52 protein-coding genes (2 of these 52 cut by a window edge) are annotated in these 55209 nt (G+C 66.4%); 28 read left to right on the forward strand and 24 right to left on the reverse strand.

What is annotated here, in order from left to right; genetic code table 11:
* Together AB7A72_RS17035 and AB7A72_RS17040 are read left to right on the forward strand one after the other, a co-directional pair.
* Positions 1–232 carry the 3' end of a CMD domain protein gene (locus tag AB7A72_RS17035; RefSeq protein ID WP_312414092.1) on the forward strand. Its footprint begins 287 nt before the window's first position, so 232 of the gene's 519 nt are visible here — the last part of the coding sequence; its start codon lies off the left edge, out of view; its stop codon occupies positions 230–232.
* Positions 229–840: a peroxidase-related enzyme gene (locus AB7A72_RS17040; RefSeq protein ID WP_239810191.1), complete on the forward strand. Its 612-nt coding sequence runs from the start codon at positions 229–231 to the stop codon at positions 838–840. The genes AB7A72_RS17035 and AB7A72_RS17040 overlap by 4 nt, the downstream gene beginning before the upstream one ends.
* 96 nt (positions 841–936) lie before the next feature.
* Here AB7A72_RS17040 and AB7A72_RS17045 read toward each other — a convergent pair whose 3' ends face one another.
* The 8 genes from AB7A72_RS17045 to AB7A72_RS17080 all read right to left on the reverse strand — a co-directional run bounded on the left by AB7A72_RS17045 (position 937) and on the right by AB7A72_RS17080 (position 9093).
* Positions 937–2310 (reverse strand): LLM class flavin-dependent oxidoreductase, encoded by a 1374-nt coding sequence (locus tag AB7A72_RS17045; RefSeq protein WP_369460662.1) that lies wholly within the window; start codon positions 2308–2310, stop codon positions 937–939.
* A gap of 31 nt (positions 2311–2341) precedes the next feature.
* Complete coding sequence (locus tag AB7A72_RS17050; protein WP_369460663.1) at positions 2342–2905, reverse strand: carboxymuconolactone decarboxylase family protein; 564 nt, start codon at positions 2903–2905, stop codon at positions 2342–2344.
* The gene (locus AB7A72_RS17055) at positions 2902–3813 is read right to left on the reverse strand and encodes a branched-chain amino acid ABC transporter permease (protein WP_239810193.1); all 912 of its coding nucleotides are present in this window, start codon (positions 3811–3813) and stop codon (positions 2902–2904) included. Before AB7A72_RS17055 ends, AB7A72_RS17050 begins: the two co-directional genes overlap by 4 nt.
* On the reverse strand, positions 3810–4673 hold the full coding sequence (locus tag AB7A72_RS17060) for a branched-chain amino acid ABC transporter permease (protein WP_312414074.1): 864 nt from the start codon (positions 4671–4673) through the stop codon (positions 3810–3812). Before AB7A72_RS17060 ends, AB7A72_RS17055 begins: the two co-directional genes overlap by 4 nt.
* Positions 4673–5395, reverse strand: a complete 723-nt coding sequence (locus tag AB7A72_RS17065; protein WP_369460664.1) for an ABC transporter ATP-binding protein — start codon at positions 5393–5395, stop codon at positions 4673–4675. Before AB7A72_RS17065 ends, AB7A72_RS17060 begins: the two co-directional genes overlap by 1 nt.
* On the reverse strand, positions 5392–6168 hold the full coding sequence (locus tag AB7A72_RS17070; protein ID WP_312462272.1) for an ABC transporter ATP-binding protein: 777 nt from the start codon (positions 6166–6168) through the stop codon (positions 5392–5394). The genes AB7A72_RS17065 and AB7A72_RS17070 overlap by 4 nt, the downstream gene beginning before the upstream one ends.
* Complete coding sequence (locus tag AB7A72_RS17075; protein WP_369460665.1) at positions 6165–7391, reverse strand: ABC transporter substrate-binding protein; 1227 nt, start codon at positions 7389–7391, stop codon at positions 6165–6167. Before AB7A72_RS17075 ends, AB7A72_RS17070 begins: the two co-directional genes overlap by 4 nt.
* Before the next feature lie 157 nt (positions 7392–7548).
* Positions 7549–9093 (reverse strand): YifB family Mg chelatase-like AAA ATPase, encoded by a 1545-nt coding sequence (locus AB7A72_RS17080; RefSeq protein WP_369460666.1) that lies wholly within the window; start codon positions 9091–9093, stop codon positions 7549–7551.
* Positions 9094–9421: 328 nt separating this feature from the next.
* Here AB7A72_RS17080 and AB7A72_RS17085 point away from each other — a divergent pair, with 328 nt between their 5' ends.
* The 3 genes from AB7A72_RS17085 (at position 9422) to AB7A72_RS17095 (ending at position 11909) form a co-directional block, all read left to right on the forward strand.
* Positions 9422–10153: a TorF family putative porin gene (locus AB7A72_RS17085; RefSeq protein ID WP_239812814.1), complete on the forward strand. Its 732-nt coding sequence runs from the start codon at positions 9422–9424 to the stop codon at positions 10151–10153.
* A gap of 43 nt (positions 10154–10196) precedes the next feature.
* On the forward strand, positions 10197–10535 hold the full coding sequence (gene glnK, locus AB7A72_RS17090) for a P-II family nitrogen regulator (RefSeq protein WP_027010591.1): 339 nt from the start codon (positions 10197–10199) through the stop codon (positions 10533–10535).
* Positions 10536–10601: 66 nt separating this feature from the next.
* Positions 10602–11909 carry an ammonium transporter gene (locus tag AB7A72_RS17095; protein ID WP_239810199.1) on the forward strand — a complete coding sequence of 436 codons (1308 nt, stop codon included), beginning with the start codon at positions 10602–10604 and terminating at the stop codon, positions 11907–11909.
* A gap of 75 nt (positions 11910–11984) precedes the next feature.
* On the opposite strand, the gene AB7A72_RS17100 is transcribed toward AB7A72_RS17095, so the two are convergent.
* Entirely contained in the window at positions 11985–14273 is a 2289-nt protein-coding gene (locus tag AB7A72_RS17100) for an aminotransferase class V-fold PLP-dependent enzyme (RefSeq protein ID WP_369460667.1), read from the reverse strand.
* A 100-nt stretch (positions 14274–14373) separates the two neighbouring features.
* Between AB7A72_RS17100 and AB7A72_RS17105 the strand changes: the two genes are divergently transcribed.
* The 4 genes from AB7A72_RS17105 to glcF all read left to right on the forward strand — a co-directional run bounded on the left by AB7A72_RS17105 (position 14374) and on the right by glcF (position 18379).
* The gene (locus AB7A72_RS17105; RefSeq protein WP_313336719.1) at positions 14374–14835 is read left to right on the forward strand and encodes an Lrp/AsnC family transcriptional regulator; all 462 of its coding nucleotides are present in this window, start codon (positions 14374–14376) and stop codon (positions 14833–14835) included.
* Between the two features lie 75 nt (positions 14836–14910).
* A complete protein-coding gene (locus tag AB7A72_RS17110) occupies positions 14911–15858 on the forward strand; it encodes an SMP-30/gluconolactonase/LRE family protein (protein WP_369460668.1) in 948 nt (315 codons plus the stop codon).
* Between the two features lie 82 nt (positions 15859–15940).
* The gene (gene glcE, locus AB7A72_RS17115; RefSeq protein ID WP_369460669.1) at positions 15941–17080 is read left to right on the forward strand and encodes a glycolate oxidase subunit GlcE; all 1140 of its coding nucleotides are present in this window, start codon (positions 15941–15943) and stop codon (positions 17078–17080) included.
* A 33-nt stretch (positions 17081–17113) separates the two neighbouring features.
* Entirely contained in the window at positions 17114–18379 is a 1266-nt protein-coding gene (gene glcF / locus AB7A72_RS17120; protein ID WP_312526022.1) for a glycolate oxidase subunit GlcF, read from the forward strand.
* Positions 18380–18385: 6 nt separating this feature from the next.
* Here the strand turns inward: glcF and AB7A72_RS17125 are convergent, their stop codons facing one another.
* Both AB7A72_RS17125 and AB7A72_RS17130 read right to left on the reverse strand, forming a co-directional pair.
* Positions 18386–19867 (reverse strand): gamma-glutamyltransferase family protein, encoded by a 1482-nt coding sequence (locus AB7A72_RS17125; RefSeq protein ID WP_369460670.1) that lies wholly within the window; start codon positions 19865–19867, stop codon positions 18386–18388.
* Position 19868: 1 nt separating this feature from the next.
* Positions 19869–21407, reverse strand: coding sequence for a hypothetical protein (locus AB7A72_RS17130; RefSeq protein WP_369460671.1), 1539 nt, complete (start codon positions 21405–21407; stop codon positions 19869–19871).
* Positions 21408–21754: 347 nt separating this feature from the next.
* Here AB7A72_RS17130 and AB7A72_RS17135 point away from each other — a divergent pair, with 347 nt between their 5' ends.
* Both AB7A72_RS17135 and AB7A72_RS17140 read left to right on the forward strand, forming a co-directional pair.
* The gene (locus tag AB7A72_RS17135; RefSeq protein ID WP_239810206.1) at positions 21755–21985 is read left to right on the forward strand and encodes a hypothetical protein; all 231 of its coding nucleotides are present in this window, start codon (positions 21755–21757) and stop codon (positions 21983–21985) included.
* Between the two features lie 138 nt (positions 21986–22123).
* Positions 22124–22777 carry a GntR family transcriptional regulator gene (locus tag AB7A72_RS17140; protein WP_239810207.1) on the forward strand — a complete coding sequence of 218 codons (654 nt, stop codon included), beginning with the start codon at positions 22124–22126 and terminating at the stop codon, positions 22775–22777.
* Positions 22778–22786: 9 nt separating this feature from the next.
* Here the strand turns inward: AB7A72_RS17140 and AB7A72_RS17145 are convergent, their stop codons facing one another.
* The 5 genes from AB7A72_RS17145 to AB7A72_RS17165 are packed head-to-tail and all read right to left on the reverse strand — an operon-like array spanning position 22787 to position 25467.
* The gene (locus AB7A72_RS17145) at positions 22787–23713 is read right to left on the reverse strand and encodes an ornithine cyclodeaminase family protein (RefSeq protein WP_369460672.1); all 927 of its coding nucleotides are present in this window, start codon (positions 23711–23713) and stop codon (positions 22787–22789) included.
* A gap of 27 nt (positions 23714–23740) precedes the next feature.
* A complete protein-coding gene (locus AB7A72_RS17150; protein ID WP_313335869.1) occupies positions 23741–24487 on the reverse strand; it encodes a sulfite exporter TauE/SafE family protein in 747 nt (248 codons plus the stop codon).
* Positions 24484–24774, reverse strand: a complete 291-nt coding sequence (locus AB7A72_RS17155) for a 2Fe-2S iron-sulfur cluster-binding protein (RefSeq protein WP_133857530.1) — start codon at positions 24772–24774, stop codon at positions 24484–24486. The genes AB7A72_RS17150 and AB7A72_RS17155 overlap by 4 nt, the downstream gene beginning before the upstream one ends.
* Before the next feature lie 9 nt (positions 24775–24783).
* Positions 24784–25101, reverse strand: a complete 318-nt coding sequence (locus AB7A72_RS17160; RefSeq protein WP_239810210.1) for a ferredoxin — start codon at positions 25099–25101, stop codon at positions 24784–24786.
* A 9-nt stretch (positions 25102–25110) separates the two neighbouring features.
* Positions 25111–25467, reverse strand: a complete 357-nt coding sequence (locus AB7A72_RS17165) for a 2Fe-2S iron-sulfur cluster-binding protein (protein WP_239810211.1) — start codon at positions 25465–25467, stop codon at positions 25111–25113.
* A 300-nt stretch (positions 25468–25767) separates the two neighbouring features.
* On the opposite strand from AB7A72_RS17165, the gene AB7A72_RS17170 reads away from it, so the two are divergent.
* The 7 genes from AB7A72_RS17170 (at position 25768) to AB7A72_RS17200 (ending at position 32010) form a co-directional block, all read left to right on the forward strand.
* The gene (locus AB7A72_RS17170; RefSeq protein WP_230773500.1) at positions 25768–26505 is read left to right on the forward strand and encodes a TenA family transcriptional regulator; all 738 of its coding nucleotides are present in this window, start codon (positions 25768–25770) and stop codon (positions 26503–26505) included.
* 91 nt (positions 26506–26596) lie between these two features.
* The gene (locus tag AB7A72_RS17175; RefSeq protein ID WP_312414013.1) at positions 26597–28054 is read left to right on the forward strand and encodes an aldehyde dehydrogenase family protein; all 1458 of its coding nucleotides are present in this window, start codon (positions 26597–26599) and stop codon (positions 28052–28054) included.
* A gap of 24 nt (positions 28055–28078) precedes the next feature.
* Positions 28079–28555 (forward strand): GlcG/HbpS family heme-binding protein, encoded by a 477-nt coding sequence (locus tag AB7A72_RS17180; RefSeq protein ID WP_369460673.1) that lies wholly within the window; start codon positions 28079–28081, stop codon positions 28553–28555.
* Between the two features lie 30 nt (positions 28556–28585).
* Entirely contained in the window at positions 28586–29620 is a 1035-nt protein-coding gene (locus AB7A72_RS17185; protein ID WP_369460674.1) for a 2Fe-2S iron-sulfur cluster-binding protein, read from the forward strand.
* 21 nt (positions 29621–29641) lie between these two features.
* Complete coding sequence (locus tag AB7A72_RS17190) at positions 29642–30421, forward strand: SDR family oxidoreductase (protein ID WP_312462249.1); 780 nt, start codon at positions 29642–29644, stop codon at positions 30419–30421.
* A gap of 240 nt (positions 30422–30661) precedes the next feature.
* Entirely contained in the window at positions 30662–31756 is a 1095-nt protein-coding gene (locus AB7A72_RS17195; protein WP_312526003.1) for a ProQ/FINO family protein, read from the forward strand.
* Between the two features lie 128 nt (positions 31757–31884).
* Positions 31885–32010, forward strand: coding sequence for a hypothetical protein (locus AB7A72_RS17200; RefSeq protein ID WP_269075791.1), 126 nt, complete (start codon positions 31885–31887; stop codon positions 32008–32010).
* Between the two features lie 14 nt (positions 32011–32024).
* Here AB7A72_RS17200 and AB7A72_RS17205 read toward each other — a convergent pair whose 3' ends face one another.
* From AB7A72_RS17205 to lplT, 3 genes are all read right to left on the reverse strand, one after another.
* A complete protein-coding gene (locus AB7A72_RS17205; RefSeq protein WP_230773494.1) occupies positions 32025–32522 on the reverse strand; it encodes a glutathione peroxidase in 498 nt (165 codons plus the stop codon).
* A 52-nt stretch (positions 32523–32574) separates the two neighbouring features.
* Complete coding sequence (locus AB7A72_RS17210) at positions 32575–33426, reverse strand: DMT family transporter (RefSeq protein WP_369460675.1); 852 nt, start codon at positions 33424–33426, stop codon at positions 32575–32577.
* Between the two features lie 137 nt (positions 33427–33563).
* Complete coding sequence (gene lplT / locus AB7A72_RS17215; protein WP_239810215.1) at positions 33564–34868, reverse strand: lysophospholipid transporter LplT; 1305 nt, start codon at positions 34866–34868, stop codon at positions 33564–33566.
* Between the two features lie 143 nt (positions 34869–35011).
* Here lplT and alr point away from each other — a divergent pair, with 143 nt between their 5' ends.
* A complete protein-coding gene (gene alr / locus AB7A72_RS17220; protein WP_312462242.1) occupies positions 35012–36115 on the forward strand; it encodes an alanine racemase in 1104 nt (367 codons plus the stop codon).
* A gap of 90 nt (positions 36116–36205) precedes the next feature.
* Here the strand turns inward: alr and AB7A72_RS17225 are convergent, their stop codons facing one another.
* Entirely contained in the window at positions 36206–37465 is a 1260-nt protein-coding gene (locus AB7A72_RS17225; protein WP_369460676.1) for a type II toxin-antitoxin system HipA family toxin, read from the reverse strand.
* On the reverse strand, positions 37462–38103 hold the full coding sequence (locus tag AB7A72_RS17230) for a helix-turn-helix transcriptional regulator (protein ID WP_312525993.1): 642 nt from the start codon (positions 38101–38103) through the stop codon (positions 37462–37464). The genes AB7A72_RS17225 and AB7A72_RS17230 overlap by 4 nt, the downstream gene beginning before the upstream one ends.
* A gap of 369 nt (positions 38104–38472) precedes the next feature.
* Between AB7A72_RS17230 and AB7A72_RS17235 the strand changes: the two genes are divergently transcribed.
* The 8 genes from AB7A72_RS17235 (at position 38473) to AB7A72_RS17270 (ending at position 50988) form a co-directional block, all read left to right on the forward strand.
* Positions 38473–39057 carry a TetR/AcrR family transcriptional regulator gene (locus AB7A72_RS17235; RefSeq protein WP_369460677.1) on the forward strand — a complete coding sequence of 195 codons (585 nt, stop codon included), beginning with the start codon at positions 38473–38475 and terminating at the stop codon, positions 39055–39057.
* Complete coding sequence (locus AB7A72_RS17240; protein ID WP_312462233.1) at positions 39054–40718, forward strand: MFS transporter; 1665 nt, start codon at positions 39054–39056, stop codon at positions 40716–40718. The genes AB7A72_RS17235 and AB7A72_RS17240 overlap by 4 nt, the downstream gene beginning before the upstream one ends.
* Before the next feature lie 39 nt (positions 40719–40757).
* Positions 40758–41954, forward strand: a complete 1197-nt coding sequence (locus AB7A72_RS17245; RefSeq protein ID WP_369460678.1) for an HlyD family secretion protein — start codon at positions 40758–40760, stop codon at positions 41952–41954.
* A complete protein-coding gene (locus tag AB7A72_RS17250) occupies positions 41951–43414 on the forward strand; it encodes an efflux transporter outer membrane subunit (protein ID WP_369460679.1) in 1464 nt (487 codons plus the stop codon). The genes AB7A72_RS17245 and AB7A72_RS17250 overlap by 4 nt, the downstream gene beginning before the upstream one ends.
* Positions 43415–43591: 177 nt before the next feature.
* A complete protein-coding gene (locus AB7A72_RS17255; RefSeq protein WP_369460680.1) occupies positions 43592–47659 on the forward strand; it encodes a Pls/PosA family non-ribosomal peptide synthetase in 4068 nt (1355 codons plus the stop codon).
* Positions 47647–48276, forward strand: coding sequence for a 4'-phosphopantetheinyl transferase family protein (locus AB7A72_RS17260; RefSeq protein ID WP_369460681.1), 630 nt, complete (start codon positions 47647–47649; stop codon positions 48274–48276). The genes AB7A72_RS17255 and AB7A72_RS17260 overlap by 13 nt, the downstream gene beginning before the upstream one ends.
* A gap of 169 nt (positions 48277–48445) precedes the next feature.
* Positions 48446–50068 (forward strand): ABC transporter substrate-binding protein, encoded by a 1623-nt coding sequence (locus AB7A72_RS17265; protein ID WP_373449391.1) that lies wholly within the window; start codon positions 48446–48448, stop codon positions 50066–50068.
* Positions 50069–50112: 44 nt separating this feature from the next.
* The gene (locus tag AB7A72_RS17270) at positions 50113–50988 is read left to right on the forward strand and encodes a substrate-binding domain-containing protein (RefSeq protein ID WP_369460682.1); all 876 of its coding nucleotides are present in this window, start codon (positions 50113–50115) and stop codon (positions 50986–50988) included.
* A gap of 14 nt (positions 50989–51002) precedes the next feature.
* Here the strand turns inward: AB7A72_RS17270 and AB7A72_RS17275 are convergent, their stop codons facing one another.
* Positions 51003–51629 carry a glutathione S-transferase family protein gene (locus AB7A72_RS17275; protein ID WP_239810226.1) on the reverse strand — a complete coding sequence of 209 codons (627 nt, stop codon included), beginning with the start codon at positions 51627–51629 and terminating at the stop codon, positions 51003–51005.
* A 132-nt stretch (positions 51630–51761) separates the two neighbouring features.
* Here AB7A72_RS17275 and radA point away from each other — a divergent pair, with 132 nt between their 5' ends.
* Positions 51762–53147, forward strand: coding sequence for a DNA repair protein RadA (gene radA / locus AB7A72_RS17280; protein WP_230773463.1), 1386 nt, complete (start codon positions 51762–51764; stop codon positions 53145–53147).
* A gap of 6 nt (positions 53148–53153) precedes the next feature.
* Here radA and AB7A72_RS17285 read toward each other — a convergent pair whose 3' ends face one another.
* The gene (locus AB7A72_RS17285) at positions 53154–54158 is read right to left on the reverse strand and encodes an aldo/keto reductase (RefSeq protein ID WP_369460683.1); all 1005 of its coding nucleotides are present in this window, start codon (positions 54156–54158) and stop codon (positions 53154–53156) included.
* Between the two features lie 96 nt (positions 54159–54254).
* Positions 54255–55209, reverse strand: the 3' portion of a protein-coding gene (locus tag AB7A72_RS17290; RefSeq protein ID WP_369460684.1) for an FHA domain-containing protein. Its footprint extends 179 nt past the window's final position; only the last 955 of its 1134 coding nucleotides appear in the window; the start codon falls outside the window, past its right edge — the gene reads right to left on this strand; the stop codon is at positions 54255–54257.

Here is a 55209-nt window from a genome sequence, read left to right on the forward strand (position 1 = left end):
CCAACCCCAGGATGCGCAAGACCCGCGCCTGGCAGCGATGCTGGCCTTTACCCGCACCCTGATCGAGAACCCGATCGACGGCGACAAGGCCGCGCTGGAAACCCTGCCAGCCGCAGGCATCAGCACGCCGGCCGTCGTGGCACTGTCGCAGCTGATCGCGTTTCTCTCGTACCAGGTCCGCCTTGTGGCCGGCCTGCAAGCCATGAAAGCATCCGAGGAGGCCACCGCATGAGCACGCCCGCCGCATTCCAACCCGCCCAGGTCATCCGCGCCCACGGCTTCACCAACGAATCGCTGGAGTGGAAGGCCTGGCTCGATGTGGTCCAGCTCGACCAGGCCACGCCCGACCAGATGGCCGTGCTGGAGGAGAGCCACCCCAAGGCCAAAACCTCGGACTACTACCTGTTCCTGGTGCACCAGCCGCAGATCCTGCGCGAGCGCTCCACGGCCTTCAACGCCATCATGTATGCGCCCGGCGGCCTCTCGCGTGCCGAGCGCGAGCTGGGCTCCACGGTGGTATCGCGCATCAACGGCTGCGTCTACTGCGCCTCGGTGCATGCGCAGCGCTTCGAGCAGCTGGCCAAGCGCAGCGACACCATTGCCCAGGTGTTCGAGCAGCCCGCCACCGCCGGCACCACCGCGCGTGAAAAGGCCATCGTGCAGTTCTCGATCAAGATCACCGAGCAGCCCGCCGCCATCAACGCCGCCGACATCGACGCGCTTAAGGCCGAGGGCCTGAACGACGGCGAGGTGCTGGACCTGCTGCACTCGGACGCCATCTTTGCCTGGGCCAACCGCCTGATGCTGAACCTGGGCGAGCCGCTGATGCCGGAAGCCTGAAGCGGCTTAGTGCGCTGATATGCCATCCCCCATCGCTCTTTGCCGGGCGATGGGGGTTGTTTTTTGGGATAGTTGAGGTAAGCGCCCGCTGGAACATCAGCGCCGGTAAGCAGCCCCCGGGTGGCTGGCCGGCAGCAGCTGGCCCCCTGCCGGAAAAAGCTTTTCGCGCAAGGACCCTTCCGCATAGCGCGTCTTGAACATGCCCCGGTTTTGCAGCTCGGGGATCAGCAGATCGACGATGGCGTCCAGGCTCTCGGGCATGACGGTGCGCACGAGGTTGAAGCCATCGATATCGCTCTCGGCGACCCAGTGGGCCATCTGGTCGGCGACATCGGCCGGCGAGCCGATGAAGACCGGCGCCCGCGCACCGACCGGGCTGAAATCGAGCAGATCGCGCACCTTGGGCGGTTGTGGCGTGTTGCGGGTCAGGTGCTCCACGGTGGACTGGATGGCATTGGTTTTCGCGAAGGGCAGCACATCGTCCAGGCCGAGCCGGGACAGGTCCATGCCGGTCCAGCCCGAGACCAGCGCCAGCTGGCCGGCACTGTCCAGGTAGCGGCGGTACTCGTCGCGCAGGTCCTGGGCTTCAGCGTTGGTGGGCGCAACGATCACGGTGGCGCCCAGCAGGGCGAGCAGATCGTAGGGATCGCGGCCGGCGTCGCGTGCCGAATCGCGCAGCGCCTTGACCGACTTGGCGGCCGCCGCAGGCGTGGGGCCATTGATGAAGCAGGCCTCGGCATGGCGGCCGGCAAACTGCTGGCCGCGCGCGGAGCTGCCGGCCTGGTACAGCAAGGGTGTGCGCTGGGGCGAGGGCTCGGCCAGCGCCCGGCCATGCACGCGGTAGTAGGGGCCGTCGTGCGCTACCGCATGCACGCGCTCGGGGTGGCTGAACACGCCGCTGTCCTTGTCGCGCACGGCAGCACCGGCCTCCCAGCTGCCTTCCCAGAGCTGGTAGATCGCGGCCATGAAGTCTTCGGCCACGTCATAGCGCTCGTCATGGTCGCGCAGGCTGTCGCGCCCCAGGCCGCGCGCGCCGCTCTCCAGGTAGCCGGTGACGATGTTCCAGCCCAGGCGGCCATGGGTCAGGTGGTCCAGGGTGCTGAAGCGCCGCGCAAAGGAGAAGGGGTGGTCGTTGCTCAGGCTCGACGTCACGCCAAAACCGATGTGCTCGGTCACCAGCGCCATCGCCGAGATGAGCATCGTCGGGTCCAGCTGCGGGGACTGGGCGCCGGCCGCCAGGGCCGCATCGGCATTGCCTGCGTAGACGTCGTAGATGCCGAACACATCGGCAATGAAGATGCCGTCGAGCAGGCCCCGCTCTGCGGTGCGGGCCATGTCCGCCCAGTAGCGCAACTGGTGGTATTGCGCCTGGTTGTCGCGCGGGTGCTTCCACAGGCCCGCCCAGTTGTGGGAGGGCGCAGCCATCTGGAAGCTGTTGAGGCGCAGTTCACGCCGGGGCTGTCTGCTCATGCGATGGGATCCGTCACGGTGCTTTCGGTGCTCAGGCCTGTGCGGCGGTTTCGCTGACTGCCGGGCTGGCCAGGGGCGCGGTCTGCACCTGCAGGATGTCGTTGAAGCGGTTGAAGGCGCCGCACAGCGCGGTGCGCCAGGTCAGCTCGACAATCTGCGCTTCGCTGAAGTGCTGGTGCAGGCGCACAAAGATCTCGTCGCGCGTCTGGCTCCAGTTCCGGGTCACCGCGATCGCGTACTCGACCACCAGGCGGTCCACCTCGTTCAGTTCGGGGTGGTTGGCGTAGTCCAGCAGCGTTCGCACGCCGTCCGCCGACAGGCCTTCGACCTGCAGCTTGGGGCCGTGGTGGTCGATGCAGTACTCACATTCATTGAGCAGCGAGACGGTGACGATGGCCAGCTCGGTGTAGCGCTTGGGCAGCACCGCCTCCTGGCCCAGCTGCAGCAACAGCGCCCAGGTCTGCGAGAAGATCGGCAGGCGCTGCGCCATGACGCCGGCCTGGTCGGCAAAATCGCCAGCGGCCAGCATGCGGTCCCACAGCGGTTGCTCTGCGGCGGGCAGGTCGTCGCGGGATTTGCGGGTGATTCGGGTCATGGTGAGGTTCCTTGAGAGCGGGGGCCCAGCCGGTATTCCGGCAGCAAGCCGTTGGGTTTGAAGATCAGCATCGCCAGCAGCAGCACGCCGACCAGCGACAGGCGGATGGCGGCCAGCTGCGCGCCATCGAGCCAGGGGATGACGCCGGCCAGCATGCGGCTGCCCTCGAGCAGCAGGATCACCGTGAAGCCGGCAACCAGCACGCCGGCATGGCTGCCGCGCCCGCCCAGGATCACCGCCATGAAGGCATAGGCGGTCAGGATGGTGGTGAACTGGGTCGGGTCGATATAGGTGTAGTAGAACGCGTGCAGGCTGCCGGCAATGCCCAGGATGGCGCCGCCCAGCGCAAAGCTGCGCGCCCGCACCCAGAGCACGTTCTTGCCCAGTGCCTCGGCCACGCCCGCGTCCTCGCGCGTGGCACGCAGCAGGCGGCCGAAGGGCGAGCGCGCCAGACGCTGCAGCACCACAAACACCAGCGCCAGCCAGACCAGGCAGAAGCCCAGAAAGAACAGGTCCCGCCAGGCTGTGGGCACCAGGTCGGCAAACGGCCGCACGATGTTGGGGATGCCCAGGGTGCCCCGGGTCAGCCACTCCTCGTAGCTGATGAAGAGCCGCAGCGATTCGGCAAAGCCCAGCGTGACGATGGCCAGGTAGTCCTCGCTCAGCCGCACCGAGATCAGGCTGACCAGCGCACTGGCCGCCGCCGTCAGCAGCAGCGCCAGCAGCATGGCGGTGAGAGGCGGCACACCCTGCATCTCCAGCAGGCTGCAGGCATAGGCGCCCAGCATGTAAAAGCCGAACAGGCCAAAATTGACCAGGCCGCCCAGACCCCATTGCAGGTTCAGCGCCAGGCCCGACAAGGTGGCAATGACCACCAGCACCAGGGTTGCAATCAGATAGCTTGTCATTTGCGCACCCACTTGGCGCCAAACAGGCCGTGCGGCCGCAGCAGCAGTAACAAGGCCATGACCACAAAGGCCACCACCGTGCGGTAGTGGGGCGCCAGGAACAGGGTCGCCAGCTCTTCGGTCACGCCCAGCAGCAGCGCGCCGGCTACTGCCGCCATCGGGCTGCCGATGCCGCCCAGGATCGCGGCGGTGAAGACCGGCAGCAGGTAGTTCCAACCCATCTGCGGGTCCACATTCGAATCCAGGCCGATCAGCACACCCGACAAGGTCGCCATCGCGGCGGCCAGCGCCCAGACGGCGGCCGTCACCTTTTTGCGCGAGATCCCGCGCACATCCGCCAGATCGGGGTTGTCGGCCACGGCCTGCATTGCCCGGCCCAGGCGCGTGAAGCGGAACACCAGCCACACCAGCGCCAGCGCTGCCAGCACGCAGGCCAGGGTGATGAGCTGCTCCTGGTTGACGCGCAGACCGAGCAGACGCGCAGGCCGGGCGATCTCGACCCCAAAGCCGCGCGGCGCATTGCCGGCGACCAGGCGCACCAGGTTCTCCAGCACCAGGCCCAGGCCGATCGAGGCCACCAGCAAGGTGACGCCCGAGCGCCCACGCAGCGGCGCAAACACCAGCCTGTCGAGCAGCAGCGCCAGCGCAATGCTGAGCGCCATGCCGGCAGCCACTGCCAGCGGCAAGGGCCAGTTCAGCGGGCCGTTGAAGGCATAGACCAGGTAGGCGCCGGTGGTCACCATCGCACCAATGGCGTAGTTGGCAAAGCGCAGCACGCTGAAAATCAAGGCCAGCGACAGCGCCGGCAACGCAATGAGCAGGCCCGAGACCAGGCCGTTGAAGATGAGCTGCGCCAGCATCAGTGCGCCCCCAGATAAAGACTTTGAAGTTGGCCGTTGGCCAGCAGCTCCTGGCTGCGCGCGCGCGCCCGTACCTGGCCGGCCACCAGCACCAGGCCCTGGTCGGCAGCGGCCAGACCCAGGCGGGTGTTCTGCTCGATCATGAACAGGGTGACGCCGGTTTGCGCCACGCGCTGCACCACCTCAAACAGGCGCGATGCATTCAACGGCGACAGACCGGCCGAGGGCTCGTCGAGCGCCAGCAGGCGGGGCGATGGCATCAGCGCCGCGCCCATGGCCACCATCTGCCGCTGGCCGCCGCTGAGCAAGCCGGCCGCCACGTTCAGCTTGGGAACGATCTCGGGAAACAGCGCCAGCACCGCATCGAGCCGCTGGCGCAAGGCCTTGGCGCCACCGCTGGCGATGAACTCATGGCCGAGCTTGAGGTTGTCCAGCACCGAGAGGTTGCGGAACACATTGGCCTCCTGCGGCACATAGCCCAGCCCCAGGCGCGCGCGGCCCGGTGCGTCGATGGCGGTGATGTCGCGGCCGTCCCAGAGCACGCGGCCCGACTGCGGGCGGATCAGCCCGGTGACCACGCGCATCAAGGTGGATTTGCCCGAGCCGTTGGGGCCGACCACCACCAGGCTGGAGCCGGGTGCGACATCCAGGCTCACGCCATGCAGCACGGCGCGCGCGCCATAGCCGGCCACGATGTTGTCCAGACGCAGTTCGGCGCTCATGCCACACCTCCGAGGTAGGCTTCGACCACCTGCGCATGGGCAGAGACCTGCGCAAAGCTGCCCTGGGTCAGCACCTTGCCCTGCGCCAGCACATACACCGGGTCGCAGAGGGCGGCAATCATGTCCATGTTGTGTTCCACGATGGCAAAGCTCATGCCCTCGGCCTGCAGGCTGCGGATAAAGTCCGCAATCTCGCCGACCAGCACCGGGTTGACACCGGCTGCCGGCTCATCGAGCAGCACCAGCCGGGGCTTGAGCATCAGCGCGCGGCAGAGCTCCAGCAGTTTCTTCTGGCCGCCCGAGAGGCTGTCGGCCCGCTCATGCGCCAGGCGCCATAGGCCCACGCGCTCCAGCAGGGCCTGGGCCTGCGCCATCGCCTGGGCTTCATGCTGGCGCGCAGCAGCGGTGTTCAGCAGCGCATGCCAGAGCTTTTCTCCGGGTTGCCGGGGGGCGGCGAGCAGCAGGTTCTCCAGCACGGTGAGCGCGCCCATCTCGCGCGATATCTGAAAGGTACGGGTGAGGCCGGCCTGGGCGCGGCGGTGCACGGACCAGTGCGTGATGTCCTGCCCGTCGAACAGCACCCGGCCGCCCTGGTGCGCCTGCTGGCCACCGAGCACATTGAACAACGTGGACTTGCCCGCGCCATTGGGCCCCACCATGCCGGTGATGCCCCCGCGCGCAATGCGCAGGTGGGCACCGTCGAGGGCGGTGAATTCGCCGAAACCTACATGAACATCCTGAACCGTGAGCAGATCGTCTGTCTGCAGGCTCATTTGGTGGTGCCCACCAGCTTGCTCACGCCATTGAGCACGCGGTAGTGGCCATAGTCCAGGTCCACCTGGTCGCCATTGGGCGCAAAGCGGAAGTCCGCCGTCGCGCCGGAGTAGCGGAAAGGCTTGCCTGCGCGGATCAGTTGCAGGCCCTGCACGGGGTCGTGCACATCGGGGCCCTTGGTGTTGACCACGTTGGCGATTTCCTTGCTGAAGTCGGCTGCCTTGGCACTCTTGGCCTTTTCGATGGCCAGCGCCAGCACATTGATCTCGTCGAACACATTGGCGCCAAACGCGACGATCGTGCCTTCGGGCTGCTGGGTCTGCTTCAGGTAGAGCTGGTAGCTGGCGTTGTTGCCCACCGGCGTGGCCTGCACATGGTTCACGCCCTCTGCGGCGGCCTTGCCCACGTTCTGCACAAACTTGCCGCCGCTGTCGGCCGCATGGCTGAAGGTGTAGAGCTTGCTTTCGTAGCCGCTGCGGTAAATCTCGCGCACGATGGCGCTGAACTCGGGGATATAGCTGGGCAGGAAGACCGCATCGGGCTTCTTGCTGAAGATCTTTTCCACCTCGGCCCGGTACGAGGGCTGGTTGGGGTTGAAGTAGAGGGTGTCGAGCACCTTGCCGCCCTGCTGCGTAAAGCGCTCGGCAAAGGGCTTGACGGTGCTGAGCGTGAAGGGCGTTTGCAGCACCAGGATGGAGGCCGTCCTGGCGCCATCCTTGTAGGCCACATTGGCAAAGGCCTGGCCCCAGTTCTTGCCATTGGTCTGGAAGCGCCAGACCAGGCCCTTGTTGTCGCCTTCGGTCAGCTCATCGGCCGAACCCACGGGCAGCAAGGCCACGCTTTTCTCCAGCGCCACCGGGCGCACGGCCAGCGCCACGGCACTGCTCCACACGCCGGTGATCGCCACCACGCCGTCCACATCGATCAGCTTGCGCGCGGCGGACACCCCGGCGGTCGGTGTGGTCTCGTCATCGGCCACCACGATCTCCAAGGGCCGGCCCAGCACACCGCCATGGGCATTGATATGGGCAGCGGCGGCCTTGGCCGCCGTTTCCTCTTCCTTGCCATAGGCGCCGCCCGATCCGGTCAGCGGCGCCAGCAAGCCGATACGGATGGGAGCACCGCTGGGGGCGCTGGCTGCGCCTGCAGCACTGGCACCGGCCACCACACACAGCGAGGCCATCGCCACGCCCAAGACTCGCCACTGGCCCAATTTGCTCACGCCCATATCCGCTTTCAAAAACCCGCCAGTCGCAGCAGGGCTGCGCGGCGCAAAAGGGGGGATTGTGCAAAGGCAGCGTTGCGGGAGGAACTAATTTTTCTGACTTAGCAAACGCGTTTTTTGCATAAGGGCGGGGATGAGCATGGGCATGCGCTGCCTACATGCCGCTCGTACCCAACAATGCCCGCCGGTACTGCACCGCCTCGGCCACATGGGCCGGGCTGATGGTCTCCGACTGCGCCAGGTCGGCAATCGAGCGGGCCACGCGCAGGCTGCGGTGGATGCCGCGTGCAGACCAGGCCAGCTGGGCGGCGGCGGTTTGCAGCAGTTGCAGCGCGGCGGGCTCGGCCTGGCAGTGGGCATCGAGCGCCTGGCCTTGCAGCTGCTGGTTGAGCATGCCCTGGCGCCGCAGTGAGCGGGCGCGGGCCGCAGTCACCCGCTCGCGGATGGCGGCGGTCGATTCGCCGGCCGGGGCGGTCAGCAGTTCATCGGCGGGCAGGGGGCTGACTTCCAGGTGCAGGTCGATGCGGTCGAGGAGGGGGCCGCTGATGCGGGCCTGGTAGCGGCTGACCTGGTCGGGCGAGCAGCGGCAGGCGCGCTGGCGCGAGCCCCGAAAGCCGCAGGGGCAGGGGTTCATCGCAGCGATCAGCTGAAAGCGGGCGGGAAAGGTGGCTTGCTGCGCGGCGCGGGCAATGCTGATCTGGCCAGTCTCCAGTGGCTCGCGCAGTGCTTCGAGCGCGCTGCGGGGGAACTCAGGCAATTCATCGAGGAACAGCACGCCGCAATGGGCCAGCGATATCGCACCGGGCCGGGGCGGGCTGCCGCCGCCCACCAGGGCCACGGCGCTGGCGGTGTGGTGGGGCGCCATGGTGGTGCGCTGGCCCCAGCTGCGGGCATCAAAGGCGCCGACCAGGCTGTGCACGGCGGCGTTCTCCAGGGCCTCGGCCACGCTCAGCGCAGGCAGCAGGCCGGCAAAGCGCTGGGCCAGCATCGATTTGCCGGCGCCCGGTGCGCCCAGCATCAGCAGGTTGTGGCCGCCGCAGGCGGCGATCTCCAGCACCCGCTTGCTGGCGGTCTGGCCTTTGACGTCGGCCATGTCGGCGCCGGGCGCCTCGGGCGGCCGGTTCTGGGCGGGCATGCGCTGCCACTGGCTGGGGGCTGCATCGGGCTCGGCGCTGGCGGCCTGCGGCGCAAAGTGCTGCACCACGTCCATCAGGTGGCTGGCGCGGTAGACCTCGGCATCGGGCACCAGCGCTGCATCCTCTGCACTGCCCGGGGGCAGCACCTGGCGTACATGCTGGCCGCGCTGGTGCAGATCCATGCTCGCGGCCAGCGCGCCGCGCACGGGCCGCAGTGCGCCGGACAGCGACAGCTCGCCGGCAAACTCGTAGTGCTGGAGCCGGTCTGCATCGATGGCGCCGCTGGCCGCCAGAATGCCGACCGCGATGGCCAGGTCATAGCGGCCCGATTCCTTGGGCAGGTCGGCCGGGGCCAGGTTGACGGTGATGCGCTTGTTGTGCGGGAACTCCAGTCCGCTGTTCTGCAGCGCCGAGCGCACGCGCTCGCGGGCCTCTTTCACTTCCAGATCGGCCAGGCCGACCAAGGTGAAGCTGGGCAGGCCATTGGCCAGATGGACTTCGACGCTGACGGGGTGGCCGGTAAGCCCGACCAGGGCCCGGCTGTGCACCACGGCGAGACTCATGGGCTGGCTTCCTTGTGGTTGTGCACCGTTTTGGTGCATTGCGAAGCACCTCTTGGAGGCACGGCTGCAGCCAGCATCGCAAAAGTCGGTTTTCGGGACAAGGGGGCGCCAGCCCGCAGCGGCAGCGCCGCTGGCACCCAGCCTGCGCCGTTTGCCCCGCACAGCCCGGTGGCGGCTGAGAACGTAAGCATTTGCAAAAAAACATAGCGGGCGGCGCTTGTCTGGTGCGCACAACGCGCGGGGTGGTGCTAGGTTTGGCACGCTCTGTGCATTGTGCTTGCCACCAACGGATGGGTCGAATTCATCAACAAGGAGTGTGGCAATGGCGATGAGCAACAGAGGCTGGATGGTGGTGGCGGGTGCAGCGTTCCTGGCGCTGCCGGTGGTGGCGAGCGCGCAGCTGACCGCCAACGTGAGCGTGACCACGAACTACAAGTTCCGCGGTCAGGACCAGAAGTCCTCTAGTGCCAAGTGGGTCAAGCCCGCACTCCAGGGAGGGGTCGATTACGCCTTTGGCGACAGCGGCTTTTATGTGGGTAACTGGAACTCCACCGTCGACTGGCTCGACAACAACAAGGTGGAGATGGATTTCTACGGTGGCTACAAGTTCAAGGCCGCCGATGTGGATTGGGACCTGGGTCTGCTGACCTATGTCTATCCCGGCAACACGCTGGGCAACACCACCGAACTGTACGGCTCGGGCACCTACGGCCCGGTGACCGTGAAGTACTCGCACACCGTATCGAAGGATTACTTTGGCTGGGCCGGCACCAAGTACGACAGCACGTACAAGGGCCGCAACACCGGCTACCTGAATGTGGCGTTTGCGCAGGAAGTGGCGCCCAAAACCACGTTGAAGCTGGCCGTGGGCTACACCCGATTTTCCAGCGACATCAAGGACCTGGGCGTGCCCAACTACCTGGACTACAGCGTGGGCGGTGCCTATGACCTGGGTGACGGGTTCTCGCTGAGTGCCGCCTGGGTGGGTGCCAACAAGACAGGCGCCTTCGGCTTTGTGAACAAGGGTCGTGCGATCGTGTCGCTGACCAAGGCTTTTTGATGCAGCGCCGCTGCAATAAGTGACGACAGGAGAACTTATGAACATGAAACTGGTAGTGGCGGTGATCAAGCCCTTCAAGCTCGATGAAGTGCGTGAGGCGCTGTCCGATATTGGGGTGCAAGGCATCACGGTGAGCGAGGTCAAGGGCTTTGGACGTCAGAAGGGCCATACCGAGCTGTACCGAGGCGCCGAGTACGTGGTGGATTTCCTGCCCAAGGTGAAGCTGGAGATCGCGGTGGCCGAGGACCTGGTGGACCGGGTGATCGAGGCCATCGAGAACGCCGCGCGCACCGGCAAGATCGGCGACGGCAAGATCTTTGTCTCCCCGCTGGAGCAGGTGGTGCGTATCCGTACCGGCGAAACCGGCCCGAACGCAATCTAAAAAAACAGCGCTCCGCGCTGGCAAGGCGCGCGCTACAAGCCAATTTATCTTGAAGGTGTGAACAACATGAGACGACTACTTTCCTTGGCAGGGCTGGCGGCGGTGGCACTGGCCACTGCGGGCAACGCGGCTGCGGCTGATGCGGCAGCTCCCGTTCTGAGCGCGGGCGATACCGCCTGGATCATGACCTCGACCATGCTGGTGATCCTGATGGTCATCCCGGGTCTGGCGCTGTTCTACGGTGGTCTGGTGCGCAGCAAGAACATGCTGTCGGTGCTGGCCCAGGTGTTCACGATCTTTTCGCTGATCACCGTGCTGTGGACCATCTACGGCTACTCGCTGACCTTCTCCGGCGAAGGCAACTTCTTTGGCGACTTCGGCAAGGTGTTCCTGATGGGCATCACCCCGGATACGCTCTCGGGTGCGATGGCCACTGTGCCTGAGTATGTGTTCGTCTCGTTCCAGGCCACGTTTGCCGCCATCACCGTGGCGCTGATCGTCGGTGCCTTTGCCGAGCGCATCAAGTTTGCTGCCGTGATGATCTTTGCGGTGCTGTGGTTCACGTTGAGCTACCTGCCGATTGCCCACATGGTCTGGGGCGGTGGTCTGCTGGGCAAGGATGGCGCACTGGACTTTGCCGGCGGCACCGTCGTGCACATCAACGCCGGTGTGGCCGGTCTGGTGGGCTCCTATGTGCTGGGCAAGCGCCTGGGCTTTGGCCGCGAAGCGCTGGCGCCCCACAACCTGACTCTGACCATGGTGGGCGCATCGCTGCTGTGGGTGGGCTGGTTCGGCTTCAACGCCGGCTCGGCAGGTGCTGCCAACGGTATTGCCGGTCTGGCCTTCATCAATACCATCGTGGCCACCGGCGCAGCTTGCGTGAGCTGGTTGGTCTGCGAAACCCTGCACAAGGGCAAGCCTTCGATGCTGGGTGCCGCTTCGGGTGCCGTCGGTGGCCTGGTGGTCATCACCCCGGCAGCCGGTTTTGTCGGCCCCATGGGTGCCATCGTGATGGGTCTGCTCGCCGGTGCGCTGTGCCTGTGGGGTGTGTCCGGCCTCAAGCGCCTGCTCAAGGTCGATGACACCTGCGACGTCTTCGGTGTGCACGGCGTGGGCGGTATCCTGGGTGCCATCCTGACCGGTGTGTTCTGCGCCTCCAGCCTGGGTGGCGTCGAGCCGGAAGGCTACAACATGGCCCACCAGATCTGGGTGCAGACCAAGGGCGTGCTGATCACCATCGTGTGGTCTGCGGTGGCCGCGTGGATCTCGTACAAGGTGGCAGGTCTGCTGACCGGTGGCCTGCGGGTGACGGAAGAGGCCGAACGCGAAGGCCTGGACATCACCTCCCACGGCGAAGCGGCCTACGGACGTTGATTCTTGCGGATACTCCTTGGGGGGCCGGACGGGTGTACAACCCGGCCGGCCTTTTTTTTTTCGCCGTGCTGGCGCTCAGAACCTGTCTACGATCTGCTCCTGAAACACGGCTGAGACCGATGCCGGGGCACGCTCTGGCCACAGCGCCAGGCCACCGGCCACGCTGAAGGCCTGGTGGTGGCCCAGCCGGCGCAATGCATGGGCCGCCTGGGCACTGCGGTTGCCGCTGCGGCAGTAGAACACCACGGGGGTATCGGCCGGCAAGGCCAGCCACTGCGGCAGTGCATTGAGCAGGCCCGACAGCGGTACGGCCTGGCTGCTGGCGCCCTCGTCCATGCCCGGCGCCTGGCCCAGTTGCTGCTCATAGGGCTCGCGCACATCCACCAGCAGCGCGGCGCTGCCGGCCTGCTGCAGTGCCTGCGCACGGGCCGCGGGCAGTTCCACACATGCGGCGGGCGTGGCCGCCTCCACGCGGGCGCCGCAGGCCATCGTTTGGTAGGCGGTGGGGGCCAGGTCCTGCTCCAGTGCAGCCTTGGCAGCGGCAAAGGCGGCAGCATCCAGCTGGCCCTGCAGCACGCCGGCCAGCAGCGGCTGGGCAGCAGCCTCGACGGCCAGGGTGCAGGCAAAGCGGTGGTCGTAGTCATGGCCGGGCAGCAGCAGGGTCTGCGGGCCCACGGTCTCCGCCAGCAGGCGCAGGCTGTCCGCATAGGCGAGCGGCGCGCTCTGCGCAAAATCGCTGCGGCCCAGCGCGCCAGGCAGCACGGTATCGCCGACCAGCGCCAACTGCAGCTGCGCGCCTTCATGCAGCAGATAGGCGGTGGAGTCGGCCGTGTGGCCGGGCAGCGCCAGCCGGCTCAGGCGGTAGGCGCCCAGGTCGATCTGCGTGGCGCCTTGGGGCCAGCCCAGCGCATCTACCGCGCCAGCGGCCTGCAGCGCAGCGGGCACGGCCGCGCGCAGCTCGGCCGCCGATGAGGCATGGTCGCCATGGCTGTGGGTGTCCAGCACGGCGGCCAGCGTGAAGCCCCGGCAGCGCAGCCATTGCGCCAGGCGCCCGACCAGCTCGGGCAGCGGATCGACCACCACGCAGCGCTGGCTGGCGGCATCGGCCAGCAGGTAGCAGCAGGCGCCATCGACGACAAAGCGCGTCAGCAGCGGGGCAGCACCGTGGGCGGTGTCTTCAGGCGCTTCCACCAGGCAGTTGGCGCGCAGTGCGGCGCCGCAGGCGCGGATGCGCTGGCAGGCCTCGGCGATCATCTCGGCCGAATCGGCAGCGCCAAAGGACATGCGCACCGCAGCGGCCGTCTGCCAGGCGGGCAGGCCCATGGCTTCGAGCACATAGCTGGGCTGGGCCTTGCTGGCGCTGCAGGCGGAGCCACCGCTGACCCGCAGGCCGGCGGCATCAAACAGATCGAGCAGCAGTTTGGCGCTGAGGCCCGGCACGGAGAAGTTCAACGTGGTGGGCAGGCACAGCGCGGGCGGGGCGTTGAACACCAGACCGGCAAAGGCATCGCGCAGCGCCGCTTCCAGCTGGCTGCGGTGGGCGGTCATCGTGGCGGCGTTGGCAAAGCTGCTGCCGTCCTGCAGCGCGCGCAGCACCGCGCCGAGCGCGGCAATGCCAGCCATGTTTTCGGTACCGGCGCGCAGCGCGCCTTCCTGGCCACCGCCGGCCAGCAGCGGGGTAAAGGGCGCGCCCTCGCGCACATAGAGCATGCCTACGCCCTTGGGCGCATAGAGCTTGTGGCCGGAAAACGGTGCGTAGTCGATGCCGCGCTCCACCGGTTGGAGCGCCAGCTTGCCCAGCGCCTGCACGCCGTCGACCAGCCACAGCGCCGGGCTGCCGCGCAGCGCATCGGCAATGCCATCGAGGTCGCTGACCACGCCGGTTTCGTTGTTCGCGGCCATCGTGCACACCAGGCCGGCCGAGGGGGCCTGCGTGCGCAGCCAGGCCAGGTCATGGCGGCCATCGATGCCCACGGGGATGGCGGTGACCGGCAGGTGAAGGCCGAGCACGGCATTCCAGTGCTTGAGGGCCTCGGGCACGGCCTTGTGTTCGGTCGCGCCGTAGAGCAGCTGCATGGGGCTGCTGTCGCCTGCCTCACGGCGCTGGCGCAGCGCGCTCAGCGCGGACAGCACGGCCGTCTGGATGCCCTCGGTCGCGCCGCTGGTGAACAGCAGCTGGCCGCTGGGCACCTCCAGCACCTGGCGTGCGGCAGCGCGCGCCTCGTCGAGCAGCGCACGGGCCTTGAGGCCGCTGCCATGGATGCTGCTGGGGTTGCCATAGGCATCGGCCATGACCGCCAGGGCAGCGGCGCGGGCCTGGGGAAGGACGGGGGTGGTGGCGTTGGCGTCGAGGTAGATTTCCATGCCCACATTGTCGAGGCCGGGCCAGGGAATACAGCCGCAAAATTCGCCAGGTATTGGACAATATTAGATTCTTATTCTAAAAATCTCTTAAAAAATGAAACTGGATTCCATTGACCGTAAACTGCTGGAGTTGCTGCAGGCCGATGCGGAGACCCAGGTCGCCGAACTGGCAGCCCAGGTCGGGCTGTCGGCCACGCCCTGCTGGCGCCGTATCCAGCGGCTCAAGGAGGCCGGGGTCATCAAGCGCCAGGTGGTACTGGTGGACCGCGACAAGGTCAATGTGGGCGTGACCGTGTTTGTCGCGGTGCGCACCAGCACGCACAGCCAGGAATGGTTTGAGCGCTTTCGCGCTGCGGTGGCCGCTATTGCCGAGGTGGTGGAGTTCTACCGCATGAGCGGCGAGGTGGACTACCTGCTGCGCGTGGTGGTGCCCGATATTGCTGCCTACGACAAGGTCTACAAGCGGCTGATTGCCGATACCCAGTTGCTGGATGTGTCGTCCAGCTTTGCGATGGAGGAGCTGAAGTTCACCACCGCGTTGCCGCTGTCCTATATTCCATAAGCCAGTTTCTCGGCAAGCCAGGTGGCACAGATAATGCTTAGGGTTTTCCATGCAATTCATTTTTAAAGGAACGCCATGATCTGGCATACCGTGGTCAGCCAGCCCTTTGCGTTGGGGGAGTCTCCTTTCTGGCAAGCCAGCGGTGGTGTTCTCTATGGCGTTGATGTGGCTGGCAAGCAGCTGTGGCGCACGATGCCCGGATCGGGCTATATGGACCGCTGGGACATGCCTGCCGAGCCTGGCTGCATGGCACCGGCCCGCAGCGGCGGCGCGCTGGACGGCTGGATCGTCGTGCTGCGTGACCGCATCTGCCGCGCCACCCACTGGGGCGGTACCTTGCACGACATCGCGCGCCTGCCGATCGACCCCGCCACCGAGCGCGGCAACGATGGCCGCTGTGATGCCCAGGGCCGCTTCTGGGTGGGCACCATCCACGAGCCGGCCAGCGGCCCGCGCGAGCCGGTAGCAGCGCTCTACTGCATCGATGGCCTGACAGGCACCACGACGGTGCGCAAGGTGCTCGATGGCGTCTCCAACGCCAATGGCCTGGCCTGGTCGCCCGACCGCCGCACGATGTACTGGGCCGATACACCCAGCCACACGGTCAAGAAATTTGCCTGCGACGTGAGCGGCTATCCGCAAGGCGAGGGTGAGGTCTTCATCCGTTTTGACAGCAAGCCCGAGGGCTGGACACCGGGCGAGCCCGGCTACGGCGGCCGGCCCGATGGCGCCGCTGTCGACGTCGAAGGCAACTACTGGTGCGCGATGTACGAGGGCGGACGCGTGCTGCAGATCTCCCCGCAGGGCCGCATCCTCGCCAACCACTACACCCCGGCGCTGTGCCCCACGATGCCCTGCTTTGGCGGCAGCGATGGCCGCACCCTGTACGTCACCTCCGCCCGCCACGGCCGCAGCCGCGACGAGCTGGCCCAACTGCCGCTGTCAGGCTGCGTGTTCGCGATGCGCGTCGGCGTGGCCGGCCTGCCGACCCAGCCTTGGCGGGAAATCGGGCATGGGTTCTGAGAACCTGCGCAAAGTCCCCTATCTAACTTGAGCGCCGTACGCCGGGCGCAACTGTCGCTACCATGGTGCCATGGACCAAGCTGTGGCTGCCTCTCTTCCCCCCACCGTGCTCGACTGGCAGGAGCGCGTTCGATCCGCCCATGCCCACAAGACGCCGCTGCGCATCCGGGGCGGTGGCAGCAAGGATTTTTATGGTGCACGCCTGGGCGGCGAGGTGTTCGACACCCGCAGCTACAGCGGCATCATCAGCTATGAGCCCAGTGAGCTGGTCGTGACCGTGCGGTCCGGCACGCCGCTGGCGGCGCTGGAGCAGGCCTTGGCCGAATGCGGCCAGTGCCTGGCTTTTGACCCGCCGCATTTTGGCCCCGGCGCCACGGTCGGCGGCATGGTGGCGGCGGGCCTGTCCGGCCCCTCGCGGGCAGCAGTCGGCGCCGTGCGCGACTACATCCTGGGCCTGGAGCTGATCAATGGGCAGGGCGAGCTGCTGCGCTTTGGCGGCCAGGTGATGAAGAACGTCGCGGGCTATGACGTGTCGCGCCTGATGGCCGGTGCCTGGGGCACCCTGGGCCTGCTGACCGACATCAGCCTCAAGGTGCTGCCGATGCAGCGCGCGCAGGCCACGCTGTACTACGAATGCACAGCGCAGCAGGCGCTGGACAAACTCTCGGCCTGGCGCGCCAAGCCGCTGCCCATCAATGCCAGCCTGTGGCAGCAATCCGGCGAGGGCGAGCAAGGCCATCTGCTGGTGCGGCTGCGCGGTGCGGTCGCGGCGGTGCAGTCGGCCCTGGATGGCATGGGTGGCACGATGCTGGACCACGGCCAGGCAGATGTCGCCTGGCTGGCCTGCCGCGAGCAGCAACTGCCCTGGTTCAGCGACATGGACCCGAGCCATGCGCTGTGGCGCCTGTCGCTGCCGGCCACCACGCCGGTGCTGCCCTGCACCGAAGCAGGCCTGCAGCCGCTGATGGAATGGGGCGGCGCACTGCGCTGGGTGCAGGCCCCCATGCAGCATGCCCAGGCCTTGCAGGCGCTGGCCGCCAGTGTGGGCGGCAGCGCCGTGTGTTTCCGGCCCGGCCCCCAGGTGGGCCTGGCCGCATCCGATGATTTTGGTTTCACGCCCGCCTCGCCCGCGCTGCGCCAGGTGCAGCAGCGGCTCAAGCAGGCGTTCGACCCCCATGGCATCTTCAATCCCGGCCGCCTGGGCGACTGGGCGTTGAGCTAAGCTGAGCTCAGCTAATCGAGGCACCCCTGCACCATGCAAACCCAATTAGCCCCCGAATTCAAAGACACCCCCGAAGGCCAGGAGGCCGAGGCCATTCTGCGCAAGTGCGTGCATTGCGGCTTTTGCACCGCCACCTGCCCCACCTACCAGCTGCTGGGCGATGAGCTCGACGGCCCGCGCGGCCGCATCTACCTGATCAAGCAGGTGCTCGAAGGCCAGGAGCCCACCCGCAAGACCCAGACCCACCTGGACCGCTGCCTGACCTGCCGCAACTGCGAATCGACCTGCCCCAGCGGCGTGCAGTACGGCAAGCTGCTCGACATTGGCCGCCACATCGTCGACCAGAAGGTGGAGCGCCCGGCGGCCGAGCGCCTGCAGCGCTGGGCGCTGCGCAAGGGCATGGTGTCCAAGGCCTTTGGACCGGCGCTGGCGCTGGGGCGGCTGGCCCGCCCGGTGCTGCCGGCAGCGCTCAAGGCCAAGCTGGCGCGCGTACCGCGTGCCGGCAAGTGGCCCACACGCAGCCATGCGCGCAAGGTGCTGATGCTGGCCGGCTGCGTGCAGCCGGTGATGCTGCCCAATATCAATGCGGCCGCTGCGCGGGTGCTCGATGCCGTGGGCATCCAGACCTTGGTGACGCCAGCCGCCGCCTGCTGCGGCGCGGTGCAGCAGCACCTGAGCGACCCGCAGGGCGCGCTGGCGCAGGCGAGAGCCAATATCGATGCCTGGTGGCCCCATGTGGAGAGCCAACAGGTCGAGGCCATTGTGACCACGGCCTCGGGCTGTGGCGTGATGGTGAAGGACTACGGCCATCTGCTGCGCCATGACCCGGCCTATGCGGCGCGGGCCGCTGCGATTGCTGCGCTGGCGCGTGATTTGTGCGAGCTGCTGCCCGACATGCTGCCCGAGCTGGAGCAGCGCCTGCAGGGCCAGCTGAACCTGCCCGAGGCCCCATTGGCCTACCACCCGCCCTGCACCTTGCAGCATGGCCAGAAGCTGCGCGGCGGGGTGGAGACCAGTCTGCGCCGCCTGGGTTTTGACATCCGCGTCTCGCGCGTGGAATCGCACCTGTGCTGCGGCTCGGCCGGCACCTATTCGCTGCTGCAGCCCGAGATTGCGCACCAGCTGCGCGACCGCAAGATCGGCACCCTGAACCAGGCCTGCAGCGATGCACCACCTGCCGCGATCCTGTCGGCCAATATCGGCTGCATCTCGCATTTGCAGTCGGGCACCGATGTGCCGGTGCGCCACTGGATCGAGGTGATCGACGAGGCGCTGGCGCCCGCCAAGGCGCCGCGCTGAAGCGGCTCAGACGGCCAGCGCCAGGCCGTCCTTGCGGTGGTCGGATGCGCCGCAGAGCTGGCCATCGGCCAGGCGCCAGATGCACTGCGCGCCACCAAAGTCGCTGCGCCCGCCCAGCTCGCCTTCGCCACTCGGCTCGCGGTAGCCCTGGGCCCGCAGCGCAGCGGTGATCGCAGGCGGCATGCCTGCCTCCACTGCCAGCACGCGGCCGCCTTCCAGGCGCCAGCGCGGCTGGTTCAACGCGGGCTGCGGCGCCTCGCCGCCGGCCAGCATGCGGCACAGCAGCTGCACCTGGCCTTGGGGTTGCATCGCGCCGCCCACCACGCCAAACACGCCGAGGAATTGGCCATCGCGCGTGGCAGCGCCCGGCACTACCGTGTGGTAGGGGCGTTTGCCCGGCGCCGGTCCGTTGATATGGCCGGGCTGCGAAAAACCATGGCCCCGGTTCTGCAGCACAAAGCCGCCCTCGGCCACACCAATGCCCGAGCCAAAGCGCTTGAACACGCTGCTCATCAGGCTGATGGCCAGGCCATCGCCATCCACCACGGTGGTGCAGACGGTATTGCCGGCCGGGTCGGCCACGGTCTGCTGGGCATGGGCCATCGCTGCCTCCATCGCCTGCACCAGCGCGACCTGGGTGGCCGCGCTGGCCATATCGATGGCCTGGTCCTGCATGGCGGCCAGAGCATGGAGCACGGCCACGCCATGGGTGTTGGGCGGGCATTCGTAGATGGTGGCGCCGCGAAACGAGGTGCTCACCGGCGTGCAGAAGTTGCCCTGGTGGGCGCTGAAATCTGCCGCGGCCAACACGCCGCCGGCTGCCTGCACCGCAGCGGCGCAGGCAGCGGGAATGGCGCCGGCATAGAAGGCCTGCGGCCCCTGCGCAGCCACCGCCTGCAGCAAGCGGGCGAGGGCCGGGTTGTCAAAGCGCTCGCCTGCGCGGGGCGGCGCATCGGCGCGGTACAGCGCGGCGCTGGCGGCATCGCGGGCTATCACCGGTTGGAACAGCGCCCATTCACGTGCAGCGACCGGGGCCACGGCAAAGCCCTGGCTGGCGGCCTGCACGGCCGCATCGAACAGCTGCGCCCACGGGCGTTGGCCAAAGCGCTGGTGCAGGTCCCACCAGCCTTGCACCACGCCGGGCGTGGTGACCGACAGCGGGTGGCGCTCCGGGATGCGGCGCTGGGGCAGGGCCTCGACCAGATCGGCTGTCAAAGCCTGCGGCGCACGCCCGGTGCCGTTGTAGGCCAGTGGGGCCTGGCCCGGTGGCACCAGCATGGCCAGCAGGTCGCCGCCCACACCGGTAGCCATCGGCTCGACGACGCCCAGCACCGCATCGGCAGCAATCGCGGCATCGACGGCCGAGCCGCCTTGCTGCAGCTGGGCCTGCGCGGCCGCCGCAGCCAGCGGGTGGCCGGTGGCCACCATCGCGCCCCGGCCCAGTACGCCTGCTGCGCCTGGCGCGTCCTGGCGGTGCAGCTGCGCCATCTCAAGCGCCCCAGAGAGCGACAGCGGTGAACACGGCTGCCATCAGACCCAGCACCACAGGTATCAGCAGCGCCCGGGCCAGCTCCAGCACATTCACCCGCGCAAAGCCTGCCACCGCGATCAGCGAGGACCACGCAATCAGGGTGCCACCGCCGGTCCATACCGCGCCCATCTGGCCCAGGGCGGCCAGCGCCGACACATCCATGCCGGAGGCAGGGCCCAGCGCTCCGGACAAGGTGCCGGTCAGCGGCAGGCCGGCAAAGCCCGAGCCGTCAATGCCGGTGATCATGCCCATCAGCAGCACACCAAAGGACACCAGCAGCTGGCTGTCGGGAATCAGGTGCTGGCTGGCCTTGACCAGCTCGAACAGCAGATCGGGCACCGGCTGGCCGGCGGCAATGCCCAGGATGGGACCGGCGGTCTCATGCGAGCCGATGAAGAAGAAGCCGGCAATGGGCAGCACCGCACCCATGGCCTTGAACGCGAAGACGAAGCCATCGGTGATGTGGTCCGCCGCGCCATCGAGCATCTTGCGAAAGCCGCGCGCTGCCGTGGTGGCCCAGATCATCAGCAGCGCAGCCACGCCGCCGATCAGCATGGCCGCGTCGCCGCCCTTGAGCTCGGGCACGCTGGTGGTGAACTTGGGCGCCACCATCACCAGAATCACCACCAGAAAGGCCAATGGCGTGACGACGGCAAACAGCCTGGAGGCCGAGGCCAGCGGTTGGGTCTTGCGCAACTCGGCTTCCAGCTCGGAGTTGGTGCCCAGGTCGTTTTCGTGGGCCGTGCCCTTGGCGATCTCGGCCTTGTCAAAGGCGCCAGCGCCTTCGATCTGCGCGCTGATGCCGGCGGGGTTGAGTTCCCAGCGCTCCAGCAGTGCGTTGTCACTGGGCACGATGAGCTTGCGCACCTTGAAGTACGACAGGAACAGCGCAATCATGCCGACCACCCAGGACAGCAGCAGTGCCTTGTCGGCCACCGCCACAGCGCTGATGCCGCCGGCGGCCTTGGCGCTGATGCCTGGTGCCACGCCAATCACATAGTCCGACGACAGCGCCATGCCCTGACCGGCAATCGCGATGGCCATCGCCCCTGCGATGGGCGGCAGGCCCGCTGCAATCGCTGCCGGCAGCAGCACGGCCGCCACCAGTGGCACCGCAGGCGTGGGCCAGAAGAACAGCGAGATCAGGTAGGTGACCAGCGCCAGGATGAAATAGGCCATGTGGCCGTTTTTCATCACCGCGCGAAAGGGCTTGACCATGCGGATGTCCGAGCCCAGGTCCTTGAGCGCATTGAGCAAGGCCGTCATCAGCGCAATGATCAGAAAGATGTTGAACAACTCCTTGGCGGCCACCATGCTGGCACTGAATATGCTTCCAATGCCGGTGATGAAGCTGCCGCTCCAGGCGAGGGCCACGACGACGGTGGCCAGTATCGATGGCACCACCACATTGGCACGGAAGGCCATGGTCAAGATGATGACCAGCACCCCGGCGAGGTAGGCCCAGTGCGCGGGGCCTATAGAGACTGACGGATCCATCGTGGCTACTCCTTGGTATGTTGATACAGCCAATTTGTATACTAAATACAATGAATCAAAAAATCATCAGGGAATACCAGAAATATTGCGTCGCAGCATGCGATAAACCCGGGTTAAATAGCCAATAAGTTAGTTTTCGTATACAAAAAAGAAAAATTCTCTGAAGGAATTCGAGGTGATGGCTTTGGATGAACAAGGTTCACAGCGCTGGGGGAATGCTGTTTTTGCCTGTATTTGCAAGCCGTATCAAAGGCTTGGATAGCGCATGGTTATGAACCCAGATCAAGGACATGGATTTGTACACTGGATACACTAGGGTAATTACTAGGTCATCCAGGAGCTATCCGATGAAGAACACTGCTTCCCAAGCCATTGCTGCCCAGCAAACCGATCTGCTGAACCTGCGCGAGCCCCGCCAGGCCTTGTTGCCCGCGTCACTGGGCTGGCTCTCGGCCATCGAAAATGCCTTTGTGCGCTGGCAGGCCAAGCGCCTCGCTGAGCTGGAGCCGGGCCGTCTCTGGGCGCAGGCGATGCAGGACACGCGCTCGCTGGCGGAGATCCGCCGCACCCAGCGCTGAACGCCGATTTCTGTATACAAGGCACGGCGAAGGCGCTGCAAACCCTTGCCGGGCATGTAAACTGGGTGCGACCCTGGGGGAGCATGGCAGCCGATGCCGCAACCCGGGGCTTGCAACGTACCGAACGGACCGACTTTCATGCCCATTGCCAACGGAGACAAAAAACCTGCACTGAACCACTCGCCGCTGACCCAGCAGCTGGTGGAGGCCTTGCGCGAGAAGATCATGTCTGGCGAACTCGCCTCGGGGGAGCGGCTGGTGGAGGAGCGTCTGTCCGAGGAGTTTTCGGTCTCGCGCATGCCTGTGCGCGAGGCCCTGCGCCAGCTGGCTGCCAGTGGCCTGGTGATCATCGAGCCCCGGCGTGGTGCCTCGGTGGCCAAGTTCCATGGCGACCTGCTGCGCGAGCTGGTCGAGGTGCGCGCCACCCTGGAGGCGCTCAATGCGCGCCTGGCCGCCAAGCGCCATGACCCCGAGCAGATTGCCGCGCTGGAGGCCTTGCTGGCCGAGGGCACCAAGAACGCCCATTCGGGCGATGCCGATGTGCTGGCCGTGCTGAACCAGAAGTTCCACCTGGCGCTGGGCAAGATCGCCGCCAACTCCGTGCTGCAAGAGGTGATGCTGTCCCTGCGTGACCGCACCGAAGTGCTGTTTGCGCCCCGCAGCCAGGCGCGTGCGCCCCAGAACTGGGAAGAGCATGCCGCCATCCTGCGCGCGGTGATCAAGGGCGATCCGGAACTGGCCGGCCTGCTGGCCGCGCGCCATATCTACAACGCGGCCGGCATCGAGCCCTGAGTTCCGCGTTTACGATTGGCTGGCCAGGTAGTTCTGGTAAGCCACACCCGCCAGCGCAATATCTTCCAAACCCACGCCCACGGCCTTGTACAGCCGGATGGCCGGCTGCGCGCTGACGGCATAGCGGCCGCTGACGATATCGCCCAGCTCCACCAGCTTGCCCGCCAGCGACAAGCCCGGGTCCGCCAGCACCAGGTCGCCCGCTTCGCTGGTCGCCTGTTTTTTCCATTCCACGGCAATCAGCTGCGCACGCGCCAGCAAGGCATCGTCAAGCTCGCGGGTGTGGGGCAGGCTGGAGCCAATCGCAGCGACCAGTGCATGGGGGGCGACATGTTCCCCGTTGAACAGCGGCTCCTTGGCGCGCGAGGCGGTGACGATGATGTCGGCCTCGCCGACGCCCTGGGTGTGCGCCACGCGGCGGATCTGCGTCTCGGGCAGACCGGTCAGCTGCGCCAGGCGTGCTTCCAGGCCGTTGGGTGCATAGGGGTCGAACACATCGATGCGCTGCAGCCCGAAGTGCTGCACCATCTGCTGCGCATGGGCGAGGCCTTGCACGCCGGCGCCGCACAGGAACAGACGGCGCGCATTGGCGGGCGCCAGATGCTGGGCCACCAGCACCGTGGTCGCGGCGGTGCGCAGGCGTGTGATCGCATTGGCATCGAGGGTGGCCAGCGGCGCGCCGGTCTCGGTTGAGAACAGCAGGATGACAAAGTTGAACTGGCCGGCAATGGTGGTGTAGACCTTGGCGCCGGTGACGCCTTGTGCGGGGATGACGGCGCCCAGCGTGGAGAGCTTGACGCCCCCGGCATCGGTGCGCTCGCGCGCCTGCATCGCTGCCTCGCCCGCGCCAAAGGCGGCAAAGGCGCGGTGCATGGCCTGCAGGGCTTGGTCGGTGGACACCAGGGTGTCCACCATGGCATCGGTGATGTGCAGCATGGTGTGTAGGGTGGGTGAGGGTGGAAATCAGAGCCAGACGCGCAGCAGGATGATGCAGGCGCTGACGGCGGCGGTGCCCAGCAGCCAGCGGCGGATGGTGGCCTTGGAGACATGGCGGGCCAGCCGGTTGGAGGCCAGAAAGCCGCCCAGCATCCAGGGCAGCAGCACCAGGCTGAGCAGCCATTGGCCGCTGCCCATGCGCCCCACCCAGGCAAGCGCGGTGAGCGAGACGATGGTGCCGGCAAAAAAGACCACACCGAGGGTGGAGCGCATCGTCGCCGGCGCCAGGTGCTGCATCGCAATCGCAAACGGCGGGCCGCCCGCGGCGGTGATGGTGCCCATGATGCCGCTGGCCACACCGGCAATCGACAGGTTGGTGGTGCTGGGCTGCACGCGCCAGCCCAGGGTGCTGAGGCTGACGGCGGCCAGGATCAGCACCGCAAACAGAACCGACAGCGCATGGGCACTGAACAGCACCAGCAGCCCGGCGGCCGCAAAGGTGCCGATGACCCGGCCCACCAAGGTGGCGGCAGCGACCTGGCGGTTGAGGGCATCGCGCTCACGCAGATAAGCCAGCAAGGCCAGCGGCGCGCCCACGGCCAGCAAGGGGCCGGGCACCAGCTCGGGGAAGAAGATCGCCGCCAGCGGCGCGCAGAACATCGCATAGCCCAGGCCGCCGACGCCCTGCATGGCGGCACCGGCGAGCACCATCAGCCCCATGGCCAGGTAGCGGCCCCAGGAGAGGTGCTCGGCCATCGCCGTCCATGCGCTCATGGCCGGGGCACCCAGCTGACCTTGATGTCGCCGTTGACAAAGGTCTGGCAGGCCAGGCGGTGCCCCTGCGCAAACTCTTCATCGCTGAAATGCTTGCGCTCCTTGGCCTTGATCGCATCGGTGTGGGCCAGGCCTTCTTCAATGCGGCATTTGCAGGTGCCGCACAGGCCACCGCCGCATTTGAAGGGGATGCCGCCTTTCTCGCGCAGCGATACGCGCAGCAGGTTGCTGTTTTCCGGGGCTTCGACGGTCTTGTTGTCGTTGCTGACAAAGGTGATGGTGGGCATACGGGGCAATCAGGCGGCGGGCACAGAGGTGAGGGGGGCTGTGGTCAGCGTGGCATCGAGCGCGCCGAACTGGCACAGGTGCTGCAGCTCCTGGCGGGCTTGCTCCAGCGAGTCAAAGCGCTCCAGAAACTTGGAAGGCACCAGGTTGGTGGTGCCGCCGGGGCCATCCTCGATCACCTGCACCTTGGTTTCGCGCAGCAACTCGCCCACCGCAAAGCGGGCCAGCAGGCGGCCGCAGAAGTGGTAATCCCAGGCTTCGCACAGCGCAATGTCGGCATTGGCTTGTGTGCGGTACTGGCCGGGCTTGCTGGTCAAGATCACAAACATGGGCATTCCTCAGGCAGCAGGGGTGGCGGGCGCTGTGCCTGCGGGGTGGGTATTGCTGGCAGGGGCGGCCGGCAGCGGCACTTGCGCCAGCTCTAGGTCGTGCTCCGGCCAGAGCTGGCAGACCAGGCGAAAGCCCTCGTCCAGGTGGGCGCCCAGCTGCTTCTTTTCCTTCCAGTTCGGCGCCGGCAGGTGCTCGGCCCCGGCCAGCACCTTGCAGGCGCAGGTTGCGCACTTGCCCATGCCGCATTGGTAGGCCAGGTGGGGGAAGGGGAACTGCTTGATCCCCGCGCGCACGACCAGGTTGGCGCCGCTCTTGACCTCGCCGTGGAAGGTCTGGCCGTTCTTGTGAAAGGTGATCTGGGGCATGGCATCCTCCGCATTGCAATTTCGTATACTGTATACAAATGAATGTTGTGGATGTATTAGGGATAACGTGATGCAGGGGGAATTTTGGCTTGGCTCTGGCACTTGCGGATGAATGAATATCAATGGCTTGTGATTGTTAGGTGACGATCGAAGACTTTGAAATTCACCAGCGATAGGGGTAAGCACTAGGGGCGAGTTGGATGCGAAAACATTGACCATGTTTTCTGTATACAGTATTCTAACTTCGTCGCTTGGATCGGTTTGACTTGGCGACACCCCAACATTTCAGAGGAACCCGCCATGACCCAAACACTGATGAACCGCGACGAATTCCGCGCTGCGCTTGAGAATGCGATCAAGGGCAAAAGCGCCAACAAGGCCCCTTTCAGCGTGGCCTGGGCGACCGGCCGCCTGAGCCGTGAGCACCTGGCGCGCTGGGCCGAGAACCACTACCACTATGTGGGCCCGTTTGCCGACTACCTGGCCTATCTGTATGCCCGCACGCCGGACCATATGACGGAGGCCAAGGACTTCCTGCTGGCCAATATGTATGAGGAAGAGATTGGTGGCGACCGCCATACCGATCTGCTGATCCGCTTTGCCGAGGCCTGCGGCACGACGCGTGAGCGTGTGGTGGACCCCAACAACATGTCGCCCACCACGCGTGGCCTGCAGGCCTGGTGCTATTCGATTGCGATGCGCGAAGACCCGGTGGTCGCGGTGGCCGGTCTGGTCGTGGGCCTGGAGTCGCAGGTGCCATCGATCTACCGCAAGCAGACACCCACCCTGCGTGACAAGTACGGCTTTACCGATGAAGAGGTCGAGTTCTTTGACCTGCACATCGTCTCTGACGAAATCCATGGCGAGCGCGGCTACCAGATCGTGCTGGAGCATGCCAACACGCCCGAGCTGCAAGCCAAGTGCCTGCGCATCTGCGAGATCGGTGCCCAGATGCGCCTGCTCTACACGACGGCGCTCTACCACGACTACGTCGCCAAGGACCTGCAGATCTCGCAGGAAGAGCTGCTGGCCGCCTGAGCGTTGCCGACCCCCACTTGCCCCGCGCAGCGGCGGGCCGCTGGCGGCCGCCGCTGTGACTGACCTCCACCTCTCCAAGACCCTCTCCACCATGGCTGACACCGTGCAAACGTTTCTGAACTATATCGACGGCGCCTGGGTGCCTTGCCTGCTTGGCAGCACCTTTGACAACCTCAACCCCGCCGATACCCGTGATGTGGTGGGGCGTTTTCAGGCGTCAGGCCCGGCCGATGCCGAGGCGGCCGTGCAGGCGGCGCAAAAAGCCTTTGATGGCTGGCGCAAGCTGCCCATTGGCAAGCGCGCCAAGATCCTCAACGACGCGGCCAGTTATCTGGAGCAGAACGTGGAGCAGTTTGCGCAGGAGCTGACCCGCGAGGAGGGCAAGCAGCTGAGCCAGGCGCGCGACGAGTTTCTGCGCAGCGCGCAGACCTTTCGTTTCTATGCCACCGAAGGCCAGACCCTGGGCGGCGAGACCTACCCGCAGGACGATGCCAATATGCATGTGTTCAGCCACCGCGAGCCGCTGGGCGTGGTGACGGTGATCTCGCCCTGGAACTTTCCCGCCTCCATCCCGGCGCGCAAGCTGGCGCCTGCGCTGATCACCGGCAACACGGTGGTGTTCAAGCCCTCGTCGGATGCGCCGCTGTCGGGGCTGCGCCTGGTCGAGGCGCTGGAGAAGGCGGGCGTGCCCGCAGGCGTGGTCAACTGCGTCACCGGCCGCGCGGGCGAGGTGGGGCCGGTGATCACCAATTCGCAGGCCATCCGCGCGATTTCGTTCACCGGCTCGACGACGGCCGGCACCCAGATCCACCGCACCGTGCACCTCTCGACCCGGCTGCAGATGGAGCTGGGCGGCAAGAACCCTTTGATCGTGATGGAGGACGCCGACCTCAACCTGGCGGTGGACCTGGCAATCAAGGGCGGTTTCTCGCTGACCGGCCAGGCCTGCACCGGCACCAGCCGCATCCTGGTGGTGCCCAGCGTGAAGGCGGCCTTTACCGACAAGCTGCTGACGCGCGTGGCCCAGCTCAAGATCGGCAACGGCATGGCCCCGGGCATGGACCTGGGCCCGCTGGCCACCGAAAAGCAGCTGCAGACCGTGCAGCGCTACATCGACATCGGCAAGAGCGAGGCGCGCTGGCTGTGCGGCGGCGAGCGGCTGACCGGTGGCGAGTTCGACCATGGCTACTACCTGTCGCCAGCGGTGTTCACCGATGTGAAGAACAGCATGCGCATTGCGCAGGAAGAGATCTTCGGACCGGTGCTGGCGATCATCGAAGTGGCCGATTTTGACGACGCGCTGCGCCAGGCCAACGACTCGCAGTACGGGCTGTCGGCCAGCATCGTCACGATGAACCCGCGCTACATGCATGTGTTCACCAACGAGATCCAGGCGGGCACCGTCAAGATCAACCGCACGACCACCGGCAACCTGGTCAACGCCCCCTTTGGCGGGCTGAAGAACTCCAGCACCTCCACCTTCCGCGAATCGGGCCGCGCCGGCCTGGAATTCTTTACCCAGATCAAGACCGTCTACCGCGGTATCTGACCCCTGACAGCAAGAGGAAACACGATGAAAAGCGCACTGAAACTGGAACTGGCGGAAGCCCGTGTGATGTCCCTGGCCGCGCTGGCCAAAGCCAAGGAAATCGGCGTGACCGAGACGGTCTGCATCACCGACGAAGGCGGCTTTCCGCTGGTGCTCGAACGCATGGATGGTGCCCGCGTCACCGGCCCGCAGATCGCCTGGAACAAGGCCTTCACCGCAGCGGGGCACAAGCGCTCCACGCACCTGTTCAATACCTTGCCCAATGGGCCAGCGCTGCCGGGCAACGAGGCCTTTGGCATCCAGTGGAGCTTTGAAGGCAAGTTTGCGGTCTTCGTCGGCGGCTACCCCATCGTCGTCAATGGCCAGGTGATTGGCGGCGTGGGCCTGTCGGGCGGCAATGGCGAGCAGGACACCGCCTGTGGCGTGGCCGCCTTGCAAGCCTTGAAAGACCACCTGGGCGCCGCAGCCGATGTGCTGGTACAAGCCGACATCAAGAAATAAGCGCCAGGGACAACCGAGCTGAGGTCTGCGATGAACTACCGCGTACAGTGGCTGCAGACGCAGCAATCGTTTGACGTGGGTGCCGATGAGTCGGTGCTCGATGCCGCCACGCGCCAGGGCGTGGCGCTGCCCCATGAATGTACCTTTGGCGGCTGCGGCACCTGCCGCATGAAGGTGGAAGCGGGCGCGTTTGCCTATGCCGATGGCGAGCTGCCGCTGGCCATGAGCGAGGAGGAACATGCCCAGGGCTATGCGCTGGCCTGCCAGGCGCGGGCGCAGTCCGATCTGGTGATCAGCATCGCGGCGGGGCCGGACAGCTCTGCACCCATCCGGGTGCAGGCCACCGTGGCCGAGCTGCGCATGCACACGCCCGATATCTACCACCTGGCGCTGGACCTGCCCGAGGACCACGGCCTGCGCTATGTGCCGGGCCAGTACCTGAACATCTGCCTGCCCGGCGGCGAGCACCGCAGCTTCTCGATGGCCACGCCGCCGCAGGGCCGGCGCATCAGCCTGCAGATCCGCAAGATTGCCGGCGGGCGCTTTACCGATGGCCTGCTGGCGACGATGGCGGTCGGCGATACGCTGGAGGTGGAACTGCCCCACGGCAGCTTTTACTACCGCGCGCAGGACTACCAGCCAATGGTGTTTGCCGCCACCGGCACCGGCTTTGCGCCGATCAAGGCGATTCTGGAATCGCTGCTGGGCGATGCGGATTGCCCGCCGATCCACTTCTACTGGGGCATGCGCAGCGAGGCGGATCTGTACCTGCTCGACGAGATTGCGGCCTGGGCCGGGCAGTTGTATGAATTCACTTTTGTGCCGGTGCTCTCGCGCCCGTCCGATCGCTGGACCGGCCGGCGCGGCTATGTGCAGGACGCCATCGCCGAGGACTTCGAGGACCTGTCCGAGCATTCGATCTATCTGTGTGGCTCGCCCCATATGATTGCCGATGCCAAGGCGCTGATGGCCCTGTCGGGTGCGGCGCTGGACAAGATCTACAGTGACAGCTTCATCTTCCAGAACGAAGCGGCCGCCGTGGCCGAACTCAGTGAGCAAAACTAAGCGGAGCTAAGGAACAACACCATGGATCTGGGATTGACGGGCAAGGCCGCGCTGGTCTGGGGCGGCAGCAAGGGCATGGGCTATGCAGCGGCGCGCCAGCTGGCGCTCGAAGGGGTAGAGGTGGTGATTGCCGCGCGCACCGAAAGCAGCTTGCAGGCAGCGGCGCAGGCCTTGTCGGCCGAGTGTGGCCGCCCGGTGCGCTATGTGGTGGCCGACATCACGAGGAAGGCCGGACGCGAAGCTGCGCTGGCCGCCTGCCCGCAGCCGGACATTCTGGTCAACAACTCCGACGGCTACCCGCCCGGCGACTTCCGCGACTGGAGCGACGAGACCTGGCACGAGGCGCTGGACATGATGATGGTCGGCCCCATCGACATGATGCGCCGCGTGGTCGATGGCATGCAGCAGCGCGGCTACGGGCGCATCATCAATATCGTTTCGCGCAGCGTCAAGGCCGCGCATGCCGAGCTGGGGCTGTCCAACGGCGCGCGCTCGGGCCTGGTCGGCTTTGTGGCGGGTCTGGCGCGCCAGACGGTGCGCCACAACGTCACCATCAACAATGTGCTGCCCGGCGCGTTCGACACCGATGCGCAGACCCGCCACATCGACAAGCTCGCCCAGCAAAGCGGCCGCTCGCCGGCCCAGGTGCGCCAGAGCCGCGAGGCCGCCAATCCGGCAGGCCGCTTTGGCCAGCCCGAGGAGGTGGGCGCGCTGATCGCCTACCTGGCATCGCGGCACACCGGCTATGTGACCGGGCAGAGCTGGCTGATCGACGGCGGCGAGTACCCGGGGACCTATTGACGATGGGCAGTGCCAGCGGCGATGCCGTTACCGCAGGCCTTGGCGTGGCCGCGCCACGCCGCCCTGCACCCTGGCCGCTCCCGCCGTTAAAGCCCTGCTGCGGTGTGCAGCTGCTTACTTGGTGATGGGCTTGATTCGTTATACTTGCAGCCTTGCCTTGGGTAATCCAGGGCGTTTTGCTTTTTACCGGTGCAGCTGCTCTTGGCGGGTCTGCACTTTTTTCTGTGCCAGCCTCTGTTTATGACCGAACCGACCCTCCCCACCTCTTCTGATGCTTCCGCACCGGCACCAGCTGCGGCAGCGCCCGCAGCGGGCGGTGATACGCGTCGCCAGCCCAAGCAGGAGCGCCGCGAGCGCCCTGCAGGCGCAGCGCCGGTGCTGAACTCGGCGATGGCCGATGCGCTGCGTGCGGCCACCAAGGGCCATGCGCTGGAAGTGGCAGCGGCGCCTGCACCGGTCGAGGCAGATGCCGCACCCGTGCAGCGCCAGGCGCGCAGTGAGCGCCCCGCTCGCAGCGGCCAGGCCCCCCGCCGCAGCAACAAGCCCGGCAATGGCGCACGCCGCGAAGGCCAGGGTGCTGGTGGCCGTGGCCCGCGCCGTGACGGTGGCCAGGCAGCCCCCGCTGCGCCCAAGGCGCCTCCCCGCCCACGCCACCCGGTGGTGGAAAAGCTCGCAGGTCTGTACCCGGCGCTGTTTGGTGACCAGCCGCTGCCGCTCAAGCGCGGTGTGTTCCAGGACCTGATGGCCGCCCACCCCGACGCGTTCGAGAAGAGCGAGCTGAAGGTGGCCCTGGGCCTGCATACCCGTTCGACCCGCTACCTGAACGCCGTGGCAATGGGCCAGCCCCGCCATGACCTGCAGGGCCAGGTGGTCGAGGCGATGGCGCCTGAGCACGTGTTCCATGCGCTGGTGGAGTCCTTCCGCCGACGCAAGCCGCGCGACGGCGAAGACCTGCAGCTCAAGCTGCGCCGCCGCATCGGCATGGCCTACATCGCTTCCGACCTGAGCCGCGACGACTTCCTGGCCAAGGTCCAGGTCAAGGATGAAGCAACCCAGGCGATGCTCGCTGCTGCCATGCAGGAAGTGGCCGAGTTCGACGCCAAGGCCGAGGCGCTGGCGACCGCCCATGCTGCCAGCGGCAAGAGCGTGGCCGAGTTTGCCGACATGTACGGCATGCACCCGGCTGCGGTCGAGCGCCACCTGCACCGCGCCGCCCAGACCAAGGCGATTGCTGCACGCCCTGCCGCTGCCCCCGCGGCCCCCGAAGCGGCGGACGAGGACGAGGTGGCCGAGCCGGCCGCCGCCAAGGCCGACGACAGCGCTGCTGCTGAATAAATCCGGCCTTCGCCCAGTAAAAAGCTGCCCGCGCTCTAAAAGCGTGGACAGCTTTTTTTATGTGCTGGCTTGATCGCCGATCAGCCGCTGCTTACACTGACCGTCTGAGACCTGGCAAGGAGACCGCCATGAAGCCCGATACCACCACAAGCACCACCAAGCGCCGCTGGCTGCGCAAGTTCTGGGGTGCGGTCTGTGTGATTGCGGGCCTGGCCAGCATTGCAGCCGGGCTGGAGACGGCGTTGATGGACTGAGCGCCGTTTGGTATTTAAGAAGCAGCCAAGGCCTTTTCGATAGCCGCTGCCAGCTTGGCGGGTTTGGTCATCGGTGCAAAGCGCTGCACCGTGCGGCCATCACGCGCCACCAGAAACTTGGTGAAGTTCCACAGAATCCGCCCACCCAGGATGCCCGGCGCCTGCGCCTTGAGCCAGGCAAACAAGGGGTCGGTGTGCGGGCCGTTCACTTCCACCTTGGCCAGGCTGGGAAAGCTGGTCTGGTAGTTCAGCTCGCAAAACTGCGCAATCTCGGCATTGCTGCCCGATGCCTGCGCACCAAACTGGTTGCACGGCACCCCCAGCACCTGCAGGCCCTGGGCGCCGTACTGCTGCTGCAAGGCCTCCAGCCCTTTGAGCTGCGGCGTGAAACCGCAGGCCGTGGCCGTGTTGACCACCAGCACCACCTGGCCGGCATAGCGCGACAGCGGCAGCGGCTGGGCGCTGGCATCGTGGAGAACAAAGTCCTGGATCGTGTGCGGGGTTGCGGGCATGGCGGCTATCTTAGTCGCTATCCTGCCTTCAGTGAGCCGCCTTCAGCGCCACTCAGGGCAGTCGCGACTCCAGCGCCGCGATCAGCGAGGCCGACAGCACCAGCGCGCCGCCCAGCAGCAGGCGGCCCGAGAGCACCGTGCCCTCGATCAGCACATTGGACGCGCTGGCAAACACCACCTCGGACAGCATCACCACCGCAGCGGTGGTGGCGGCCAGGCGCGAGGCTCCGTATTGCAAGGTCCAGTTGCTCAGCATGATCAGCACGGCGACGACCAGCACCATCAGCGGCCAGCCCCAGGCGATATCGGGAACAGGCGGCATGCGGCCCAGGGAGATGCCCAGCACCGACATGGCGCCGGCGGCGACCAGGCCGCCAAAGAACATGGCCAGCATGCGCGCCTCCCCCGGCACGCGGTACTGGCTGCGCAACACCACATTGGTGCCGGCAAAGGTGAAGCCGCCGACAATCGCCAGCGCATCGGGCAGCGAGAGGTTGGCCGTCAGGCTCTGCCAGGTAGCGCCGGCCGGAATCATCACGATCAGCACGCCGCTGAAGGCCAGCACCAGGCGCAGTATCGAATACTTGTTGGGCTTTTCACCCAGAAAGTACCAGGCCAGCAGCACCGACCAGGCGGGCATCAGATAGAACAGCAGCACCACGCGCACCACATCGCCGGTGGTGGCAGCCCAGTTGAACAGCACATTGGTGCTGCCCGAGGTGAAGGCCAGCAGTAGCAGCAGCGGGTGGCGCCGAGCAATGGCCGCCGCCGCCGGCTTGACCAGCAGCAGCCCGCAAAACAGGATCAGGTAGACCAGGGCCGTTCCCAGCACCGGGTGCACCCCCATGGCCTGCAGCTGGCGGAACGGCCACCAGATCGTGCCCCAGATCAGGGCGTTGGTCATCAGGGCTAAAAAGGGCAGCGCGGTGAGCATGGGGCGAGGGGAAACCGCGCCTGGGGTGCCCAGGCGCTGTCAGCTTTCTAATTTTTGGGTGGTGCAGAAGCCGGGTGGCTTGGCGCTGGGCCCACCGCCTGGGGCCATCAGTGGTGGTGGTCGTGGCGGGCAATGTCCAGCAGCCGTTGGACTTCCTGCGGATGCTGTTTGCAATTATGCCGGTGCCACAGCAGGATGCACCACATGATGCCGGCCACCAGCAGACCAAAGCAGGTGATGGCGCCGTAGGCCGACATGCCAAAGCGGGTGAACATGCTGTAGACGACACCCAGGCCCAGGATGCAGGCCTGCTCGTTGAAGTTCTGCACGGCAATCGAGCGGCCCGAGCCCATCAGGTTGTGGCCCCGGTGTTGCAGCAAGGCATTCATCGGCACCACCAGGAAGCCGCCCAGGCCCCCCAGCACGACCAGGAAAGGCACCGCCAGCCAGATGCTGTGGATAAAGTTCATGCACACCACCAGGAGGCCCATCGCAATGCCCAGCGGGATCACGCGCGTGGCGCCGTCGAGCTTCATGCGCATCGAGGCCAGAATGGCGCCGACTGCCGTGCCAATCGCCACCACGCCGACGAGCGCCGAGGCCTTGGTGGTGCTGTAGCCCAGCGCTACCGCGCTCCAGGCCAGCACGATATAGCGCAGGTTGCCCGACACGCCCCAGAACAAGGTGGTGGTCGACAGCGAGATCTGGCCGAGCTTGTCGCGCCAGAGGCGGCTGTTGCAGCGCCAGAAGTCGGGCAGCAGGTCCATGACGTTGGAGAACATGCTGCGGCTCATGTCCTGGCGCAGCGGCACCAGCTGGGTATTCGTGCGCGGGATGCGCGTGTTGAACCATGCAGCGCCGGCATACAGCAGCCCGATCACGCAGATCGCCGCCTCGGACGGGGTGTCGATAGGGGTGTCGATCAGCGGCAGATCAAAAGACAGCAGCCAGCCCGAGACCTGGGGGCCCACCAGCTGGCCACCCAGCAGCACACCCAGGATGATCGAGGTAATGGTCAGCCCCTCGATCCAGCCATTGGCCCGCACCAGCTGGCTGGCGGGCAGCAGCTCGGTGAGGATGCCGTATTTGGCCGGGGAGTAGGCTGCTGCGCCCAGGCCGACGACTGCATAGGCGAGCAGCGGGTGGTGGCCAAACAGCATCAGCAGGCAGCCGACGACCTTGATGGCATTGCTGATGAACATCACCTGCCCCTTGGGGTAGGCATCGGCAAAAGCGCCTACAAACGGTGCCAGGATCACGTAGAACAGCGCGAACATGGGCACCAGGGCGGCACGCTGCCACTCGGCGGCCCCTGCGTTGATCAGCAGATCGACGGCAACGACAAACAGGGCGTTGTCGGCCAGCGAGCTGAAAAACTGCGCCGACATGATGGTGTAGAAACCGCGCTTCATTCGTTGGGGATGCTAATAAGGGATGCTAATGGCGCGAGAAATTTGTAAGCTGCGTGTAGGGAGTCGAGGTTATAGCACGCAGGGGCGAAAGCACGGTGCCAGAATACTAGGGGTTTTTCATCATCTTGTTGTGAGTATTCGCCATGCCGCGCCCCATTCTAGCCACCATTCATACCGCTGCCTTGCAACATAACCTGGCACGCGCGCGTCAAGCGGCGCAAGACGCCAAGCTGTGGTGTGTCGTGAAAGCAAACGCTTACGGGCATGGTATCGAGCAGGTGTTTGATGGCATGCGCGCCGCCGATGGCTTTGCGCTGCTGGAGCCGTCCGAGGCGCAGCGCATCCGTGATCTGGGCTGGCGCGGCCCCATCCTGCTGCTCGAAGGCGTCTTTGATGCGCGTGACCTGGAGCTGTGCTCGCGCCTGAACCTCTGGCACACGGTGCACTGCGACCAGCAGATCGACTGGCTGGCGGCGCACAAGACCCAGCAGCCCCACCGCGTGTTCCTGAAGATGAACTCCGGCATGAACCGCCTGGGCTTCACCGCCGAGCGCTACCGCTCGGCCTGGGCGCGCCTCAATGCGCTGCCCCAGGTGGACGAGATCTCCTTCATCACCCATTTCAGCGATGCCGATACCGCCAAGGGCATTGGCGCGGCACTGGCGCTGTTCACCCAGACCACTGTGGACCTGCCCGGCGAGCGCAGCATCTGCAACAGCGCCGCGCTGCTGCGCCATCCTGATATGTCGGCGAGCGAGCGTGGCGACTGGGTGCGCGGCGGCATCCTGCTCTATGGCAGCGCGCCCGATTACCCGCTGCAAACCGCTGACGACTGGGGCCTGCAGCCCACGATGACCTTGTCAGCCAAGGTCATCGGCGTGCAGGAACTGCAGCCCGGCGACACCGTCGGCTATGGCTCGGCCTTTACCGCCGACAAGCCCATGCGCATCGGTGTCGTTGCCTGCGGCTATGCCGACGGCTACCCCCGCCACTGCGGCAACGGCACCCCCGTGCTGGTCGACGGCCAGCGCTCGCGCCTGATCGGCCGGGTCAGCATGGACATGGTCACCGTTGATCTCACGGACATCCCCCAAGCTGGCTGGGGCAGCGAGGTCACCCTCTGGGGCCGCGCCGCCAATGGCACCGTGCTCGCCATCGACGAAGTGGCACACGCCGCCGGCACCGTGGGCTATGAGCTGATGTGCGCGGTGGCGCCCCGGGTGCCGGTGGTGGTGGATGGGCACTGAGCTGCCTTAAATATAGGCAGATCTTCCAAGGGCTGGGCTGGGAGGGCGCTGCGCCATCGCTTCTGAAGGTTTCAGCCAGCCCCGCAGGCTTTAAAGAAATGCCTGCCTTTGCAGCCGGAGCGCGTCGCGGTCGATGCTGGCTGCGAGCTGTTCCATATCCACCGGGCTGACGCCCAGCGCCTGAAAATGCACAGCCCATTGGTCGACGACCGCTGCCACCTTTTTCACCAGCGCCAGGGCGCGCGGCCTTTTAAGGCCGTACTCGTTGATCTGGGTGAGGGCATTCTCCAAGGTGGATTCGGCGCCCATGGTTCCCACGCTGAGGGCTTGGTAGCCCAGGTTTTGCCGGCTCGGCACCACGTCGTAGGCGGGGCTGAGGTCGTAATATCCATCCGCCAGATTGAGGCTGATGCAGTGGTTGCGCTCATGGTCGTCGGTGTTGTCCATGAGGATGTTGAAAACCATGCGCTTGAACAACTCCTCGCGCATGGCGGCTTGTCGCTCGGGATGGCCCAGGCGCAGCAGGATGCTTGCCAAGGCGCTGTAGCCCATCTCCAGCCCCGCAGCGCGCAGGGCGGTATGGGCAGACTGGCAGTGCACCCGGAAGGGGCCGATGCGGTCAAAACGTTCGACGGTGAGTGCGTGCCGTGCTTTGCCATAGCGTGGTGGCAGAGGCAGCACCGCCGTGTTGGCGGTGTACATGCCGGCTTGTGCGGCCAGCCTCATCGTCGCGTGTTCAATCAGCGGGGTATCCACGGCATCATCCAACTCGCTGAACTTGATGACGCAAGGGCCATTGTCGGTCTGCAGCAAGGCCTTGGGCCGGGCGCCGCCCAAGGTGACGCCGGGCTGGATCAGCCGCTGTATCTCAGGGGTGATCGGGACCTGGGTCTGCACGTCTTCTACGGCGGCAGCGAGTTGCGCCAAGTCGTTCAACCGCGGATAGGGCCCGATGTAGCGCGGCAGATAGTGCTCGGCCGAGATGGAGATGCCCAGCGCGCCGAAGCGGTCGTCTCCGGCAAAGAGCAGCATCTCCAGAATCGACAGGCGTGCAGGCCGGTCGATGTGGCGGATGATGCGCTCGCCCCAGCGGTCAGGCCGGGCATCGTCAATGGCGCCGGGCGCTGTGTGCTTTTCATCATTGCTGAAGAGCTGGCCTTGTACCAACGGCAGGTCCTCGCTGAGCGCAAAGTTCCACCAATCTGGCGCATAGCTGAACGTGGCGCAATCCGCCACCAACCGCGAGAGGCTGACCGTGCCCGCCAAGGTGGGCGCTGCTGGGTTGACCATGGCCCAGACATAGAGCTGGTCTTGCGACACATAGTTGCGTGGGGAGACTGCGGCAGTCATGGCTTTTTAGGGGCTGTTTTAGCCATTAAAGCAGCCAGTCCTGAGGCAATATCACTAGCTTCTTTGAAGCGCGAAAAAGCCTTCGAGTCATGAAGTGCCAATAAAGCTTGGTGATTTGAAGAAAGATCGTTTGCTAAGCGGTTGATTGCGAGCTTCTGCGCCGTAGCTGCAAGCCGCTCTGCAGGCTTGTTCTGAACAGCAGCCGCCAGTTGAGAGGTTGGATGCTCGTGAAACGTGCGCAGTACATTTTGCTCGTTTAGGCTCTGCTCTCGTGCTGGGGGCTGTGGTGATATTACTGGAGGCGCGCTCCTCCGCGGAGCGGCAGATTTGCGTTGTGTACGAGCCTTAGCAATTTCTCTCTCCAGCGCCGCATGGTCGTTCTGCGGCGCAATCAGCTCAGCCAAATCGCCCTTTGGATTGATCAGCCACATGCACATCACATAGGAGGCCATTGCCACCGACGGATCTCCCCGCTCGATCCGCGCCATCGTGGGCTGCGAAATGCCCAGGCGCTTGGCCCATTGCGCCTGCGACTCTCCCCGGCGCTTACGGGCGATTGCAATGTTCTGCCCCAGCTTTTCGATCTGCTGCAGAACGGCTTGCGGGTAGTCAGAGGGCGGTGTATTTTGGCGAGGCATTCATAGATATTAGTCTTTTACGAGAAAAAAGCAAATCTATGAATTAGTTCGACTTCTACATGCATGGAATACGGCCAATTTCTGCTTGCTAGATGCTTAAAGCAACATAGATATCATCATTTATGCATATTTCATTCATCTATAAATAATTCGATGGGGCTACATCATGCCTCACTGCTTTTCCTCCAGAGAGCCGCGTGATCTCGGGTGGCACATCCAGCAAGCTGTTCTCTAGGAAGTTAGCCAGTGGACTGCCCAAAAAATAGGCAGCCAATAACCCACGGGTTTACCCTAGCGTCACCAGGGTTTGTGCAGGCCGCGCGCAATTAGCGTACAGTTTTGTACGTTTAATGCTTTTGCCTCCTTACCATGACCTCCAAAGAACGCCAACCCCGCAGTGATGCGCTGGCCCATCGCAGCCAGTTGCTTGATGCGGCTCTGCATGTGTTTACCGAGCAGGGGGTGACGGTGGCCTTGGATGCGGTGGCCGAGCGGGCGGGGGTGAGCCGCACGACGCTGTACCGCAATTTTGCGGACCGGTCCGAGCTGCTGCGGGCCTTGCTGATCCATATTTTGGACCGGCTGGCCGCCAAGGCCCAGGCCTTGAGCGCCACCGGCGATGCCGATGCGCTGTTCGAGTTTCTGCGCCTCTGGGCGCATGACTCGGTGCTGACCGTGCCGCTGACCGATTACTGGCGTTCGCTGCCGCTCGATGACCCCTTGGTCGTCGATCTGCGCGCGCGTCTGTTGGCGCTGGTGACACCGTTATTGCTGCAGGCCAAGGCGGCAGGGCGCTGTCGGGAGGATCTGCAAGGCGCTGATTTGCTGCTGATCGTCGGCATGTTCAGTGCGGCGCGGCGGGGCCGCACACCGGCTGAGCGCCTACAGCTGAGCGACCGCGCCTGGCAGCTGATCACCGAGGGCCTGCGCGTGGATGCCCGGGAGATGGCATGAACGCGCCTGCCTTTCGCTATGTCGAGCAACCCCCGGATTGGGAGACGCATGAGCGCCCCGTGCTGCCGGGCTCGCCCGCGCGGCTGCAGCACACGCTGCCCCGGCGCATTGCCTACATCATGGTGGGCCTGTTTGTCGGCCTGGTCGGTGGTCTGGGCAATGGCCTGGTCACCGCCAATCTGACTTCGATCCAGGGCCAACTGGGCCTGACCGCAGTGGAGGCCGCCTGGCTGCCTGCAGCTTATGTGATGGTCAATGTGACGGCCAACCTGCTGGTCTTCAAAAGCCGCCAGCAGCTGGGCCTGCGGGTGTTTGCCGAATGGGGCCTGGGCATCTATGCGCTGCTGGCGCTGCTGCATGTGTTTGTCGAGGGCTACACGATGTCCATCGTCGTGCGGGCGGTGGCCGGTTTTGCCGGGGCCACCACCACGTCGCTGGCCGTCATGTATGTGATGCAGGGTTTTCCGGCGTCCAAGGTGCCCTCGGCCTTCATCCTGGGCATGAACATGTCCTCGATCGCCGTGCCGCTGGCCTGGGTGCTGTCGCCCTCGCTGGTCAACGTCAATCCCTGGCCCCATCTGTATGCGTTCGAGGCGGGCCTGGCGCTGATGGCCTTTGCCGCCGTGGTGGTGCTCAAGCTGCCACGGGGCCTGCAGATCCATGTGTTCGAGCCGCTGGACTTTGTGACCTTTCTGCTGGTTGCGCCTGCGGTGGGCCTGCTGTGTGCGGTGCTGGCCCAGGGCGTCAATGCCTGGTGGTTCAATGCCCCCTGGCTGGCCTATGCGCTGATCGCCTCGGTGGTGCTGTTTGCGCTCGCCGCGCTGCTGGAATACAGCCGGCGCACGCCGCTGATCCAGCTGCGCTGGCTGATGCACCCCACGACGCTGACCTTCATGGCCGGGGCCATCATGATGCGTTTCATGATCTCCGAGCAGAACTACGGCGTGGTGGGTCTGCTGCGCGCGATGGGCGTGGTGCCCGAGCAGCTGCAGGCACTGTACGGCGTGATCTTTGTCGGCATGCTGCTGGGCGTGATCGTCGGGGCGGCCACCTTCAGCGCGCAGGCCATCCTGCCGCAGATCCTGACCTCGATCCTGCTGATCGGCGTGGGCGGATGGCTGGACCTGCACTCCACCAGCCTGAGCCGCCCGCATGACTTCTTCTTCAGCCAGTTCCTGATCGCGTTTTCGGCGGCGCTGTTCATGGGGCCGGTGATGATGATCGGCATCCAGCGCGCGCTGGGCAAGGGGCTGGACCACATGGTCACCTTTGTCGTGCTGTTCTCGGTGACCCAAAGCCTGGGCGGCCTGCTCGGCCCGGCGCTGCTGGGCAGTATCCAGCAGCAGCGCGCCCAGCTCTATACCCAGGCGATTGCGGCCGAGATGCCGGTGACCAACCCGCTGGTCGCGCAGCGCCTGGCCCAGCAATCGCAGTCCCTGGGCCGCACGATCACCGACCCGGTGCAGCGCGGCGCCCAAAGCCAGGCCCAGCTGGTGCAGGTGATCCGGCGCGAAGCGGCGGTGCGTGCCTTCAACGATGTGTTCCGCGTCATTGGTGCGATGGCGCTGGCCTTCCTGGCCTGGGCGTTCTACCGCGTGCTGCGCCAGCGCATGCTGGCCTGGCTGGCGCGGCGCCGAGGCGAGCTGCCGGCCCCCGTCTGATCCCACCCCTTTTCGATCCCTATCTACAAAGCAACAACAATGGCTGATACTGAAAAACCCACCCCCAACGCTGCCCCCGCTCCCGCAGCGGAGCCGGCAGCCCCCCAAGCCACGCCAACGCCTGCGGCGCCCGTGCCCGCCGCTGCGCCTGCGGCATCGCCAACGGCCAAGCTGATCCGGCCCAGCCGCCGCGCGGTGCTGACGATGGCGGTTGTCGCCTTGGCCGGCGTGCTGCTGGTGCTCTGGGCCTGGAAGCTGCCGCCCTTTGCCTCCGACATGATGCGGACCGACAACGCCTATGTGCGCGGCCAGATCACCGTGCTGGCGCCCCAGGTCAGCGGTTATGTGACCGAGGTGAATGTGCAGGACTATGCGCACGTCAAGCGCGGCGATGTGCTGCTGCGCATCGACGACCGCATCTATGCCGAAAAAGTGGCCCAGGCCCAGGCGCAGCTGGACAATGCCCGCGCGCAGCTGGCCAACTCGGACCAGACTCAGGCGCAAAACCGCGCCAACCTGGGCGCACGCCAGGCCAGCCTGTCGGCGGTGGACGCCGAAGCCCGCCGTGCGGCGGCCGATCTGCAGCGGGTCGAGGACCTGGCCGCGCGCGGCTCGGTGTCGCTGCGCGAGCGTGACCAGTCGCGCGCCACCAGCCAGTTGGCCAAGGCCAATGTGCAAAAGGCGCAGGCCGACATCCGCATTGGCGAGCAAAGCATCAAATCCACCCAGGTGGCACGGGCCAGCCTGGAAGCCCAGGTGAAGGCCGCCGAAGCCCAGCTGGGCCTGGCCAGGATCGACCTGGACAACACGGTGGTGCGTGCGCCGCGCGATGGCCAGATCAGCGAGGCCTCAGTGCGCCTGGGCCAGTATGTGGCCGCTGGCACGCAGCTGCTGTTCCTGGTGCCCGAGCAGCTGTGGGTGGTAGCCAACTTCAAGGAAACCCAGATTGCCCACATGCAGCAGGGCCAGGCCACCAGCTTTTACGTCGATGCGCTGGAAGGCGCACGGTTGAGTGGCCATATCGAGCAGATGGCACCGGCGACCGGCTCGGAATTCAGCGTCATCAAGGCCGACAATGCCTCGGGCAACTTCATCAAGATCGTGCAGCGCCTGCCGATCCGCATTGCGATTGATCCGGACCAGCCGCTCGCTGCCCGCCTGCGCCCGGGCATGTCGGTCGAAGTGCAGGTGGACACCCGCGCGGCCAAGGCCGCTGCCCAGGGAGACCGGCCATGACCCGCACTCTGGCAGTGCGCGGTTCGGCCTGGACCACGCTGACCACCCTGAGCCTGGCCCTGCTGCTGGCCGGTTGCGCACCGGCGCTGCGCCAGGCGCCTGCCGATGCCGCCGTGACCGTGCCCGCCGCCTGGGCGCAGAGCGAGGCCGCGGCCACCAGTGGGCCTGAGGCAGCCGTGCCCGCCGCCTGGTGGCAGGCCTTTGGCGATGAGCAGCTCAACCACTATGTGCAGGCCGCGCTGGCGCGCAATGCCAACCTGCAGGTGGCGGGCACCCGGGTGGCGGCTGCGCGCGCCCAGCTCGCGGCGGCCGATGCCGCACTGCAACCCAACCTGTCGCTGGGCGCCAATGTGGGCGCCACCCACACCTTGACGGCCTCGGGCATCACCACCAGCCGCTCCGTTCAGCCCCAGCTGCAGGCCAGCTGGGAACCCGATCTGTGGGGCCGCCTGGGCGACCGCAGTGCCGCAGCCGATCTGCAGTACCGTGCCAGCCAGGCCGACCGGGATGCAGTGGCGCTGACGGTGGCGGCCACCACGGCCCAGGCCTATGTCGATCTGCTGGGCCGCGAGGCACAACTGGCCCAGACGCGCCAGACCTTGCAGACCCGCAGCACCGCGCTGCAGCTGGCCCGGGACCAGGAATCGGTGGGCTATATCTCGCGCCTGCAGGTGACGCAGGCACAGGCCGAGTACGAGGCAGTGCAGGGCCAGATCCCGCCGCTGGAGCTGGCCATTGCGCGCCAGTACAACGCGCTGCAACTGCTGGCCGGCGATGTGCCCGCCGTGCGCGATACCAAGGCGGCCGACGGCCAGGGCTTTGCCCGCCTGCAGATGCCGGTGGTGCCTGCGGCGCTGCCATCAACCTTGCTGCGCCGCCGGCCTGACCTGGTGCAGGCCGAGCTGAACCTGGCCGCCAGTGATGCCAGCCTGCGTGCCAGCCGGGCCGCCTACCTGCCCCAGCTCAACCTCAGCGCCAGTGCGGGGCGGCTGTTTGTCAATGCGCTGCAGTACAACCCCATCAATGTCTGGAGCCTGGGCGCCAGCGTGCTGGCACCGCTGTTGGATGGCGGCCGGCTTGATGCGCAGTACGGCACCGCCACGGCCCAGCGTGACCAGGCCGCCTACGCCTACCGGGGCGCGGTGCTGTCGGCCTTGGGCGATGTGGAAAACGCGCTGGTGGGCGTGCAGCGCCTGGCCGAGCAGGAGCAGGCAGCCGAGCGCCGCCGCGCCGTGCTGGCCCAGACCCTGGGCTATGCCAAGGACCGCTATGAGGCGGGCTATGCGTCCTACCTCGAGCAGATCGACGCCCAGCGCAACCTGTTCCAGGCCGAGACCGAGCTGGTCAACCTGCGCCAGAGCCGGCTGGACAACCAGATTGCGCTGTACCGCGCGCTGGGCGGGGGCTGGTCGGCCGATGCCGTGTTGCCCGCAGCCGCTGCGCAGCCGGCCGCAGATTAGACGGGGCTTAATCCCTGCACAAAGCGTTGCGCACAGCCGTCAGACCGGGGGTGGCAGGGGGATCCAGCCGCAGCGGGCGCTGGCGCCGCCGCATAATGCGCGAATGCCCCGTTCTGGGGCGTTTTGTGCAGCAAGGCGGTGCATGTGCGCCTTCTGCAGCTGCCGGGTATTGCTGCCATGTCTGAGACTGTTGTATTGCGGGGGCCCGAGCGCCCTGATCTGTTGCGCCATGAGGTGCTGGCTGATGTATTTGAGGCCACTGCCTATGCCCACCCGGAGCAGGTCGCACTGATCGCCGGTGCGCGGCAGCTGACCTATGCCCAGCTCGATGCCGATGCCAGCCGCGCGGCGCACCGGCTGATCGAGGCCGGTATTGGCCCGGGTGACATGGTGGGCCTGTGGCTGCCACGTGGCATTGCGCTGCTCAGCCTGCAACTGGCGATTGCCAAAACAGGCGCTGCCTGGCTGCCCTTTGACAGCGAAACACCCCCCGAGCGCATAGCGACCTGCCTGGAAGACGCAGGCGCCAAGGCACTGCTGCTGGCAGCGGCCACGCCCCAGCAGGGCCTGCGCGATGCCCAGGTGTTGTGCCCGCTATGGACCGATGTGGACCTGCTGGCCGATCTGCCCGCTGGCACCACGGCGCGGCGGCGCAGCCATGCCCAGCCCGGCGATCCGGCCTATGTGATCTACACCAGCGGTTCGACCGGCAAGCCCAAGGGCATCGCCATCAACCAGGGCAGCATCTGCCACTTTCTGCGCAGCGAGAATGCACGCCTGGGCGTGCGCCTGGGCGACAAGGTCTACCAGGGCTTCTCGGTGGCCTTTGACATGTCGTTCGAGGAGATCTGGATCAGCTACCTGGTGGGCGCCACCTTGTGGATTGCGCCGCGCGAGATCGCCGGCGACCCCGAGGCGCTGCCCCAGGCCTTGCTGGACCAGCAGGTCACCGTGCTGCATGCCGTGCCCACGTTGCTGGCGCTGTTTGCCCAGGATGTGCCCAGCCTGCGCATCATCAACCTGGGTGGCGAGATGTGCCCGGAGGCGCTGGTCGACCGCTGGGCCCGCTCCAGCACCGGTGCGCCCCGCCAGCTGTTCAACACCTATGGGCCGACCGAGGCCACCGTATCGGCGAGCCTGGCCGAGCTGAAGGCGGGTGAGCCCGTGACCATCGGCACGCCGCTGCCCAACTACAGCATGGTGGTGGTGCAGGTGATCGACGCGGACAGCTTTCCCGCAGGCACGGCGCCCCAGTTGGTGGGCTTGCCGGCCGGTGAGGTGGGCGAGCTGTGCATTACCGGCCCTGGCGTGGCTGCGGGCTACCTGGGCCGGCCGGAGCTGACGGCCGAGAAGTTTTTGGACAACCCCTGGCCGGCGGGGCCGCATGACACGCGCCTCTACCGCACCGGCGACCTGGCGCGCATCGATGAAAAAGGCCAGATGCAGTGCCTGGGCCGGGCCGATGACCAGGTGAAGATCCGTGGCTTCCGCGTGGAGCTGGGCGAGATCGAGGCGGTGCTGGCCCAGCAGCCCGGTGTGGGTACCACGGCGGTGCTGCTGCGCAAGGACGATGGCATCGACCAGTTGGTGGCCTTTTATGTGCCGCTGGACGCGCCCCCCAGCCATGCAGCGCTGCGCAGCGCGCTGGCCGAGCGCCTGCCGCCCTATATGGTGCCGGCCCGTTTTGAAGCGCTGGCGCTGATGCCGCGTCTGACCTCGGGCAAGATCGACCGCAAGGCGCTGCGCGCGGCTGCGCTGAGTGCCGCGGTGGACAGCGGCGACTCTGATACCGCCGAGACCCCGGCCGAGGAAGTGCTGTTTGCCGCGCTGGCGAAGCTCTTCCCCGGCCAACCCATTCGCCGCTCGCTGGATTTCTTCAGCGACCTGGGCGGCCACTCGCTGTTTGCCGCGCGGCTGACGTCGATGCTGCGCGCCGATGCGCGCTTTGCACAGGCCACCGTCAGCACCATCTACCAGCAGCGCCGCGTGGGCGCGATTGCCGAGGCGCTGCAGGCCGGCATGGTGGCGGACGATGGACCGGCGGCAGCGCCCCGTGCCTTTCGCGAGCATTCGGCGCTGCGCCGCTGGCGCTGTGGCGCCGCGCAGGCGCTGGCCATCCCGTTTCTGGTGCTGGTCAAGATGGCGCAGTGGCTGGCGCCGTTTTTCACCTACCACTTCTTCACCGGTGACGAGAACGACTCGGTGGCTGTGGCCATTGCGGTATCGGTACTGGCCTTTGCGCTGGCCACGGTGCTGGAGTTTGCCGTGGCCTGGGCCGGCAAGTGGCTGATTGCCGGCCGGCTCAAGCCGGGTCGCTACCCGCTGTGGGGGCTGACCTACTTCCGCTGGTGGCTGGCGGACCGCTTGGTCGAGGCCGTGCCCGTGGGCATGATCTCGGGCTCCTCGCTGTTCCCGCTGTGGCTGCGGGCCCTGGGTGCCAACGTGGGCAAGGACGTGGTGCTGGGCTCGATGACGGTGCGCGCCCCCGATCTGCTGCGCATTGGCGCTGGTGCCAGCGTAGGCAATGTGGTGAGTCTGGAAAACGCCCGGGTCGAAGGCGGCTGGCTGCTGCTGGGCCGCATCGATATCGGCGCCGAGGCCTGTATTGGCTCCTATGTGGTGCTGGAGGGCAATACCCGTCTGGGCGATTGGGCCCACCTCGAAGGGCAGTCCAGCCTCAGCGATGGCCAGCAGCAGCCCGCGCGCAGCGTCTGGACGGGCTCGCCCGCCCAGCCGGTGTCGGACTTCGATACCAGCTGCATGCCTGAGCGCGTGCGCCCCAGCGCCGCCTGGCGCGTCTGGGAAATGCTGGTCTATGCGGTGGGCGGTCTGAGCATCGCCACCCTGTTCTTCATGCCGGTGTTCCCGGCCTTCCTGCTGATCGACTGGCTGGATGTGGACGCGATCTCGGTGCGGCCTTTGCTCGAGGACGGGACCGTCGATGCGCTGGGCGCCTTCATCCTGCGCTTCTTCAAGTTCTTTGTGCTGGCGCTGCCCGCCAGCCTGGTGCTGGTGCTTTGCACGATGCTGGTGGCGGCCTTGGTCCGCTACCTGTTCCTGCCCCGGCTGCAGCCGGGCACCTGGTCGGTGCACAGTGGCCGCTATCTGGGCAAGTGGCTCACCAACCAGATCCAGGAAGGCAGCCTGGCCACCTTGCACGGCATCTATGCCACGGTGTTCTCGGCCAGCTGGTACCGCATGCTCGGCGCCAAGGTGGGCAAGCGCACCGAGCTGTCGACTGCGCTGGGCGTGGTGCCCGATATGCTGACCCTGGGCGACGAATGCTTTGTGGCCGATGCAGTGATGCTGGGCGATGAGCGCATCGATGGCGGCTACATGACGGTGCAGCCCACGGTGGTGTCGCGCCGCAGCTTCATCGGCAATGGCGCCTATGTGCCCGATGGCTCGACCATCCCCGAAGGGGTGCTGATCGGCGTGATGTCGGCCGTGCCGCGCAATGCCGACATGCAGGCGGGCCAGACCTGGATCGGCTCGCCGGCCATCAACCTGCCCGCGCGCGAAGTGGTGCAGGGCTACCCCGCCCACCTGACCTTTGCCCCGTCGCGCCGCCGCGTGCTGGGCCGGGGCCTGGTCGAAGCCTTCCGCATTGGCGCGCCCCATGCGCTGGTGATTGCGGCCGGTTATGCGATCGTGCTCGACGCGATGCCGCTGGCAGCAGCGGGCCGCTGGGGTGCGGTGGTGCTGGACCTGGCGGTTGCCGGCATGGTGTTCGGTCTGGTCGCTTTCTGGGCGGTGGCGCTGTTCAAGTGGCTGCTGGTGGGGCGCTACCGCAAAAAGGCCGCGCCGATGTGGACGCCCTTTGTCTGGCTGTCCGAGGCCACCACCAGCATGTACGAAGGCATTGCGGTGCCCAACTTCTTGCGCTACCTGCGCGGCACGCCCTGGCTCAACCTGGCGATGAACCTGCTGGGCAGCAAGATTGCCAGCAGCGCCTACCTGGACACCACCGACATCACCGAACACGACTGCGTGACCATCGGCGCGCACAGCGAGCTCAATGCGCTGTCCTGCCCGCAAACCCATTTGTTCGAAGACCGGGTGATGAAGGTGGACGACGTGGTCATTGGCGAGCGGGTGACGGTGGGCGCACGCTGCACGGTGCTCTACAGCGCCGAGGTGGGCGATGGCGTGCAGCTGGGCCCGATGACCCTGGTGATGAAGGGCGAGCGCCTGCCGGCGGGCAGCCGCTGGCAGGGCGCACCAGCCGCGCCATGGCGGGCCTAGCGCTCACGGGGACCCCGCAGCCGCTGGCCTTGCCGCCGGCGCTGCAGGGCCGGGTGCGGGCCCAGGCGGTGAGGATGGCCGCCGCTGCATCGGGTGTGCTGCCGCGCGAGGCGATGCGCGAGGCCGTGTACCGGGCGATTGGCGAGGCCTTGGCGCCGCAGCTGGGCTGTGCACCGGCGCAACTGGCGGTGCAGCGCCGGGCTGGGCAGGCGCCGCAGCTGCTGCGCAACGGGCAGGTACTGCCGGCCTGGCAGCTGTCCATCAGCTATGCCGATGCGATGGCGGTCTGGGCTTGTACGCAAGAGGGCGCCGTCGGCATCGATGTGCAGGGCCCGCTTGGTGATGAAAACACGGGTATCGATGCCGCTGGCTGGCCAGCGGTGGCTGCGCTGTACCTGGAGCCGGACGCAGCCGCTGCGCTGACCGGCTTGCAGCGCATGGACTGGCAGCGCGGCTTTGCGCAGCAATGGGCGCGGCTGGAAGCCCAGCTCAAATGCGCCGGGATGCCGTTGACCGAAGTTCATCATCGCCCACCTGGCTGGAATGCCGGCATTCTGGTGGCAGATCTACCAAGCGATTCAGGCGCCCTGGCACTGGCCTGGCGCGCGTCGGTCTAGGCGGCATCTGGCTTTAGCGCCCCCGTTACACTGGCCTGCACCGCAGCCGCTACCAGAAAGTAGTCAGCGCCAGGCCCATATCGATACAACGAATAAATCGTTGGCGGGGCCGGGCTGCACTGCGATAGTGCGGCGTTTTGATTTTTTGCATGGAATGAAGGAATCTGTGATGCAACCTACCACTCATCTGCAAGGCCGCAACGGCTGGGCGCGCAGCGTCTGCACCCTGGCCATCGCTGGCGCGGTGGCCAGCATGGCATTTTCTGCCCAGGCTTCGAACTTCCGCTGGACCCGCTCGGCCGATCTGTCGTCCTGGGATATCCATGCGCAGAATGTCGGCGTCAACAACTCGGTGCACCGCGCGGTGTACGAAGCGCTGGTCGAGTACAACAGCCAGACCCAGAAACCCGAGCCTTCGCTGGCCACCAAGTGGGAGCGCATCAACCCCAAGCAGCTGCGCATCACCCTGCGTGAAGGCGTGACCTTCAGCGATGGCTCGCCGCTGACGGCCGATGACGTCAAGTTCTCGCTGGAGCGGGCCAAGGCCAAGAGCTCCGGCTTTGTGGTCTACACCCAGGGCATCGACCGCATCGAGGTGGTCAATGCCGGCACCTTGGATATCTTCTCGGAGGTGCCCAACCCGGTGCTGGTCAACCAGCTGACCGAGTTGCGCATCATGAGCAAGGCCTGGGCAGTGCAGCACCAGTCCGAAGTGCCCAAGGACATCAAGGCCAAGGACGAGAACTATGCCCACCGCCATGCGCTGGGCACCGGCCCCTATGTGCTCGACAGCTGGTCGCAGGATTCGCGCCTGGTGCTCAAGCGCAACCCGCAGTGGTGGGGCAAGACCCAGTACCCGAGCAACATCACGCAGGCGGTGTACACGCCGATCAAGTCGGACGCCACGCGCACGGCTGCGTTGCTGTCGGGCGAGGTGGACTTCATCATCGACCCGAGCATGAATGACCTGCAGCGCATCAAGCAGGCGCCCAACCTGCAGGTGCTGGAGTCCGCGGCTGACCGCACCTTGTTCCTGGGGATGGACCAGTTTCGCGACGAACTTCCGCAGTCCAGCGTCAAGGGCAAGAACCCGTTCAAGGATGTGCGCGTGCGCCAGGCGCTGTACCAGTCCATCGACATGGGCACCATCCAGCGCGTGGTGATGCGTGGCCTGGCCCAGCCCACCGGCACCTTGATTGCCCACCATGTGAATGGCTGGACCAAGCAGGCCGACCAGCGCCTCGCCTTCGATGCCGAAGGCGCGAAGAAGCTGCTGGCCCAGGCGGGCTACCCGGATGGGTTTGAGTTCGAGTTCTCCTGCCCTGCAGGCCGTTACCCCAGTGATGAGCAGCTTTGCCAGGCCATCAGCGCCCAGTGGGCCAAGGTGGGCATCAAGGCCAAGCTGCGCACCTACCCGTTTGCCACCTACTTCCCGATGATCCAGCGCTACGAAGCCAGCGTGTACCTGCTGGGCTGGTCGGTGCCCACCTTTGATGCCTACTACAGCCTGCAGGCGCTGTTGCGCTCGCCGGGCGGCAGCGGCGATGGCAACTTCAACCTGGGCCGCTTCTCCGACCCGCAGCAGGATGCGATGATCGAGCGCGTCAAGACCGAGACCGATCTGAAGCTGCGCAACCAGCTGATCGAGAAGGTGCTGCTCAACGAGCACAAGGCCATCTCGCATATCCCGCTGTTCAACCTGATCACGCCCTGGGCGGCCAGCAAGAAGGTCAGCATCCCGACCCGCGCGGACAATTACATCGACTGGCGCCTGTTGAATGTGGTGAATTAAGGGGCCGGTGGTGAGGGTTGGCGCGGCTGTCTGATAATGCCGGCATGCGCCTGATGCCTCTTCGCCGCTCCTTCTTGCTCAGCTGTGCCGCTGCGGTGCTGGCGGGCTGTGCCTCCGAGCCGCCGCAGCCGGAGGCCGAACCCAGCCTGGCCCAGGCCAGCCTGCCGGTGCAGCTGCTGATGACCGAAGGCTTTGTACCCGTGCACCGGGCACTGGCCGGCCAGCTGATGATCCCCACGCAGATCCGTGCCGAGCCCGGCTATGGCGCGCCGCATGTGGTGGTGCAGGAGCTGACTCCGTACCTGCAGCAGGCGCGCTGTGTCGATCTGGTGCTGGCGCCGCGCCCGGTGTTGCAGCTGTTGCAGGCGCATGGCCTGGTGCGTCCGGGGCGTCTCTACGATGTGGTGCGCTCGCCGCTGATCGCCATCGTGCAGGCCGGCCGTCCGCTGCCGGTGCTCAAGGACACCGAAGATGCCAAGCAGATGCTGGAGGCGGTCCGCAGCATCGCCTACCCCTCGGCCGATGGCAGCGACTTTATCGAGCAAAAGCTGTTTCGCGAACTGGATCTGAGCGCCAAGGTTCTGCCCAAGAGCATCAAGGTGTTTGGCCCCCAGGTGGCGCAGCTGGTGGCCCGGGGCGATGCGGAGCTGGGCCTGCTGCTGCGCAGCGAGCTGCCCCGCTCCGCCGAGGTGCAGGTAGTTGGCAAGATACCGCACCCGCTCGCCTATGAGGCGGTGTACAGCGCCGGCATTGCCGGCCAGGCCTGCAGCACTGCCGGTGCCCAGTTGCTGGCCCGCTTTTACCAGCGCGAAGCGGCCATGCATGACTGGAACGGCTCAGGCTGGGAGCCGGTGGCGGGCGTGTCGCAGCCGCCACCGCCGCCGGTCGAGCACCTCGATCCGGCCGAATACCAGCCCTAGGATGTGAGCGAGCTTTAGGCCTGCGCCAGCGCCGCCTGCACCGCAGGCCGTGCCGCCACGCGGGCGTAGTGCGCGGCCACGCGCGGGAACTCATTGATATCGACGCTGTCGCTCTTGAGCCAGCCGGCCATCGTGAACAGGTAGCCATCGGCCACCGTGTACTGCTCGCCCATCACCCAGGTCTTGTCACCCAGGTAGTGCCGCTCGATCAGTGCAAAGGCATCGCGCATGTTGTGCGGCACCTTGGCCTGCATGGCCTTTTGTGCGGCTTCGTCATCAGCCCAGCGTGCTGCGCGTGGGCGGTGGGCATGGCTGATGTGCACGGTCGAGGCCAGGTAGCTGTTGAACTCCTGCAGACGGGCGAGTTGGAACGGGTCGCTCAGCGGCGCCAGTTGTTTGTCAGGGTGGGTTTGTGCCACATACAGCAGCAGTGCAGCCGTCTCGGTCAGCACGCCTTGCGGGGTGACCAGCGCAGGCACGCGGCCCTTGGGGTTGATGGCCAGGTAGGCGGGCGTGCGCTGCGCGCCTTCGGCCATGTTCAGGCGCTGCGCCTGGAAGGCGGCACCTGCCTCGTGCAAGGCAATCAGCACGGCCTGGGCGCAGGTGCCGGGGGCGTAGTACAGGGTCAGGTCTTGGCTCATGGGTCTCCTTGGGGGCGGTGCCGGGTGTTGGTTGCGGGCTGTCTGCCGTATCGCCTGGGGATGCTAAACGATTTGCCGGCGCCGCGCTGCGCTCGCCGTTACCATGGGTGTCTGTACCGAAACATCCTCGCCATGGCCAAAGAGAAATCCGTTTACATCTGCAGCGAATGCGGCGGCACCAGCCCGCGCTGGTTGGGCAAGTGCCCCTCCTGCAATGCCTGGAACACCTTGGTGGAGAGCGCCACCGAATCGGCCGGTGGCGGCAAGAACCGCCTGAGCCAGACCGGCCGCACCGGCTATGCCGGCCAGGCCCAGGCCGTCACGCCGTTGGCGGCCATCGAAGCCACCGAAGTCGCCCGCACCCCCAGCGGCATTGCCGAGCTCGACCGGGTGCTGGGCGGCGGTATTGTCGAAGGCGGTGTGGTGCTGATCGGTGGCGACCCGGGCATCGGCAAATCGACCTTGCTGCTGCAGGCGGTCGATGCGCTGCAGCGCCAGGGCCTGCCAGCACTCTATGTGACCGGTGAAGAGAGCGGTGCCCAGGTGGCGCTGCGCTCACGCAGACTGGGACTGGACAACAGCCAGGTCGATGTGCTGAGCGAAATCCAGCTGGAGAAGATCCTGGCCACCTGCGAGAGCACGCAGCCGGCCATCGTCATCATCGACTCGATCCAGACCATGTACTCGGACCAGCTCAGCTCGGCCCCCGGCTCGGTGGCCCAGGTGCGCGAATGCGCAGCCCACCTGACCCGCATGGCCAAGAGCACCGGCATTGCCGTGGTGCTGGTGGGCCATGTGACCAAGGAAGGTGCGCTGGCCGGTCCGCGCGTGCTGGAGCACATGGTCGATACCGTGCTGTACTTCGAAGGCGATACGCACAGCAGCTTCCGCCTGGTGCGCGCCATCAAGAACCGCTTTGGTGCCGTCAACGAGATTGGCGTGTTCGCGATGACCGAAAAAGGCCTCAAGGGGGTGAGCAACCCCAGCGCCATCTTTCTGAGCCAGCACAGCGAGCCGGTGCCCGGCAGCTGCGTGCTGGTGACCCTGGAAGGCTCCCGCCCGCTGCTGGTCGAGATCCAGGCGCTGGTCGACAGCGGCGGCCCCAGCCCGCGCCGCCTGTCGGTGGGCCTGGACCGCGACCGCCTGGCCATGCTGCTGGCCGTGCTCAACCGCCATGCCGGCGTGGCCTGCGCGGACCAGGACGTCTTCGTCAACGCCGTGGGCGGCGTGCGCATTGGCGAGCCTGCGGCCGACCTGGCCGTCATGCTGTCCATCACCAGCAGCCTGCGCGGCAAGGCGCTGCCCAAGGGCTTCATCACCTTTGGCGAAGTGGGCCTGGCCGGTGAAGTGCGCCCGGCCCCGCGCGGGCAGGAGCGCCTGAAGGAGGCCGCCAAGCTGGGCTTTACCGTCGCCGTCGTCCCCAAGGCCAATGCACCCAAAAAGCCGATCGAGGGCATCACCATCCACGCGGTGGACCGGGTGGATGAGGCGATCTCGCTGGTGCGTGGGTTGGACTGAGCTGGCTTAAACCAAGCGCCCCTGCGGCCACAGATGCGCCGGATCGTTGTACCCGGGCGTTGATGGATGGCCGGGGCTGACCAGGCCGTTGACCAGGCGCTCGTCTTCCACGGTGATCTGGTAGTTCAGCGCGGGCTGGTAGTCCTGCCATTGCTTCAAGGTGCGCGGGCCCGCGATGACCGCGCTGATGGCGTTGTGGGCCAGCACCCAGGCGGTGGCAAACTGCGCGGCGCTCATGCCTTGGCGCTCGGCGTGCTGCTGCACCTGCTGGGCGATCACGAGGGATTCAGGGCGGAACTCGGTCTGCAGAATGCGGGCATCCTGGCGGCCGGCGCGGCTGTCCTTGGGCGGCTCCATGCCTGGCTGGTACTTGCCGCTGAGCACGCCCCGCGCAATCGGGCTGAAGGGCACGACGCCGATGCCGAACTGCGCGCAGGCGGGCAGGATGTCGGTCTCGGGCATGCGGTTGAGCAGGTTGTAATAGGGCTGGCAGACGACAGGCGGCGGCAGGCCGATCTCGCGGGCGGTGTAGACGGCCTCGACAATGCGCCAGCCGCGAAAATTGGACAGGCCCCAGTACAGAATCTTGCCGCTGTCGATCAGGTGCTTGAGCGCATACAGCGGCTCGTGCAGCTGCAGGCCGGCGCGGTCGCGGTGCAGGTAGAGAATGTCGATGCGGTCGGTCTGCAGGCGGCGCAGGCTGGCCTCGACCTCGCGCAGCATCCAGGCGCGTGAGTAGTAGCCTTGGTTGGGCTGGCTGCCCATGGGGTTGCCGAGCTTGGTGGCCAGCACCCAGTCATCGCGCTGGCCCTGCAGCAGCTGGCCCACCATGCGCTCGGACTCGCCCTTGCTGTAGATGTCGGCGGTGTCGATGAAGTTGACGCCCTGGGCACGCGCATCGGCCACGATGGCGGCCGCCTCCTGGGCATCGGTCTGGTCGGCGAACATCATCGTGCCCAGGCAGAGGGCGGAGACTTGGAGGGGGCTGGCGCCCAGCTGGCGGTACTGCATCTTGGTCCTTCGGGAATCAGGTCGAGTCCCTCGATGCTAGCGGGCCGCCGCCGGTTTGTCAGTCACGGGGCTGCGGCTTGCCCCACGCATCGCTGCTCAATCGAGACCGCTGTCGTCGCCTTCCTCGTCGTCGTCCTTCTCCAGCTGGCTGCGGTTTTGCAGCTGCTCGCGCATGCTGTCGGTGCCCTGCATGAACTGGTCCACCGAGGTGGTAGGGGCCCAGCGCCATTCAGGCGGCAGCATGGTGGACATGTAGAGGTTGTCACCCAGGCGCTTTTGCGTCTGCCACTGCAGGCCCAGCTTGGCGCCGATGCCCAGCACCAGCAGGCCGCCAACAGCCAGCGCCAAGGTACGGGCCGACACCAAGGTGGCTGCACGCAGATGGAACCAGATGACCACGGCCATCAACGTGAAGGACGCGAGGCTGGCAAAGCGGCTGAGCAGCGGCCAGGACATGGCAAAGCCCGTCACCGACAGCAGCACATCGAGCAAGGCCATGGCAACCATGCCGACCGAGGCAATGCAGACATGGCGCCAGAAACCGGTCACCCCGGTGAACAGCTTGCCCATCATCGACCAGCCCAGGGTCCAGACCAGCAGGCCGCCCAGCATCCACAGCAGGATGGCGGGCAGCTGGCGGGCCAGCGCACCGGTTTCGGTGGCGCCCAGCCAGGTGGTCCAGGCCGACAGCAGCACGAGCAGCACCAGGGCCATGGCCGTCAGCAGGCCCTGGGCGCGCGAGAACGGGCGCCAGCGCTGGGTGGCGGGCAAGGGCTGGGCGGTGCTGCGCAGGTTCAACTGCACGCCCCGGCCCAGGGTGAGCCGCTGGCCGGGCTGCCAGACAAAGCGCTCGCCAGCGCCGTAGTGGCGCCTGCCGTGCCAGACGCCGTTGGTGCTGTCGAGCACCTCGACTTCGTATTGGCCCGCATCAGGGGGGCCCGCATCAGGGTGGCCCGCACTAGCCTGGCCTGCATCCAGGCGGTGCAGGCGCACATGGCTGGGGCCGATACTGGGGTCGGTCAGCACCAGGTCATTGGTGGCGGCGCGGCCG

The organism is Comamonas sediminis, from assembly GCF_041107495.1.
Lineage (GTDB): Bacteria > Pseudomonadota > Gammaproteobacteria > Burkholderiales > Burkholderiaceae_C > Comamonas > Comamonas sediminis.

What these genes read in the sequence shown, in the direction of transcription:
- AB7A72_RS17080 (WP_369460666.1), bottom strand. Translation starts at nt 9,093, where the DNA reads ATGAGTCTCGCCGTGGTGCACAGCCGGGCCCTGGTCGGGCTTACCGGC.
- lplT (WP_239810215.1), bottom strand. Translation starts at nt 34,868, where the DNA reads ATGAAGCGCGGTTTCTACACCATCATGTCGGCGCAGTTTTTCAGCTCG.
- AB7A72_RS17235 (WP_369460677.1), top strand. Translation starts at nt 38,473, where the DNA reads ATGACCTCCAAAGAACGCCAACCCCGCAGTGATGCGCTGGCCCATCGC.
- AB7A72_RS17175 (WP_312414013.1), top strand. Translation starts at nt 26,597, where the DNA reads ATGGCTGACACCGTGCAAACGTTTCTGAACTATATCGACGGCGCCTGG.
- AB7A72_RS17100 (WP_369460667.1), bottom strand. Translation starts at nt 14,273, where the DNA reads ATGGAAATCTACCTCGACGCCAACGCCACCACCCCCGTCCTTCCCCAG.
- AB7A72_RS17055 (WP_239810193.1), bottom strand. Translation starts at nt 3,813, where the DNA reads ATGACAAGCTATCTGATTGCAACCCTGGTGCTGGTGGTCATTGCCACC.
- AB7A72_RS17270 (WP_369460682.1), top strand. Translation starts at nt 50,113, where the DNA reads ATGCGCCTGATGCCTCTTCGCCGCTCCTTCTTGCTCAGCTGTGCCGCT.
- AB7A72_RS17195 (WP_312526003.1), top strand. Translation starts at nt 30,662, where the DNA reads ATGACCGAACCGACCCTCCCCACCTCTTCTGATGCTTCCGCACCGGCA.
- AB7A72_RS17265 (WP_373449391.1), top strand. Translation starts at nt 48,446, where the DNA reads ATGCAACCTACCACTCATCTGCAAGGCCGCAACGGCTGGGCGCGCAGC.
- AB7A72_RS17160 (WP_239810210.1), bottom strand. Translation starts at nt 25,101, where the DNA reads ATGTTTGTGATCTTGACCAGCAAGCCCGGCCAGTACCGCACACAAGCC.
- AB7A72_RS17190 (WP_312462249.1), top strand. Translation starts at nt 29,642, where the DNA reads ATGGATCTGGGATTGACGGGCAAGGCCGCGCTGGTCTGGGGCGGCAGC.
- AB7A72_RS17210 (WP_369460675.1), bottom strand. Translation starts at nt 33,426, where the DNA reads ATGACCAACGCCCTGATCTGGGGCACGATCTGGTGGCCGTTCCGCCAG.
- AB7A72_RS17040 (WP_239810191.1), top strand. Translation starts at nt 229, where the DNA reads ATGAGCACGCCCGCCGCATTCCAACCCGCCCAGGTCATCCGCGCCCAC.
- AB7A72_RS17060 (WP_312414074.1), bottom strand. Translation starts at nt 4,673, where the DNA reads ATGCTGGCGCAGCTCATCTTCAACGGCCTGGTCTCGGGCCTGCTCATT.
- AB7A72_RS17110 (WP_369460668.1), top strand. Translation starts at nt 14,911, where the DNA reads ATGATCTGGCATACCGTGGTCAGCCAGCCCTTTGCGTTGGGGGAGTCT.
- AB7A72_RS17095 (WP_239810199.1), top strand. Translation starts at nt 10,602, where the DNA reads ATGAGACGACTACTTTCCTTGGCAGGGCTGGCGGCGGTGGCACTGGCC.
- AB7A72_RS17185 (WP_369460674.1), top strand. Translation starts at nt 28,586, where the DNA reads ATGAACTACCGCGTACAGTGGCTGCAGACGCAGCAATCGTTTGACGTG.
- AB7A72_RS17165 (WP_239810211.1), bottom strand. Translation starts at nt 25,467, where the DNA reads ATGCCCCAGATCACCTTTCACAAGAACGGCCAGACCTTCCACGGCGAG.
- AB7A72_RS17135 (WP_239810206.1), top strand. Translation starts at nt 21,755, where the DNA reads ATGAAGAACACTGCTTCCCAAGCCATTGCTGCCCAGCAAACCGATCTG.
- AB7A72_RS17155 (WP_133857530.1), bottom strand. Translation starts at nt 24,774, where the DNA reads ATGCCCACCATCACCTTTGTCAGCAACGACAACAAGACCGTCGAAGCC.
- radA (WP_230773463.1), top strand. Translation starts at nt 51,762, where the DNA reads ATGGCCAAAGAGAAATCCGTTTACATCTGCAGCGAATGCGGCGGCACC.
- AB7A72_RS17150 (WP_313335869.1), bottom strand. Translation starts at nt 24,487, where the DNA reads ATGAGCGCATGGACGGCGATGGCCGAGCACCTCTCCTGGGGCCGCTAC.
- AB7A72_RS17240 (WP_312462233.1), top strand. Translation starts at nt 39,054, where the DNA reads ATGAACGCGCCTGCCTTTCGCTATGTCGAGCAACCCCCGGATTGGGAG.
- AB7A72_RS17225 (WP_369460676.1), bottom strand. Translation starts at nt 37,465, where the DNA reads ATGACTGCCGCAGTCTCCCCACGCAACTATGTGTCGCAAGACCAGCTC.
- glnK (WP_027010591.1), top strand. Translation starts at nt 10,197, where the DNA reads ATGAAACTGGTAGTGGCGGTGATCAAGCCCTTCAAGCTCGATGAAGTG.
- AB7A72_RS17045 (WP_369460662.1), bottom strand. Translation starts at nt 2,310, where the DNA reads ATGAGCAGACAGCCCCGGCGTGAACTGCGCCTCAACAGCTTCCAGATG.
- AB7A72_RS17285 (WP_369460683.1), bottom strand. Translation starts at nt 54,158, where the DNA reads ATGCAGTACCGCCAGCTGGGCGCCAGCCCCCTCCAAGTCTCCGCCCTC.
- AB7A72_RS17145 (WP_369460672.1), bottom strand. Translation starts at nt 23,713, where the DNA reads ATGCTGCACATCACCGATGCCATGGTGGACACCCTGGTGTCCACCGAC.
- AB7A72_RS17130 (WP_369460671.1), bottom strand. Translation starts at nt 21,407, where the DNA reads ATGGATCCGTCAGTCTCTATAGGCCCCGCGCACTGGGCCTACCTCGCC.
- AB7A72_RS17275 (WP_239810226.1), bottom strand. Translation starts at nt 51,629, where the DNA reads ATGAGCCAAGACCTGACCCTGTACTACGCCCCCGGCACCTGCGCCCAG.
- alr (WP_312462242.1), top strand. Translation starts at nt 35,012, where the DNA reads ATGCCGCGCCCCATTCTAGCCACCATTCATACCGCTGCCTTGCAACAT.
- AB7A72_RS17200 (WP_269075791.1), top strand. Translation starts at nt 31,885, where the DNA reads ATGAAGCCCGATACCACCACAAGCACCACCAAGCGCCGCTGGCTGCGC.
- AB7A72_RS17140 (WP_239810207.1), top strand. Translation starts at nt 22,124, where the DNA reads ATGCCCATTGCCAACGGAGACAAAAAACCTGCACTGAACCACTCGCCG.
- AB7A72_RS17250 (WP_369460679.1), top strand. Translation starts at nt 41,951, where the DNA reads ATGACCCGCACTCTGGCAGTGCGCGGTTCGGCCTGGACCACGCTGACC.
- AB7A72_RS17255 (WP_369460680.1), top strand. Translation starts at nt 43,592, where the DNA reads ATGTCTGAGACTGTTGTATTGCGGGGGCCCGAGCGCCCTGATCTGTTG.
- AB7A72_RS17230 (WP_312525993.1), bottom strand. Translation starts at nt 38,103, where the DNA reads ATGCCTCGCCAAAATACACCGCCCTCTGACTACCCGCAAGCCGTTCTG.
- AB7A72_RS17065 (WP_369460664.1), bottom strand. Translation starts at nt 5,395, where the DNA reads ATGAGCGCCGAACTGCGTCTGGACAACATCGTGGCCGGCTATGGCGCG.
- AB7A72_RS17070 (WP_312462272.1), bottom strand. Translation starts at nt 6,168, where the DNA reads ATGAGCCTGCAGACAGACGATCTGCTCACGGTTCAGGATGTTCATGTA.
- AB7A72_RS17180 (WP_369460673.1), top strand. Translation starts at nt 28,079, where the DNA reads ATGAAAAGCGCACTGAAACTGGAACTGGCGGAAGCCCGTGTGATGTCC.
- AB7A72_RS17205 (WP_230773494.1), bottom strand. Translation starts at nt 32,522, where the DNA reads ATGCCCGCAACCCCGCACACGATCCAGGACTTTGTTCTCCACGATGCC.
- AB7A72_RS17125 (WP_369460670.1), bottom strand. Translation starts at nt 19,867, where the DNA reads ATGGCGCAGCTGCACCGCCAGGACGCGCCAGGCGCAGCAGGCGTACTG.
- glcF (WP_312526022.1), top strand. Translation starts at nt 17,114, where the DNA reads ATGCAAACCCAATTAGCCCCCGAATTCAAAGACACCCCCGAAGGCCAG.
- AB7A72_RS17170 (WP_230773500.1), top strand. Translation starts at nt 25,768, where the DNA reads ATGACCCAAACACTGATGAACCGCGACGAATTCCGCGCTGCGCTTGAG.
- AB7A72_RS17245 (WP_369460678.1), top strand. Translation starts at nt 40,758, where the DNA reads ATGGCTGATACTGAAAAACCCACCCCCAACGCTGCCCCCGCTCCCGCA.
- AB7A72_RS17260 (WP_369460681.1), top strand. Translation starts at nt 47,647, where the DNA reads ATGGCGGGCCTAGCGCTCACGGGGACCCCGCAGCCGCTGGCCTTGCCG.
- AB7A72_RS17050 (WP_369460663.1), bottom strand. Translation starts at nt 2,905, where the DNA reads ATGACCCGAATCACCCGCAAATCCCGCGACGACCTGCCCGCCGCAGAG.
- AB7A72_RS17085 (WP_239812814.1), top strand. Translation starts at nt 9,422, where the DNA reads ATGAGCAACAGAGGCTGGATGGTGGTGGCGGGTGCAGCGTTCCTGGCG.